Origin of the sequence: Streptomyces odontomachi (assembly GCF_024435355.1) — a bacterium.
GTDB lineage: Bacteria > Actinomycetota > Actinomycetes > Streptomycetales > Streptomycetaceae > Streptomyces > Streptomyces odontomachi.
On sequence record NZ_JAMJWG010000031.1, the window covers coordinates 1 to 57,671 of the forward strand.

Annotated in this window: 41 protein-coding genes, 1 tRNA gene and 1 riboswitch (1 of these 43 running past the window's edge); of the genes, 18 read left to right on the plus strand and 24 right to left on the minus strand. The window is 72.6% G+C overall.

Annotated elements, in window-relative coordinates; translation table 11 throughout:
* Positions 1–313: 313 nt before the first annotated feature.
* Positions 314–874, minus strand: coding sequence for a MarR family winged helix-turn-helix transcriptional regulator (locus NQO67_RS38965; protein WP_255955240.1), 561 nt, complete (start codon positions 872–874; stop codon positions 314–316).
* 113 nt (positions 875–987) lie between these two features.
* On the opposite strand from NQO67_RS38965, the gene NQO67_RS38970 reads away from it, so the two are divergent.
* Entirely contained in the window at positions 988–2,313 is a 1,326-nt protein-coding gene (locus NQO67_RS38970) for an MFS transporter (RefSeq protein WP_255955303.1), read from the plus strand.
* 57 nt (positions 2,314–2,370) lie between these two features.
* Here NQO67_RS38970 and NQO67_RS38975 read toward each other — a convergent pair whose 3' ends face one another.
* Together NQO67_RS38975 and NQO67_RS38980 are read right to left on the minus strand one after the other, a co-directional pair.
* A complete protein-coding gene (locus NQO67_RS38975; protein ID WP_255955241.1) occupies positions 2,371–4,104 on the minus strand; it encodes an ATP-binding SpoIIE family protein phosphatase in 1,734 nt (577 codons plus the stop codon).
* Positions 4,105–4,387: 283 nt separating this feature from the next.
* Positions 4,388–5,812: an NAD(P)/FAD-dependent oxidoreductase gene (locus NQO67_RS38980; RefSeq protein ID WP_305126815.1), complete on the minus strand. Its 1,425-nt coding sequence runs from the start codon at positions 5,810–5,812 to the stop codon at positions 4,388–4,390.
* A 361-nt stretch (positions 5,813–6,173) separates the two neighbouring features.
* On the opposite strand from NQO67_RS38980, the gene NQO67_RS38985 reads away from it, so the two are divergent.
* Both NQO67_RS38985 and NQO67_RS44715 read left to right on the plus strand, forming a co-directional pair.
* Positions 6,174–7,106 (plus strand): TetR/AcrR family transcriptional regulator, encoded by a 933-nt coding sequence (locus NQO67_RS38985; protein WP_255955242.1) that lies wholly within the window; start codon positions 6,174–6,176, stop codon positions 7,104–7,106.
* A 578-nt stretch (positions 7,107–7,684) separates the two neighbouring features.
* Positions 7,685–10,222: a sigma-70 family RNA polymerase sigma factor gene (locus tag NQO67_RS44715; RefSeq protein WP_374119274.1), complete on the plus strand. Its 2,538-nt coding sequence runs from the start codon at positions 7,685–7,687 to the stop codon at positions 10,220–10,222.
* Positions 10,223–10,339: 117 nt separating this feature from the next.
* Here the strand turns inward: NQO67_RS44715 and NQO67_RS39000 are convergent, their stop codons facing one another.
* Positions 10,340–14,431: an AfsR/SARP family transcriptional regulator gene (locus NQO67_RS39000; protein WP_255955243.1), complete on the minus strand. Its 4,092-nt coding sequence runs from the start codon at positions 14,429–14,431 to the stop codon at positions 10,340–10,342.
* A gap of 283 nt (positions 14,432–14,714) precedes the next feature.
* Positions 14,715–16,841 carry an asparagine synthase-related protein gene (locus NQO67_RS39005; RefSeq protein WP_255955244.1) on the minus strand — a complete coding sequence of 709 codons (2,127 nt, stop codon included), beginning with the start codon at positions 16,839–16,841 and terminating at the stop codon, positions 14,715–14,717.
* Between the two features lie 1,210 nt (positions 16,842–18,051).
* Between NQO67_RS39005 and NQO67_RS39010 the strand changes: the two genes are divergently transcribed.
* The 4 genes from NQO67_RS39010 to NQO67_RS39025 all read left to right on the plus strand — a co-directional run bounded on the left by NQO67_RS39010 (position 18,052) and on the right by NQO67_RS39025 (position 24,010).
* Positions 18,052–19,473, plus strand: a complete 1,422-nt coding sequence (locus tag NQO67_RS39010) for an NsdA family TPR-like regulatory protein (RefSeq protein WP_255955245.1) — start codon at positions 18,052–18,054, stop codon at positions 19,471–19,473.
* Between the two features lie 309 nt (positions 19,474–19,782).
* Complete coding sequence (gene lhgD, locus NQO67_RS39015) at positions 19,783–20,985, plus strand: L-2-hydroxyglutarate dehydrogenase (protein WP_255955246.1); 1,203 nt, start codon at positions 19,783–19,785, stop codon at positions 20,983–20,985.
* A 534-nt stretch (positions 20,986–21,519) separates the two neighbouring features.
* Positions 21,520–22,281 (plus strand): tRNA (guanosine(46)-N7)-methyltransferase TrmB, encoded by a 762-nt coding sequence (gene trmB, locus NQO67_RS39020; protein ID WP_255955306.1) that lies wholly within the window; start codon positions 21,520–21,522, stop codon positions 22,279–22,281.
* Between the two features lie 250 nt (positions 22,282–22,531).
* The gene (locus NQO67_RS39025; protein ID WP_255955307.1) at positions 22,532–24,010 is read left to right on the plus strand and encodes a PrsW family intramembrane metalloprotease; all 1,479 of its coding nucleotides are present in this window, start codon (positions 22,532–22,534) and stop codon (positions 24,008–24,010) included.
* Positions 24,011–24,453: 443 nt separating this feature from the next.
* Here the strand turns inward: NQO67_RS39025 and NQO67_RS39030 are convergent, their stop codons facing one another.
* The 6 genes from NQO67_RS39030 to NQO67_RS39055 all read right to left on the minus strand — a co-directional run bounded on the left by NQO67_RS39030 (position 24,454) and on the right by NQO67_RS39055 (position 32,976).
* Positions 24,454–25,398, minus strand: coding sequence for an aldo/keto reductase (locus tag NQO67_RS39030; protein ID WP_255955247.1), 945 nt, complete (start codon positions 25,396–25,398; stop codon positions 24,454–24,456).
* A gap of 119 nt (positions 25,399–25,517) precedes the next feature.
* Positions 25,518–26,555, minus strand: a complete 1,038-nt coding sequence (locus NQO67_RS39035) for a M23 family metallopeptidase (RefSeq protein ID WP_255955308.1) — start codon at positions 26,553–26,555, stop codon at positions 25,518–25,520.
* A gap of 858 nt (positions 26,556–27,413) precedes the next feature.
* A riboswitch (cyclic di-AMP (ydaO/yuaA leader) is annotated at positions 27,414–27,575 on the minus strand.
* A gap of 267 nt (positions 27,576–27,842) precedes the next feature.
* Entirely contained in the window at positions 27,843–29,330 is a 1,488-nt protein-coding gene (locus NQO67_RS44450; protein ID WP_255955248.1) for a PP2C family protein-serine/threonine phosphatase, read from the minus strand.
* A gap of 217 nt (positions 29,331–29,547) precedes the next feature.
* A tRNA-Met gene (locus tag NQO67_RS39045) sits at positions 29,548–29,621 on the minus strand.
* 618 nt (positions 29,622–30,239) lie between these two features.
* On the minus strand, positions 30,240–31,832 hold the full coding sequence (locus NQO67_RS39050; RefSeq protein ID WP_255955250.1) for an aromatic amino acid ammonia-lyase: 1,593 nt from the start codon (positions 31,830–31,832) through the stop codon (positions 30,240–30,242).
* A gap of 190 nt (positions 31,833–32,022) precedes the next feature.
* Entirely contained in the window at positions 32,023–32,976 is a 954-nt protein-coding gene (locus tag NQO67_RS39055) for an ABC transporter substrate-binding protein (RefSeq protein WP_255955251.1), read from the minus strand.
* A 906-nt stretch (positions 32,977–33,882) separates the two neighbouring features.
* On the opposite strand from NQO67_RS39055, the gene NQO67_RS39060 reads away from it, so the two are divergent.
* The 4 genes from NQO67_RS39060 (at position 33,883) to NQO67_RS39075 (ending at position 38,335) form a co-directional block, all read left to right on the plus strand.
* Entirely contained in the window at positions 33,883–36,705 is a 2,823-nt protein-coding gene (locus NQO67_RS39060; RefSeq protein ID WP_255955252.1) for an ATP-binding protein, read from the plus strand.
* Between the two features lie 50 nt (positions 36,706–36,755).
* Complete coding sequence (locus NQO67_RS39065; RefSeq protein ID WP_255955309.1) at positions 36,756–37,181, plus strand: roadblock/LC7 domain-containing protein; 426 nt, start codon at positions 36,756–36,758, stop codon at positions 37,179–37,181.
* Between the two features lie 73 nt (positions 37,182–37,254).
* Positions 37,255–37,743, plus strand: a complete 489-nt coding sequence (locus tag NQO67_RS39070) for a DUF742 domain-containing protein (RefSeq protein WP_255955253.1) — start codon at positions 37,255–37,257, stop codon at positions 37,741–37,743.
* A complete protein-coding gene (locus NQO67_RS39075; protein ID WP_255955254.1) occupies positions 37,694–38,335 on the plus strand; it encodes a GTP-binding protein in 642 nt (213 codons plus the stop codon). Before NQO67_RS39070 ends, NQO67_RS39075 begins: the two co-directional genes overlap by 50 nt.
* A gap of 112 nt (positions 38,336–38,447) precedes the next feature.
* On the opposite strand, the gene NQO67_RS39080 is transcribed toward NQO67_RS39075, so the two are convergent.
* From NQO67_RS39080 to NQO67_RS39100, 5 genes are all read right to left on the minus strand, one after another.
* Positions 38,448–39,095 (minus strand): ABC transporter permease, encoded by a 648-nt coding sequence (locus NQO67_RS39080; RefSeq protein ID WP_305126821.1) that lies wholly within the window; start codon positions 39,093–39,095, stop codon positions 38,448–38,450.
* 14 nt (positions 39,096–39,109) lie between these two features.
* On the minus strand, positions 39,110–39,856 hold the full coding sequence (locus NQO67_RS39085) for an ABC transporter permease (RefSeq protein ID WP_255955257.1): 747 nt from the start codon (positions 39,854–39,856) through the stop codon (positions 39,110–39,112).
* Positions 39,853–41,187 (minus strand): ABC transporter ATP-binding protein, encoded by a 1,335-nt coding sequence (locus NQO67_RS39090; RefSeq protein ID WP_445195119.1) that lies wholly within the window; start codon positions 41,185–41,187, stop codon positions 39,853–39,855. The genes NQO67_RS39085 and NQO67_RS39090 overlap by 4 nt, the downstream gene beginning before the upstream one ends.
* 479 nt (positions 41,188–41,666) lie before the next feature.
* The gene (locus NQO67_RS39095) at positions 41,667–44,873 is read right to left on the minus strand and encodes a tetratricopeptide repeat protein (RefSeq protein ID WP_255955259.1); all 3,207 of its coding nucleotides are present in this window, start codon (positions 44,871–44,873) and stop codon (positions 41,667–41,669) included.
* A gap of 124 nt (positions 44,874–44,997) precedes the next feature.
* On the minus strand, positions 44,998–46,194 hold the full coding sequence (locus tag NQO67_RS39100; protein WP_255955260.1) for a zinc-binding dehydrogenase: 1,197 nt from the start codon (positions 46,192–46,194) through the stop codon (positions 44,998–45,000).
* Positions 46,195–46,362: 168 nt separating this feature from the next.
* On the opposite strand from NQO67_RS39100, the gene uppS reads away from it, so the two are divergent.
* From uppS to NQO67_RS39130, 6 genes are all read left to right on the plus strand, one after another.
* The gene (gene uppS / locus NQO67_RS39105; RefSeq protein ID WP_255955262.1) at positions 46,363–47,139 is read left to right on the plus strand and encodes a polyprenyl diphosphate synthase; all 777 of its coding nucleotides are present in this window, start codon (positions 46,363–46,365) and stop codon (positions 47,137–47,139) included.
* Positions 47,140–47,525: 386 nt separating this feature from the next.
* Positions 47,526–47,996, plus strand: a complete 471-nt coding sequence (locus NQO67_RS39110) for a hypothetical protein (RefSeq protein WP_255955264.1) — start codon at positions 47,526–47,528, stop codon at positions 47,994–47,996.
* 161 nt (positions 47,997–48,157) lie between these two features.
* Positions 48,158–49,153, plus strand: a complete 996-nt coding sequence (locus tag NQO67_RS39115; protein WP_255955265.1) for a glycoside hydrolase family 26 protein — start codon at positions 48,158–48,160, stop codon at positions 49,151–49,153.
* Between the two features lie 101 nt (positions 49,154–49,254).
* A complete protein-coding gene (locus tag NQO67_RS39120) occupies positions 49,255–50,550 on the plus strand; it encodes a hypothetical protein (RefSeq protein ID WP_255955266.1) in 1,296 nt (431 codons plus the stop codon).
* A 314-nt stretch (positions 50,551–50,864) separates the two neighbouring features.
* Positions 50,865–51,299 carry a DUF7144 family membrane protein gene (locus tag NQO67_RS39125; RefSeq protein ID WP_255955267.1) on the plus strand — a complete coding sequence of 145 codons (435 nt, stop codon included), beginning with the start codon at positions 50,865–50,867 and terminating at the stop codon, positions 51,297–51,299.
* Between the two features lie 58 nt (positions 51,300–51,357).
* Positions 51,358–51,981 (plus strand): potassium channel family protein, encoded by a 624-nt coding sequence (locus NQO67_RS39130; RefSeq protein WP_308295740.1) that lies wholly within the window; start codon positions 51,358–51,360, stop codon positions 51,979–51,981.
* A 134-nt stretch (positions 51,982–52,115) separates the two neighbouring features.
* Here NQO67_RS39130 and NQO67_RS39135 read toward each other — a convergent pair whose 3' ends face one another.
* Complete coding sequence (locus NQO67_RS39135; protein WP_255955268.1) at positions 52,116–52,769, minus strand: HAD family hydrolase; 654 nt, start codon at positions 52,767–52,769, stop codon at positions 52,116–52,118.
* A gap of 315 nt (positions 52,770–53,084) precedes the next feature.
* Between NQO67_RS39135 and NQO67_RS39140 the strand changes: the two genes are divergently transcribed.
* Entirely contained in the window at positions 53,085–53,579 is a 495-nt protein-coding gene (locus NQO67_RS39140) for a hypothetical protein (protein WP_255955269.1), read from the plus strand.
* Here NQO67_RS39140 and NQO67_RS39145 read toward each other — a convergent pair.
* The 7 genes from NQO67_RS39145 to NQO67_RS39175 form a co-directional block, all read right to left on the minus strand.
* A complete protein-coding gene (locus tag NQO67_RS39145) occupies positions 53,563–54,354 on the minus strand; it encodes a phosphatase PAP2 family protein (RefSeq protein WP_374119275.1) in 792 nt (263 codons plus the stop codon). The two genes, NQO67_RS39140 and NQO67_RS39145, sit on opposite strands and share 17 nt — an antisense overlap.
* 189 nt (positions 54,355–54,543) lie before the next feature.
* Entirely contained in the window at positions 54,544–55,152 is a 609-nt protein-coding gene (locus NQO67_RS39150) for a phosphatase PAP2 family protein (protein WP_255955270.1), read from the minus strand.
* A complete protein-coding gene (locus NQO67_RS39155; protein WP_255955271.1) occupies positions 55,149–55,913 on the minus strand; it encodes a DedA family protein in 765 nt (254 codons plus the stop codon). Before NQO67_RS39155 ends, NQO67_RS39150 begins: the two co-directional genes overlap by 4 nt.
* Positions 55,914–56,082: 169 nt before the next feature.
* The gene (locus tag NQO67_RS44720; protein WP_374119276.1) at positions 56,083–56,538 is read right to left on the minus strand and encodes a ClpX C4-type zinc finger protein; all 456 of its coding nucleotides are present in this window, start codon (positions 56,536–56,538) and stop codon (positions 56,083–56,085) included.
* 131 nt (positions 56,539–56,669) lie between these two features.
* Positions 56,670–56,924, minus strand: a complete 255-nt coding sequence (locus tag NQO67_RS39165) for a hypothetical protein (protein WP_255955272.1) — start codon at positions 56,922–56,924, stop codon at positions 56,670–56,672.
* 18 nt (positions 56,925–56,942) lie between these two features.
* A complete protein-coding gene (locus tag NQO67_RS39170; RefSeq protein ID WP_255955273.1) occupies positions 56,943–57,335 on the minus strand; it encodes an ArsR/SmtB family transcription factor in 393 nt (130 codons plus the stop codon).
* Between the two features lie 198 nt (positions 57,336–57,533).
* A protein-coding gene (locus tag NQO67_RS39175; protein WP_255955275.1) for a hypothetical protein crosses the window boundary here: on the minus strand, positions 57,534–57,671 show its 3' portion. Its footprint extends 120 nt past the window's final position; 138 of the gene's 258 nt are visible here — the last part of the coding sequence; the start codon falls outside the window, past its right edge; the stop codon is at positions 57,534–57,536.

Consider the following 57,671-nt stretch of genomic DNA (forward strand, 5'->3'; position numbering starts at 1 on the left):
CTGATCCGATTTCCCGGCCGGAGCGGGCGCCTTTCCGTGCCTTGCGGCCGTTCCGGCGAGGTTTCAAACCATAGCCCATGATCCTGGAGGCTCATAATCCGAGCCCTGCGTGATTTCCTTTGGGCACGCCAAAGGGAATCCCACTGGGATGTCGCGCTAAGGGTTGGGTGTCGCGGTTGCGACGAAAGGCGTTGTCGCGGAACCGTTACGGCTCCGTGGCAACCCGAAGAACCTTACGGATCACTCCTGGCCCTGTCAACTCACGCCGCCGTTGCTCACGCAGGCCCGGCTCGGCAGCAGCCAGGCGAGGGAGTCAGTCGAGGTCGCTGAGGCGTCCGCCCGCGTCCGGTTGGGTCTGCTCGACTCGGCGGAGGAGTCGGATGAGGACCTCGCCGAGGTCCTTGCGCTCCTCCGGGGAGAGGTCCTGGACGAGGTCCTCTTCGAAGACGGCGGCGAGGCGCATGGCCTCCTGCCACTTGGCGCGGCCCGCGGGGGTGGCCTCGACGATCACCCGTACACGGTTGTTCTCATCCCGGTCTCGGGTGACGAGACCTTCGCTCACCATGCGGTCGATGCGGTGGGTCATCGCGGCGGGCGTCAGCCCCAACCGCTTGGCCAGGTCCCCGGGCCCGAGCCGGTACGGGGCGCCTGAGACCACGAGCGCCTTGAGTACCTCCCACTCGGCGTTGCTTATGCCGAGCGTGGCGGTCTGCCGGCCGTAGGCGACGTTCATCCGGCGGTTCAGCCGGCCGAGGGCCGAGACGATCTGCTCGACCTGGGGATCGAGGTCGCGGAACTCCCGCTGGTAGGCAGCGATCTGCTCCTCGATGCTCGGCTCATTGCTCGGCTCGTTGACGCCAGGGGTGTCACCCATGTGCGCAGTATGCCACGCCCTCGTTTTGCATTGAAGTCCTTCGTTTCGTAGAATTTAGCTTCTAACTTTACTATCGAAGTCTTTCGACTTCATCTATCTCGGGTGAGGTGAGTGTGAGCAGGGGGGTGAGCGCGGCCGTGGCCGTGCGCCGGATCCAGGTGGGCAGTGCGCTGAGTGCGCTCGGTCTTGGTCTCACGGTTCCGTTTCTCTACGTCTACGTGGCGCAGGTGCGGGGCCTGGGGGCCGGGGCCGCGGGGTTGGTGCTCGCGGTCTTTGCCGTGGCGGCGCTGGTGGTGCTGCCGTTCGTCGGTCGGGTCATCGATCGGCGTGGTCCGGTGTTCGTGCTGGTGGGCGCGGCGCTGCTGGCGTCCGTGGGAGCCATGTGCCTCGGTGTGGCGGGCAGTGTGGCGGGCGCTGGGCTGTCGGCTGCGGTGCTCGGGGTGGGGACAGCGGTGATGCAGCCCGCGCTGGCGACGTTGCTCGTGTGGTCTTCCGCTTCGGCGCAGCGCACCCGTGCCTTCGCGACGCAGTTCTTCTTGCAGAACCTGGGTCTGGGCGTCGGTGGTCTGCTGGGCGGCTGGGTCGTGGACGTGCACCGGCCGGGCAGCTTCACGGTGCTGTTCGCGATCGAGGCCGTGATGTTCCTGGTGCTGGCAGCTGTGGCCGTTTCCGCTTCGGCGCGGATACCCCGTGCGTCGGGGGCGTCGGAGCTGGACGGGGCGCACGACGGGCCGGGGGCAGTGGTGCGGGGCGGTGCGCGGGTGCTGCTGGGGAATCGGGCGATGGTGCAGCTGTGCGTGCTCGGGTTCGTGCTGTTCTTCGTCTGCTACGGGCAGTTCGAGTCGGGGCTGACGGCGTACGGCGTCGCGGCGGCGGGGATCTCGCCGTCGATGCTCGGTGTCGCGCTCGCGGCGAACACGGCGGTGATCGTGGTGGCGCAGTTCGCGGTGCTGCGGTTCGTGGAGCACCGGAAGCGGTCCCGGGTGATCGCAGCCGTCGGGTTGCTGTGGGCGCTGGCATGGGCGGCGGCCGGGTACGCGGGGCTCGGGCCGGGTGGTCCGGTGGTGGCGACGGCGGCGTTCATCTCGACGTATGCCCTGTTCGGGCTCGGTGAGGCGATGCTGTCGCCGGTTCTCGCGCCGTTGGTCGCGGATCTTGCGCCGAGCGGGATGGCCGGGCGTTACAACTCGGCTTTCGCGCTGGTGAAGCAGCTTGCCCTGGCGCTCGGGCCGGCCGTGGGCGGGCCCCTGGGGGCGTCGCTGCACATGCCGTACGTCGTGACGTTCCTGCTGTTCTCGCTGGTCGTGACCGTGCTGGCGGTGCGGCTCGGGCGGCGGTTGTCGCCGGCGCAGGACCAGCCGTCTGCGGTGCGGAGCAGGGTCGTCGCGGCCGGTGGGGTCCCGGCCGAGCAGATGTCCACCCGGCCGGCCGGCGCCTGAGGGTCCGGCCGGCGACTGAGGGCGGGATGGCTGCGCGGTCCCGGAGGCGAACCGCGCTCACATGTGAGGTGCGCGCGGGGTGGGCGTGCCGGGTGGGACGGCGAACTCGCACCAGACGGCCTTGCCGCCTTCGGGGGTGCGACGGGCGCCCCAGTTCGCGGCGATGGTGGCGACGATGGCGATACCGCGGCCCGCCTCGTCGACGGGCTCGGCGCTGCGGCGGCGCGGCAGGTGGTCGTCGCCGTCGGTGACCTCGATGATGAGGCGGCGGTCGGTACGGCGCAGCCTCAGGCGCATGGGCGGGATGCCGTGCTGGAGGGAGTTGGCGACGAGTTCGCTGGCCGCGAGGACGCCGAGGTCGTGCATCTCGGGCGGGAAGCGCCAGCTGGTGAGGACGCCGGAGGCGAAGGCACGCGCGCGTGGTGCGGCTTCTACTCCACCGAGCAGGTCCAGGGCGGCGTTGCGGAAGAGGTCGCGGTCGGGGCCGCTGTGGGCGGTGTGCTGGAGGACGAGCATGGCGACGTCGTCGTCGTGGGCGGCGGTGACGCCTGCGATGCGCAGCAGGCGGTCGCAGACCACCTGGGGTGTGCCGGTGGCTCCCGCGAGGGCGCGTTCGAGGGCGGCGATGCCTTCGTCGATGTCCTGGTCGCGGCGCTCGACGAGGCCGTCCGTGTAGAGCACGGCGGTGGCGCCAGGACCGAGCGGAACGGATCCCGAGGAGTGCAGCCAGCCGCCGGTGCCGAGCGGGGGCCCGGTGGGCTCGTCGGCGCGCCGCACGGTGCCGTCCTCGTTGCGTACCAGGATCGGGGGGTGGCCGGCCGACGCGTAGACGAGCCGTCCCTCGTTCGGGTCGTGGACGGCGTAGACGCAGGTGGCGATCTGGTGGTCGTCGATCTCGGCGGCGAGTCCGTCGAGGAGTTGCAGGACCTCGTGTGGGGGCAGGTCCAGGCGGGCGTAGGCGCGTACCGCGGTGCGCAGCTGGCCCATGACGGCGGCGGCGCGCACGCCGCGGCCCATCACGTCGCCGATGACGAGGGCGCTGCGGCCGCCGCCGAGGGTGATGACGTCGTACCAGTCGCCGCCGACCGCGGCTTCGGTGCCGCCGGGGTGGTAGGTGGCGGCGATGCGCAGGTCGTCGGGCTCTTCGAGCTGCTGCGGCAGCAGGGACCGCTGGAGGGTGACGGCGGTCTCGCGCTGGCTGCGCTCGCCGGCGCGCAGGCGTTCGTTGGCCTGGGCGTGTTCGGTGACGTCGGCGGCGAAGATCAGGACGCCGCCGCCGTCGCATGCGGTCGGCGGGTCGACCGGGGTGCAGGTGAACGTGTAGAAGCGGCCGTCCGGCGCCTTGCGGGACTTGACGGTGCGCGGCTTGCGGCTGCGCAGCACCTGGTCGAGGAGGGTGAGCAGGCCAAGCTCGGCGAGTTCGGGCATGGCCTGGTCGGCGGGGGCACCGGTGGGGCGGATGCCGAAGGCGGCCTCATAGGCGTCGTTCACGTAGGCGATGCGGTGCTCGGGGCCGTGCACGAAGGCGACCAGGGCGGGGATGTGGTCGAGGATCCTGCGTACCTGCGGGTTGCCGCGGGTGCCGGCGTGCGGGGGCTGCGGGGGCTGGGCGTCGGCAGCGGGGTCGGACTCACCGGCGGCCTCGTCGGCGGGCGTCGACCGGTGCGCCGGCTGCCCGGCTCGGGCGGCGGGCACCGGGCTTTCCCCTCGCTGTGCCAGGGACGTCCCATGGTTGGACCGGATGCGACGCTGCGTTCCGGAGAGCCGGGCGCTCCAGCGGGTGAAGTTCACCGAATTCTTGCCTCGTGTCGTGGTGTCGGGGCCTGCCCCTTGCGGTGGGTCCCGGGGATTGCTCCGGGGGCGACGCTCTGGGCAGCGGCCTGGTGGGGTCGGGACGCCGGGGTGTGGGGAGATGTGCGAGGTCAGCGATGTCATGGGTGGCATGAAGGTCGCAGCGGCGGCACCGTTCCTGGTGGGGACGGTCCGCCGGAGGTCGCGGATCCAGTCTGACCGACGGGACGGGAATCCGTTATCCGTCAGACGCCGCTTGCATCGCCGTAGTTCCTGACACCTCTCAGGAGGACCCGTTCGGGTTGCGGGGTGGGTGACCCCCGTGTCCTCCGGCCGCGAGCTCGAACTCCGCGCGGGGGTGTTCCAGGGACCCCAGGGAGACGATCTCGCGTTTGAACAGCCCGGAGAGTGTCCATTCGGCCAACACGCGTGCCTTGCGGTTGAAGGTGGGCACCCTGCTCAGGTGGTAGACGCGGTGCATGAACCATGCAGGATAGCCCTTCAGCTTGCGTCCGTAGACATGCGCGACACCCTTGTGGAGGCCCAGGGAGGCGACCGAGCCTGCGTAGGAGTGGGCGTACTCCTTGAGGGGTGTGTCGCGCAGCGTGGCGACGATGTTCTCGGCGAGCACCTTCGCCTGGCGCACCGCGTGCTGGGCGTTCGGGGCACAGAGGGTGCCGGGCTCCTCGGCGGTTGCGTCGGGTACGGCGGCCGCGTCGCCGGCGCTCCAGGCGTGCGTGACGCCGTCGACGCTGAGCCGGGTGGTGCAGGTCAGCCGGCCGCGCTTGTCCAGCGGCAGGTCGCTCGCGGCGAGGACGGGGTGCGGCTTGACGCCGGCGGTCCACACCACCGTACGGGTGGGGAAGCGTGCGCCGTCGTCCAGGACGGCGACCCGGTTCTCGCAGGATTCCAGGCGGGTGTGCAGGCGGACGTCGATGTTGCGGCGGCGCAGCTCGCGCACCGCGTACTCGCCCATCTCGGCGCCGACCTCGGGGAGGATGCGGTCGGTGGCCTCCACGAGGATCCATTTCATGTCCTCGGGCCGGATGTTGTGGTAGTACCGCGCGGCGTAGCGTGCCATGTCCTCCAGCTCGCCCAGGGCCTCCACGCCCGCGTATCCGCCGCCGACGAAGACGAAGGTCAGGGCCGCGTCGCGGACGGCGGGGTCGCGGGTGGAGGAGGCGATGTCCATCTGCTCGATGACGTGGTTGCGGAGCCCGATGGCCTCCTCGACCGTCTTGAAGCCGATGCCGTGGTCGGCCAGGCCCGGTACGGGGAGCGTGCGCGAGACGGAGCCGGGGGCCAGCACGAGCTGGTCGTAGGAGATGGTCACGGCGCCGGTGCCCTCCTCCTCGGTGGAGAGGGTGTCGAGGGTCGCGGTGCGCTTCGCGTGGTTGATGGCGCTGGCCTCACCGATGACGACCCGGCACTGGTGCAGGACCCGGCGCAGGGGGACGACGACGTGCCGCGGGGAGATCGACCCGGCGGCTGCCTCCGGCAGGAACGGCTGGTAGGTCATGTACGGGTCGGGGGTGACCACGACGATCTCCACCTCGCCCCGCCCGAGCTCGGGCTTCAGTCTCCGCTGGAGGTGCAGGGCGGTGTACATGCCGACGTAGCCACCGCCGACGACGAGGATGCGCCGGCCCGATGCCGGACCGGGCGTGGTCCCTGGGGAAAGTGAGGCCTTCACCTTCCCATGACGCATCGCGGCCCGGCGTTTGTCCACAGGCTCGACAATTTGTATGACTGGAAGCCGTAGGTTGTCGAGCTGGAGCGGAAGCTTACGTTCCGTAAAATTCCCGCAGGTCAGACGGCATGTTGCGGGCGTTTTGCAGCCGCTGGGCCGGAGGGGTGACCGGGACTGCTCCGATCGGGCGGGCCGCCTCGAAAGGTCGGCCCCTTCTGAATTGACTCGCGCTCAACTATGTTCTGTGACGTCGGGGCGTAGGGGGATGCGCTCGGCAGGCTCACCGACTCGGGCCCGCGCCATTGGTGTTCCCCGTTGTCCCGGTTGTCAAAGGCGGGGACGGTCTCCGGGGGGAGACGACTTAACCGGGGGAACATTCATGCACATTCAGGACTCTCAATGGTCCGGCACGTCCGCCATCGCCTCAGGTGGCGGAGGCGGAGGCGGAAGCAGTCACACGACCACGACGGACGGCACCCGTACCTCACCGTTGCGGGTGGATGCCCAGCGCAATCTCGAGCACGTACTGCGCGCTGCGCGCGAGGTCTTCGGCGAGCTGGGGTACGGCGCTCCCATGGAGGACGTGGCGCGGCGCGCCCGCGTCGGCGTGGGCACCGTCTACCGACGCTTTCCCAGCAAGGACGTCCTGGTCAGACGGATAGCCGAGGAGGAGACCGCGCGCCTCGCCGACCAGGCACTGGCGGCGCTGGGGCAGGAGGACGAGCCTTGGTCGGCGCTCTCCCGCTTCCTGCGCACCTCGGTCGCCTCCGGCGCCGGCCGACTTCTGCCGCCGCAGATACTGCGGGTCGAGGTCGACGGTGACGACCTGGCGGCCGAGTCAGCGGAGCACGCGGCCGGTTCGGAGCGTGAAGGCAGCGGTGCCGACGGCCTCGCGGCGGGCCGGCGGGTGCCGCAGCAACGCACCGCGGCGCACACCGACGCCGGCTCCTCGACCGCGACCGCGGCAGGTCAGCGGGCGGCCGGCCCCGATCTGCGGCTGGTCGGCCGGGGTACGGGCCCGGACGACCGCGGTCAGACGCCCGGCTCCGCTTCGGGCTCGGGTTCGGGCTCCGGCGAGGAGGGCGACGGCGCGCTGGAGGAACCGGGCGCGCGTGCGCTGCTCGACGTGGTCGGCAGGCTGGTGGAGCGGGCGCGGGACGCGGGCGAGCTGCGGGAGGACGTGACGGTGTCCGACGTCCTGCTCGTCATAGCCACCGCGGCTCCCGCCCTGCCTGATCCGGCCCAGCAGGCGGCGGCCTCGGGCCGACTGCTCGACATCCTGCTGGAGGGACTGCGGTCACGGCCCGCGTAGGGAGGCGGGCCGCGTAGGGAGGCGGGCCGCGTAGGGACACGGTGCGCGGGGCACAGCACCGGGCGGGCGGCGGGGTGGTTTGCCTGGCCCGGTGGTGTGCTCGATCTGGTGGCGTGCTCCGTCTGTGAGGGCCTCGTCCGGTGTCCGGTAGTGGGCCTTGTTTGGTGATGGGCTTCGTCCAGTGATGGGCTCAAGCCCGTGCTGGTCTTGAAGGCTTGTGCTGGTCCTGGAGGCTCGTGCTGGCTCTGGTTGAAGCCTGGTGCTCATCCTGAAGGCCCCGTTCCACTTGGCGTGGGGGTGAACACCCGGCGGCCTCATGTTCGGTCCGGGTGGCGGTGGCCGTGCTGACGTCGGGTGCGTGCGTGGCCGAAACGGCGGTGCGGTGGCGCGCCGGATCGGAAGTGCGGGCGGTGCCTGGTACGTGTGGGTGCGAGGTGCAGCTCGCCGGCGTGTGATGCGGGAGCGGCACCGTTTACGGCTGGAGGACTAGGCGGCCGGGGAAGGGCCTCCGCAGAGCGTGCCGTTGTGGGACGCTGGCCGGAGGCCGGGGTTGACGGGGCAGGCGGAGGCAGTCCGCGATGAGCATGGACGGGCGGGACGAACCACTCGACGGCACGGGCACGCCCGACGAGGCCAGCGTGCCCGCACAGCGCCAACCGGGGGACACTCCCGTGGCGAACGAGTCCGGCACCGCGGCCACGGGCTCCGCTGCCACGGGCGGCGCTCCCGGTGCGCCTTCGGACGCCGACCTGATCGCACGGATGCGCTCCGGCGACGACAGCGCGTATGCGGACCTGTTCCGCAGGCATGCCGGGGCCGTGCGCCGCTACGCCCGCACCTGCTGCCGGGACGCGCACACCGCGGACGACCTCACCGCCGAGGTGTTCACGCGGACGCTCCAGGCCGTACGGAGCGGCTCCGGGCCCCTGCACGCGGTGCGCGCCTATCTGCTGACCACCGTGCGCAGGGTCGCCGCCGACTGGACGAAGTCGGCCAGGCGGGAGCAGTTGGTCGACGACTTCGCCGCGTTCGCCGCCCAGGCCGCGCAAGGTACCGCCGGGCCCGACGCCGGGGCGCTCGAGGCGGGGGCCGACGTACTGGCCATGCGGGAGGCCGAGCAGTCGCTGGCCATGCAGGCGTTCCGCAGCCTGCCGGAGCGCTGGCAGGCCGTGCTGTGGCACACCGAGGTCGAGGACGAGTCCCCGGGCGAGGTCGCCATGCTCTTCGGGCTCGATGCGAACGGCACCAGGGTGCTGGCGAGCCGGGCCCGTGAAGGCCTCAAGCAGGCCTATCTCCAGGCGCACGTGAGCGCCGCGCTCGCCGCCGACCAGGAGTGCGCACGCCACGCCGACCGGCTGGGCGCCTATGCGCGCGGCGGCCTGCGCAGCCGGGCCGAACGGGGCCTGCGCAAGCACCTCGCCCAGTGTCCCCGGTGCCGGCTGGCCGCCGGACAGATCAAGGACGTGGCGAACGGCCTCCCCGGCGCGGTACCGGTGGCGATCATCGGCTGGTTCGGCGCCGCCGGGTACGCGAAGGTGGCCGCGCTCTTCGCGGGTGGCGCGGCCGGGGCGGGCGCCGCAGCGGCGGGCGCGGGCACGACTGTGGGCCACGCCGCCGGCTCAGCCGGTGCCGGAACGGGCACGGCCGTGGGGCACGCCTCGGGCGCGGGCGGCGCGAGCGCCGGCGGGCTCACGGGAGGCGCAGGGGGCGGCGCAAGTGGAAGTGCCGGTGGCGCGGGCGCCGGGAGCACGGGCGCGGGCGTCGGTGCGGGCGGTGCGGGTGGCTCGGGCGCCGGTGCGAGCGCGGGTGCGGGTGCGGGCGCCGGTGGCGGCTCGGGCGCAAGTGCCGCGGGCGGAGGCGGCGGAACGGCTGCGGGTGGCGGTGGCGCAGGCGGCGGAACGGCTGCGGGTACCACTGGCGCAGGCGGCGCGGGCACGGGTGCGAGTGGCGGCGGCGCGGGCACCGGCACGAGTGCCGCCGGGACGGGCACCAGCCCGTCCGCGGGTGCCGCAGGAGGCGCCGGCACGAAGGCCACCGGCGGCACCGGTGCGAGTGGCGGCGGCAGCGGCAGCGGCGCCAGTACGGCCGGTGGAGGCAGCGGACCCAGCACGGCCGGTGGTGCCGGCAAGACCGGTGGTGCGGCCGCCAAGGCCAGCGGTGTTGCCAGCAAAGGCAGTGGTGGTGCCGGCAAGACCGGTGGTGCGACCGCCAAGGCCAGCGGTGCTGCCGGCAAGGCCAGCGGTGCTGCCGGCAAAGGCGGTGCGAGTGGTCAGGGCGTGGGGGCGGCGCTCAGTGGGCCTGTGAAGGCCGGTGTCACGGCGGCTGTCGCCGCGGCAGCCGCGGCCGCGTTGGCCCTGGCTCTCGTCGGCAGCCATGCGACGCCGCCCCACAAGCCCGAGGCCAAGCCGCCCGCCTCGTTACCGCAACCCGGGGAGACCGAGAAGCCGGAGAAGCCCGGCGGACCGCAGCGTGAGCTGCCGCCCGTCGCAAAGCCGGTGCCCACTCGGCCGCCGGGCCCCACGTCCCCGGAGACCGACCCGACTCCGTCGCCCAGCCCGTCCCGGACCCCCGCCCCCCACGGGTCCCCCACCCCGACACCGAGCACGCCGACCCCCACCCCGACGCCGAGCGAGCCCACCCAGCCGCCGCCCACCCGGCCGCCGCCGACCCAGCCGCCGCCCGCCCCGGTCATCTACCAGTGGAGCCAGTTGGAGTACGGCTTCGAGGGCGACGGCAGCGCGCCCGAGATGCGCGGCGGCGGCAGTTGGGTGTGGCAGCGGCACGGGCTCCGGGTGGACGGACAGCGGTACGCCCAGGGCGTCACCGTGCACGGCGTGTCCTCCGTGACCATCGACCTGAATCGCAGCTGCACCGCCTACGACGCGCTCATAGGGGTCGACGACGCCACCCTCGGGCTCGGCTCGGTGCGGTTCGCCGTCTACGGGGACGGCATACCGCTGTGGCGGTCCCCGGTGGTGAGGGGCGGCCGGTCCGTCATACCGATGCACGTCACCCTCACCGGCCGCGCCACCGTACGCCTCGTCGTCCAGCCACAGGGGGTCCTCGACACGGTCATGCTCGCCGACTGGGCGGAGTCGCGCTTCACCTGCCGATGAACGGAACGGTGACGGCTTCGCCAGCTGATGGCGGGTGACGGCTTCGCCGGCCGATGAACGGGTGACGGCAGCTGCCGAGCGCCGCTGATCAGGTGCCGGACCGCGCCGGCCGCGTGCTCACGTCGACGGCGGCCAGGGTGGCGCGGTGTCAGGGACGGGCGGTGGCGGGTCGATGCCGAGGACGGTGGACAGTTCGGCCAGCGTGTCTTCCGGGGCGAGGCTCGCGCCGGCCGCCAGCTCGGCACGGTAGCGGTCCGCGCCCAGCGCGGCGGAGGCCTGTTGCTCCGCCGTGTCGGCGAGCACCCGATCCGGCTGGGGGCGTGGGTGGTCGCCGCGCCAGGCCGTGGCGGCGCCGAGCAGCCGCGCGGCGCACGGATGGTCACCGAGTGCGGCCACCAACGCAGCGGCGCAGTCGACCAGACCGGCGAGGACCGACTCGGCGCAACGGTGCACCATCGCCTCGTACAGCGTGTCGGACAGCACGGACAGCCCGGCCGTCGGACCGGACTCGGCGGCGGTGACGCGGGACTCGACGCTGTTCAGCAGGACGGTGAACTGCGGGGGCGGGGTGCCGCGCGCGGCCTCCTCCCGGGAGGCGTTCCACAGCGTCCGGGCGCGTGCCGTGTCGCCCTCGTCGAGAGCCAGGAGCGCGCGCAGGAGGCGTGCGTAGGCGCGGATGTCGGCCACTCCGGAGCGGTCCGCCGCCTCGTCGGCCTCGTCGAGGAGCTTGATCGCCGTGCCACGGTCGCCCGCGCGGTAGCCGATCTCGGCCATCCTGGCCAGCAGGAAGGGCGTCTCCGCGTGGGCGCCGACCTCGTGGGCGAGCCGCAGGGCCTCCTCCAACCGGCTCTTCGCCTCCCCGAACCGGCCGCGGGCCATGGCCGCCTCGGCGTTGGCGCTGCACACCTGTGCCAGCATCCAGCGGTCGCCCGCCCGCCGGCTCAGCACGCTCAGCTCCGCGAGGTACTCGTCGACGTCGTGGATGCCGCCGGACCGGTCGATGGCCATGTGGGCGCGGAACATCAACAGGACACCGGCCTCCCATGCGCCGCCGTGCACACGGGCGTTGGCGATCGCGGCTCCCAGGGCGGACGTCACCGCGTCCGGGCCTTCCAGGGCGAAGACGGTGAACGGCCAGAGCAGGCCGGGGAAGCGGGCGGCGGCGGGCACCGGCTGCCCGAACACCTCGCGGATCCGGGTGATGTGGGCGCGGGTGCGGTCGTCGGTGAACAGCTCGAAGGGCTGGTTGTCGATCTCCAGGAACAGGTAGACCAGGCGCAGGCTCATCCGCTGCCAGAAGAGCGGGTGGTCCTCGGTCTCGCCGGGGTCGGCCGCCAGGAGAGCCGTGTCGACCGACGGTGCGGAGGGGCGGGCCACGGCCGCCGACGGGGCGGCGCCGGAGGCGCTGGGGGCGGCCGGGGCGTGCAGGTGGGCGTCGGGGGCGTGTGGTGCGGCGGGCTCGGGAGCCGTCGTCGGAGGGGGCTCCGTTGCGGGCACCACGAGGCGCAGGATGCGCTCGATCCACCGGGCGGCCTCCTGACGGTAGTTGCGCAACCACCAGAACCAGCTCAGGGCGACCGCCAGCGACCCCGCGCTCTCCTCGTCGCCCGCGGCCAGCGCGCGGTGCAGCACCGCGCGTATGTTGTCCAGCTCGGCCTCCAGGCACTGGATCCACGCCAGTTGGGCGGCGGAACGCAGCAGGGGGTCGGCCTGCTCGACGAGGGCGTGGAAGTACGCGGTGTGGCGGCGCTCGGCCGCGGTGCGCAGCGCGGGGCGCTCGGCGGCGCGCTCGGTCGCGTACTCGTGGATGGTTTCGAGCAGGCGGTACCGCATGCCGCCGCCGCCCGGCGCGCCGTCCAGCGGGCCCTCCACGGGAGTGGCGACGACCAGGGACTTGTCGACGAGTGCGCCGATGATGTCGGCGACGGCGCCCGTGCACACCGCTTCGGCGGACGGCAGGTCCCAGCCGCCGGCGAACACGGAGACCTCGCAGAGCACGATGCGCTCCGTCTCGTCGAGCAGCTCCCAGGACCAGTCGACGACCGCGCGCAGCGTCTGCTGACGGGGCAGGACGGTACGGCTGCCGCTGGTCAACAGGCGGAAACGGTCGTCGAGCCGGTCGGCGATCTGGCGTGGGGTGAGCAGCCGCAGCCGGGCGGCGGCCAGCTCGATCGCGAGCGGCAGGCCGTCCAGGCGGCGGCAGATCTCGGCGACGGCGGCCGGATCGCTGCCGGGGTCGAAGTCGGGGCGTACGGCGGTGGCGCGCTCGGTGAACAGGCGATGGGCCGGGTCGGGCGGCAACGGCTCGACGGGGCGCACCGACTCGCCGGGCACGCCCAGCGGCTCCCGGCTGGTGGCGAGAACGGTCAGGCCGGGGCAGTGGGTGAGCAGGGTCTCGGCCAGCTCGGCGGCGGCGTCGATGACGTGCTCGCAGTTGTCCAGGACCAGCAGCAGGCTGCGCGGGGCGCAGTAGTCGACGAGCAGGGCGACCGGATCGCCCTGGGGCGCGGCATGCTCCGCCAGCAGCACCGTCTCACGCAGGCCGAGCGCGCTGACGACGGCGCCGGGGACCGCTTCGGGCCGGTCGAGCGGGGCCAGCTCGGCCACCCAAGCCTGCGCGTGCCCGGCCGTGGCGTCGTCCTCGGCGCGGGCCGCGGCCTCCTCGGCGAGACGGGTCTTCCCGGAGCCACCAGGTCCGGTGAGCGTGACCAGACGGGACCTATGCAGATCCGCACGGATGGCGTCGAGTTCCGGTTCACGTCCCACGAACGAGGTGAGGCGGGGCCGGATGTTCCCCCTGCGGACCGTCTTCGCGGGTGCGCGCCCGGGCCGCGCTCCGCTCTGCCCGGGCTCCGCTTTGTTCTGCTCGGGGTCCGCTCCGTTCCGCTCGGGCCGCGTTCCGTTCTGCTCGAAGTCCGCCACCGACGGCTGGTACGGCTCCGTCACCGACGGCTGCTCCCGCTCCGCCCCCGACGGCTGGTACGGCTCCGGCTCCGTCGCCGACGGGCGCCCTGGGCTCGCCGGCGGCTGGTTCGGGTGCCTGGTGAGCTGGTCCGGCGGCGCTGTGGGCTGGTCCGGCCTGGGGGGCGGCTGGCCCGGCTGTGCTGCCTGCTGGCCTGGCCCCGCTACCGGCCGGCCCGGCTGCTTCGGATCGCCTGCGGGCTGGCCCGGCCTGAGTGCAGGCTGCGTCACCTCCGCTACCGGCTGGCCTGGCTCTGCTGCCGGCCGGCCCGGCTCCCCCGCCCGCCCGCCTGGCTCGGCCATGGGGTGGCTCGGTTCCGTCCCCCGCTGAGCCGGCTCGCTCGCGGGCCGCCTCGGCTCTCCTACCGGCCGGCCCGGCTCCGCCTCCGGCTGCCGCTCCGGCTCCGGCTGCTGCGGTGGCTCGGCCCCGGTTCGCCGTTCGGACGCCGTCCCCGTGTGCACCGTCCACGCCTGCTGCGGTTGCTGCGGCGCGAGGCCAGGCTCCGCCCCCGCCCGCCGCTCCGGTTCGCCGTCGGTCAGCAACTCCGTGTGCAGGTTGCGCAGCTCGGGGCCGGGGTCGGTGCCCAGGCCGTCGGCGAGGGTGCGGCGGGCCTTCTCATACGCGGCGAGGGCGTCGGCCCGGCGGCCGACGGCGCGCAGGGCGCGGAGGAGGAGCGCGTGCAGGGGTTCGTCGTACGGGTGCGCCGTGGTGAGTTCCGTCAGCTCCGGTATGAGGTCGGCGGCGCGGCCCAGCCGCAGATCGGCCGCGATGCGGGTGCGCACGGCGTCCAGGCGTCGCGTCTCGTGGCGGGTGGCCACACCCACGCGGTCAGGGAGATCGGCGAGGGCCGGGCCGCGCCATAGGCGCAGCGCTTCGCGGAGCGTGCCGGCCGCGGTGGCGGCATCGTCGCGGTCCCAGGCGGTGACGCCCTCCCGCACGAGTCGTTCGAACTGGAAGAGGTCGATGTCGTCGGGGTCGGCCACCAGGCGGTATCCGCCCTGGTCGGAGGCGATGGCGCGCTTGCCCAGGGCGCGCCGCAACCGGCCGACGAGCGCCTGGAGCGCGGCCGGGGCGTCATGCGGGGGCCGGTCGGCCCAGACCTCGCCGATGAGCGTGTCCGTGGTGACCGCGCGACCGGGGCGCAGCGCGAGGGCGGTCAGCAGGGCACGCAGGCGCGTGCCGCCGACGGGCACCGGCGCGCCCTGGTCGTTGCGCGCCTGGGTGACGCCGAGGATCTCGTACCGCACAGGTCCATTCTCACCGGGGACGCTTCCGAAGCGTCCGGGTTTTACGGCGTGGCGGGCGGCCTTCCGTGCAGCCTGTGCCGTGGCCGTTCACTGGAGTCTCCTTCGTGACCGCTGCCTCGTACTGCGAAGAGGACGGTCATGGGACCGGATCCGTGGCAGCGCATCGCGTCGCACGACCTCAACGGCCGCAAGGGCTGTGTGGGCCGCAAGGGCCGTGTGGGCCGTGTGGGGCGCGGACCGCCGTCACTCGGAAGGATAGGCCCGCGGACGGGCCCCACGTCCGCTACGGCTTGCGGCCCGCTCCCAACGCGTCCCGATGGGGGGCCACGCTTCCCGAGGGGACCGCGCGCTGACGGGCCGGGGTGCCGCTCCAGCAGGTGCCGCGGCGGGCCAGGAGGCGGCGTAGCCACACCTCCAGGGAGACGAGGTCGGCAAGGCCGTCCAAGGGGAGCGGCTCGCCCTCGGAGGCGGCGCGCAGGGCCTTGCGCACCACCCGTGCCTCGACCAGGCCGGCCTCCGCGAGCAGGGGCGTGTCGAAGAGCATGACCAGGTCCCCTATGGCAGCCCGTAGCCCGGTGCGTGCGGTGGCCGTGGCGTCGGCGGGCGTGCCGGCGCCCCAGCCGGGCGGCAACTCGGCGACACCCGCGCCCTCCAGGACGGTGCGCAGGATCGCGGCGCGCGCGCCCGGCTTGACGCGTAGCGCGACGGGTAGCGCACGGCAGGCGCGCACCACCTGGTTGTCGAGGAACGGGGCGTGCAGCCGTTGGAAGCGGACCTCGGCGGCCTGTTCGAGGATGCGCAGGTCCCCGGAGTGTCGGGCGAGTGCGGCACGGGCCCGGAAGTCGCCGGGGCGCAGCCCGGAGCCGGGTCCCGGGCGGGACGTCGCCGCCTGAAGACGAACCGATACTTCAGCCAGGGCCTCTCCCGTGAGCCACCGCGCCGCCGGCCCCGGCCGGCCCCAGGCGAGCGCCGCGAGCGAGGCGCCCACGGGATCGATCGCCTCGTCGAAGCGGCGCCGCAGCAGCCGGTCGGCGAGGGCGTCGATGCCCGCGCGGTAGGGGGTGCGGGCGAGACGCCGCGCGGCGCCGTACACGCGTGCCGGCACGATGATGGAGCTGGCGGAGCCGTCCGCCTTGGCGAGCGCGGCGACCGGGCGCACCAGGTGCCGGCGCTTGCGGTCCACCAGCAGGTCGGCGAGGCGGGCCGGGTGGGCGTCGAGGACCTGCCGGGCGCCGTATCCGGCGATGTGGTCGGCGCTGCCGGAGGCGAGCCGCGCACGGTGCCGGGTGGCGGCCACCAGGGAGGGGCCCGGTTCGTCCGTCAGGGGGCCTTCCAGGTCGGCGTAGGGCAGGACCTCCTCGCCGCCGGCGACGACGACGTGGTGCAGGCGGGGGTTGGCGGCGATCGCGCCGGCGCGTTCCAGCTCGGCCTCGTGCTCCTGGCCGCCGACGGCGAGGTCGTTGAAGGTGACCGCGAGCAGCCGCTCCCCGGCCCCCGTGCCGTGGCCCAGGATGGTACCGGGCATGCCGGGCAGCCCGGCCGCGAGCAGGGCGAGGGCACCGGAGGCGGGGCCTCCTGACAGGTCGGCGCCGATGCCGGGCACGGGCATGCCGCGGCCGGCACGGCGCTCTGCGGGCCCCATGCCGGGGACGGGCCCCGGGTCTATGCCCGCCCCGGGGACGTGGCGCGGCGCGGCGAGCCGGGTGCGTACCGCTTCCACGAGCGCGTCACGGACGCCGTCCATGGCGCTGGCCGCGTCGCCGGACGGCTCGGCGACGGCGAGGGAGGCCATGGGCTCGTAGCCGGCGATCTCACGCGCGCCGGCGCGCAGGATCAGTGCGTGCCCGGGTGGGATACGCCGAACGCCCTCGTAGGGCGTGGAGTCCTGGAGTGCTTCGGGTACGTCGGGAGTGGCGAGCAGGGCCGCCAGGTGGCCGATGTCGAGGGGGGCTTCGATGAGGTCGGCGAGCGGCAGCGCGGCCGTGGCGTACGCCGTGCCACCCGCCCACGGCGTGTAGAACACCGGCCGTGCGCCCGCGAGGTCGCCCGCGACGGCGATGCGCCGGCCGACCTGGACGATCGCCGTGTAGCTGCCCGACCAGGCGGTGAGGTGCCGCAGGGCGCCGCCACGAGCCGCGAACAGTGCGACGCGCAGCTGCTCGTCGCTGGCCCCGCAGGTGCCGAGCACGGCGATCCGGGTCTGCGGGTCGGCCTTGACGACCCGCACCTCGTCGGGGCGCCAGTCACCCACGGCCCACAGCGGATCCGGGTCGCCCCACAGGAGTTGGGAGCCCACGGGGTGCACCGTCTCGCCGTCGTAGCCGGACTCACCGCCCGCCGGAGCGGGCCGGGCCGCCCCTCGCCCGAGGGCACCGGCGGCGGCACTGCTCCACCCCACCAACCACCGCATTGCCGCCTCCACAGGCTGGGGACAACCACTGCAATCAGCGCAACCGCTGCCATCAGCGAGCGCAACCACTGCACATCAGCCCGACCGGTGGTGCGGTGGAGTCGAACCGGACCCGAGCGGAGCCACAGCACCCCCGCAGGGCCGGCGGCCGTGCACAGCGCCCCGTTGCACCGCTGCGGTCCCCGCGTACTCCTACGCCGCCACCGGCAGTCCCCAGGAAGCACAGGCGCTCCGCGCGAACTGCCGCGAGGCGCCCCAAGCCCACCGGAGCCCGCCGGACCCGTCGAAGCACGTCGGAGCCGCCGTGAACCGCGGCGATCCACCGCCCAGAGACGCCGGATCCACCACCACACCGAACGAACTGGGCACCATGCTGCCATGAAGGAGGCGCACAGGAAGGTTCACGGAACTGCTTGCGTGCTCCTGCATGCGCCCCTGGCAAACGCCTCATGTCGCGTCATGGCCCCTCGCCATGACGTCGGGTGACCTCCGGGTGACGTAACGGAGGTCGCCCGGGCGGACCGACGGCCCCGGCGGAGCTTCCCGGACCTGTCCCGGCCCTTCCCGCACCTGTCCCGGCCCTTCCCGGACCTGTCCTGGCTCCCCTTCGGAGCCCTGCCGGAGCTTCTTGCCATGGAGTTCCGGTCGAGACTCGCCCGGGCACCGCAAAGAGGCGACACAGCCACGCGCCAAGGTGTAAGAGGAGCGTTTCGCGTAGGCGATTTTCGGCCAAATCGGCCGGGATGATATTGGCCTGCGCGCTCCACCCCGACGGGCGGACCCAACTCACGGTCCGGGAGGCGGGACTCGCCTCCCGGACCGGTCCGCCGCCCGCGGGGATGAAGGCGGCGGTGTCCCCCAGCTCGCTGGACCCAAGTACAGCGAGCCGACCCACGCGTGATCCATCGAAGCGCTTGCGGGATGGCCGGAGTAGAGCGCACAGCCGGGCGCACGGCCACACGAGCGGAGCACGCGCCGGCGTGGTCGGCCTCCACACGGGCAATAATCTCGCCATCCGGAACTATGCCTCTTAACGCTTGGGATGCACCGAACTACCCTGTGTATGCCTGTGTTTTCGCGGTGGCATATACCCGGGGGCTCGGACATCCGCTCTTGCGGCCTGGGAGAGGGGCGCGACCGGGGGGACACAAGCACGAATGCCGTGCGGTGGTGCGACCGTCGCGGCAGCCTTCTGTGTCAGGGGTGGCGCATGTCCAGGGATCAACGCGGGCCGAACGAGAAACTCGGCGCCGTCCTCGCCCTAGCGGGAATCAGTAACGCGGGACTCGCCCGGCGGGTCAACGACCTCGGGGCGCAACGCGGGTTGACGCTTCGCTACGACAAGACATCGGTGGCCCGTTGGGTCTCCAAGGGCATGGTGCCGCAAGGCGCCGCGCCCCACCTGATAGCCGCGGCCATCGGCCAGAAGCTCGGCCGTCCGGTGCCGTTGCACGAGATCGGCCTCGCCGACGCGGACCCCGCGCCCGAGGTCGGCCTCGCCTTCCCGCGCGACGTCGGCGCCGCCGTGAAGTCGGCGACCGAGCTGTACCGCCTGGACTTCGCCGGACGCCGTGCGGGCGGCGGCGGGATCTGGCAGTCACTCGCGGGTTCGTTCGCCGTGAGCGCCTACGCCACACCCGCCTCGCGCTGGCTGATCACGCCTGCCGACGCCTCCGTGGAGCGCAGCGCGGGGCCTGGCGGTGCCGGTGGGCCGCTCAAGGTCGGCCACAGCGACGTACGGAAATTACGAGAGGCCGCCGAGGACGCGCGGCGCTGGGACTCCAAGTACGGGGGCGGCGACTGGCGGTCCTCCATGGTGCCCGAGTGCCTTCGGGTGGAGGCGGCGCCGCTGCTGCTCGCCTCGTACTCGGACGAGGTCGGCCGTGCGCTGTTCGGCGCCAGTGCCGAGCTGACCCGGCTGGCCGGCTGGATGGCCTTCGACACCGGCCAGCAGGAGGCCGCCCAGCGGTACTACATCCAGGCGTTGCGCCTGGCGCGGGCCGCGGCCGACGTGCCCCTCGGGGGCTACGTGCTGGCGTCGATGTCGCTCCAGGCCACCTACCGCGGCTTCGGCGACGAAGGCGTGGACCTCGCCCAGGCAGCGCTGGAGCGCAACCGCGGCCTGGCCACCGCGCGCACCATGAGCTTCTTCCGGCTCGTCGAGGCCCGGGCGCATGCGCGCGCGGGCGATGCGCAGGCGGCCGGGGCCGCGCTGAAGGCCGCGGAGGGGTGGTTGGAACGCTCCCGCGAGGGGGACAACGATCCGTCCTGGCTGGGTTTCTACACCTACGACCGGTTCGCCGCCGATGCCGCCGAGTGCTACCGCGACCTGAAGGCGCCGCGCCAGGTGCGGCGCTTCACCGAGCATGCGCTCTCCCGGCCTACCGAGGAGTTCACCCGCTCGCACGGTCTGCGCCTGGTCGTCTCCGCCGTCGCCGAGCTGGAGTCGGGGAACCTGGACGCGGCCTGTGAGCAGGGCGTACGGGCCGTGGAGGTGGCGGGACGCATCTCCTCGGCGCGCACCACGGAGTACGTCAAGGACCTGCTGCACCGGCTGGAGCCCTACGGGGATGAGCCCCGGGTGGTGGAGCTGCGCGAGCGGGCCAGGCCGTTGCTCATGGCTCCGGCGTAAGGGGATCGGCGCCGCGCGGTGCCGTTCCGGTGAGGCCGGTGCGCCGTTCCGGTGGGGCCGCGGTGCCGCTCCGGTGGGGCCGGTGCGCGCTTCGGCGGGGCGGGCCCGCTCGTGCTCCTGAGGGTGGGCCGGTCCGTCGCGCCCGTGCGCCGGGCTGGCTCCGCCGGTGGTGGGCGCCCGATGCGCGCTGCCCGGGTGTGCGGGCCGTGGAAGGGCCCGTGGTGCGACTCGGCTCGGCGGGCAAGCGGCTTTCCGGGTTTGAGCGCGCCGTAGGTGTGCAATGCACTATCGGACGTGGGAGGTGGACGTGTGGCGCGGGTCGACTGCGATGTGCTGGTGATCGGCGGCGGAATCGTCGGCCTGTCGACGGCGTACGCCGTCGCGCGCGCGGCCCCCGGAACCCGGGTGACCGTCCTGGAGAAGGAGCCGGGCCCGGCCCGCCACCAGACCGGGCGGAACAGCGGTGTCATCCACAGCGGCATCTACTACCGCCCCGGCTCGCTCAAGGCGCGCTACGCGGTGCGCGGCGCCGCCGAGATACAGAAGTTCTGCGCCGAGTACGACATACCGCACGCGCAGACCGGCAAGCTGATCGTCGCCACCGAACGCGCCGAGCTGCCTCGTCTGCACGCCCTCGTGCAACGCGGCCGGGAGAACGGCATCCCGGTGCGCGAACTGGGCCCCGCCCAGATCGCCGACTACGAACCGCACGTGCGCGGGCTCGCCGCGATCCACGTCGCCACCACCGGCATCTGCGACTACCGGCAGGTCGCCCGGCACCTGGCGGAGATGTCCGGAGCCCGGATCCACTACGGGGCGCAGGTGACGTGCATCGACCGCCGTCCCGACCGCGGCGTGGCCGTGCGCACCGCCGACGGCCTGGTGGTGCGCGGCAAGGTGATGGTCAACTGCGCCGGACTGCACTGCGACGAGGTGGCGCGGCTGGCGGGCGACGACCCCGGGATGCGGATCGTGCCCTTCCGAGGTGAGTACTTCGAGCTGGCACGCCCCGACCTGGTACGGGGCCTGGTCTACCCGGTGCCCGACCCGGCGTTCCCCTTCCTCGGGGTACACCTCACCCGCGGCATCGACGGCGGCGTCCACGTCGGTCCCAACGCGGTACCGGCGCTCGCCCGCGAAGGCTACCGGTGGGGCACGGTGCGCCCGCGTGAACTCGCGGCGACGCTCGCCTGGCCCGGCTCCTGGCGCATCGCCCGACGGCACTGGCGATACGGCGCCGGGGAGTTGCGGCGCTCGGTGTCCGCGCGGTCCTTCGCCGGGGCGGTGCAGCGGTTGCTGCCCGAGGTGACCGCGGCCGACCTGGTGCCGGCGCCGGCGGGGGTACGGGCGCAGGCGGTACTGCGGGACGGGACGCTGGTGGACGACTTCCTGATCCGGGAGGCCGCACGGACCGTCCACGTGCTCAACGCACCGTCGCCGGCGGCTACGGCGTCCCTACCGATCGGGCGCGCGGTCGCCCGGCGCGCCCTGGTTGCGCTGGCCGAGGGGTGAGCCGGGTCTCGGGTTCCGGCGGTCCACGGTGGCCCCGGTGCCCGGGGGCGCGGGCGGCCTTGGGGCTGCGGCTCCGCCGCGGAGGGGGGTGGGGCTGGGGGGGGCTGGGGGGCTGGGGGACGATGCGACCCTGCGGGTCGGTACCGGCCGGGTGGAGTTGTTCTGTCGTGTCCGGACGAGCGGCCGGTGGGGGCTGGTCGCGCAGTTCCCCGCGCCCCCTTTTGGCGCCTTCGGCGCCCCTCGTCGGGCGGGGTGAGCCGGTCGCGCCCACGCGGCGGAGCCGCAGAATGTCACAGCCCCGCGCCCCTTATCAGCGCCTTCGGCGCCCCTCCTCGGGCGGGGGTGAGCGGGTCGCGCCCATGCCATAGGCCTCCGTACCATTGACGCACTGTGTTCCAGTCCAACGAATCCCCGACAGCTCCCGACGCCGACAACCCGGACCCCGGCCAGGGTGCCGACCAGGGTGCCGATCGGCGCGCCGGTCCGGGCGGCGGCGATCGCAGCCGGCACCTGGTTGCGCGCGAGCGTACGCGCATGTTCCCCGAGGGTGCCGGGCCCGCGCCCGACCCCGCCGGCGCTCGCTTCGAGCGGCGGATTCGGAGCTTTCAGCCCCGACGAAGCAGGATCACCGCAGGTCAGGAGGCGGCTCTCCGGCGACTGTGGCCGGCCTGGGGGTTCGACGTGGACGGTCAGCGGGTGCTCGATCTCGACGCGCTCTTCGACGGGCGCCCGGTCGTGCTGGAGATCGGCTTCGGCATGGGCGAGGCCACCGCGGAGATGGCTGCCGAGGATCCGGACACCGGCGTCCTCGCCGTCGACGTGCACACGCCCGGCCAGGGCAATCTGCTCGCGCTCGCGGAGCGGGGCGGGCTGACCAACGTCCGGGTGGCCAACGGCGACGCGATCATTCTGCTCCGCGAGATGCTGCCGCCCGCCGCACTGGCCGGGCTGCGCGTCTACTTCCCCGATCCCTGGCCGAAGAAGCGCCACCACAAGCGGCGTCTGATCCAGCCGGATTTCGTCACCCTCGCGGCGAGCCGCCTCACGCCCGGCGCACTGCTGCACTGCGCGACGGACTGGGAACCCTACGCCGAACAGATGCTCGACGTGCTCACCGCGCACCCCGGCTTCGAGAACACCCAGGTGGACGGCGGCTTCGCCCCGCGCCCCGGCTTCCGGCCCCGCACCCGCTTCGAGGCGCAGGGCATCGACAAGGGCCATGTCGTGCGTGACCTGCTGTTCCGCCGGACCACCAGTGAGGTCGACGAGGGAGAGCGGCCATCGGCCGTGACCTGAGCCGTGACCTGAGGCGCCATCGCCGCCGGCGCCATGGCTGGTTAGGGTCGACAGCGTGACCACGAGTCCTCCGCCCCCGCCGTCCCGGCCCGGGCACCCGTCCCCCTCCGGGATCCCTCACCAGCCAGGGACCCCTGCTGCCGCCGCACCACACGATCCGGACGCACCCGCTGGTCCCACGCCCGCCCCGCTCCCGCACACCGCGCATGCGCCGGACCCGTACGCCCCCGCGGGCAACCCCAGCGCCCCCCTGGCCGCCGCGCCCGCGCCGGCGCCCCGGCATCCGCACTGGTGGCAGCGGCCTGCCGTGCGGGCCGGCGCGATCAGCACCCTGCTGGCCCTGTCCGGTCTGGTGATACTCGCCCTCGTGCGGGAACAGACCGGGACCCATGGCTTTCTCGTCGGTCTCGGGCTCGCCGTACTGCCCGTGCCGCTGCTCATCACCGCCTTCCGCTGGCTGGACCGGGTGGCCCCGGCGCCGTGGCGCAACATGATCTTCACCTTCGCCTGGGGGGCATGCGCTGCCGCGCTCATCGCGATCGTCGCGAACAGCTTCGCGGTGCACTGGATAGCCAACGAGACCGCCGACCCGGCCGGCGCTGACACGCTCGCGGCCACGGTGATAGCGCCCATCGTGGAGGAGTCATCGAAGGCGGCCGCGGTACTGCTGATCTTCCTCTTCCGCCGCCGTGACCTGACCGGACTCGTGGACGGCGTGGTGATCGCCGGAGTCTCCGCGACCGGCTTCGCCTTCACCGAGAACATCCTCTACCTCGGCACCGCCTTCGGCGACGACCAGATCAGCGGCGGCACCGGCTTCGCCTCGCTGACCGTGGCCACCTTCTTCGTCCGGGTGGTCATGTCGCCGTTCGCGCATCCGCTGTTCACCGTGCTCAGCGGCATCGGCTTCGGGCTGGCCGCGGCGAGCCACGAGCAGCAGCGGGTGCGCCGTGTGCTGCTGCCGCTCGGCGGGCTGCTGCTGGCGATGGGCATGCACTCGGCCTGGAACGCCTCGTCGTCGCTCGGTGGCTACGGCTTCCTGCTGGTCTACCTGGCGTTCATGGTGCCCGCGTTCGCGCTGCTCACCTGGCTGGTGATCTGGACCCGGCAACGCGAGCTGCACACCGTGCGCGATGAACTGCCGCCCTATGTGGTGGCCGGCTGGATGCCCCCGCACGAGGCGCATGTGCTGGGCTCCCTGCGGGCCCGGCGGCTGGCGCGCGAGTACGCCGCACACGCGCTGGGCGGCAAGGCGGCCCGGCGTGCGGTGGCCGAGTACATGGCGTTCGCCACGTCGCTGGCGTTTCTGCGCCATCGGGGGCGGCGCGGTCGGGCCGGCACGGGCTTCGCCGCGCAGGAGGAGCGACTGCTGCGTGAGCTCTGGCGGCGCCGGGATGTGGCTCGCCCTGCGCTGACCCAGGCGACACGGGCGTTGCCGCCGGCGCTGTGGGCGTGGGCGGCGCCCACGGCGGGCTCGGCGCCCACGGCGGGGGCGGCACCGTTCGGTTATGGGCCGCCGCCCGGCTGGGGGGTTCCGGGGTATCCGGTGCGCCCGGGGTATCCGGGGTATTCGGTGCCTCCGGGCTATCCGGGGTATTCGGTGCCTCCGGGCTATCCGGGAGCGGTCCCGGGCGCCGGGGCGTCTGGGTGGGTCGGCGGCGGGCACCCCGCCGGGGGCCACCCGTATCCCGGTCCGCCGTCATGTCCGAACGGGGCGCCGCCCCGGTAGGGGGCCGCCCCGGTAGCAGGCCGCGCGATCGACCAGCCGCCGGTTCGGTGGTCCGGATACGACAGGACCAGCCCCCTGGGTCGGTGACGACCTGACGGTCTCGTCGGGGTTGGTCGCGCAGTTCCCCGCGCCCCTTTCAGGCGCCTTCGGCGCCACAAAGGGGGGCTACCACTGCGGCTCCGCCGGGTGGGCGCGACCAGCCCACCCCGCCCGACGAGGGGCGCCGAAGGCGCCAAAAAGGGGCGCGGGGCTGTGACTTTCTGCGGCTCCGCCGCGTGGGCGCGACCAGCCCCCCACCGGCCGCTCGTCCGGACACGACAGAACAACCCCACCCGGCCGGTACCGACCCGCAGGGTCGCATCGTCCCCCAGCCCCAAGGCCGCCCGCCGCGCCCCCGGGCGCCCCGCACCCCCACGGGCGTACCGCGCCCTACGCGCGCACCGTCAAGCCGAAGCCGCCGTGAGCCGTCCCATCTCCTCTGCCGTGAGGGCCAGGTCCGCCGCCGCCATCAGGGGCGGCAGTTGGGCGGTGGTGCGGGCGCTGGCTATGGGGGCGGCGACGGTGGGGCGGGCGGAGAGCCAGGCCAGCGCGACGGTGGCCGGCTCGGTGTTGCGTTCCTTCGCCACGGCGTCCAACGCCGCGAGCACCTTGCGGCCCCGCTCGGTCTCCAGGTGCCGGCCGGCGCCCGTGGCGCGGGCGCTGCCGACCTCGGCACCGGGGCGGTACTTGCCGGTGAGGAAGCCGGAGGCGAGCGCGTAGTAGGGCAGCGTGGCCAGACCGGCGCGGGCCGCGACGTCCTGGAGGGCGCCCTCGTAGGTGTCCCGAGAGACGAGGTTGTAGTGCGGCTGGAGCGCCGTGTACGGGGTGAGGTTCTCGCGCGTGGCGAAGTCGAGTGCTTCCTGGAGGCGTTCGGCGCTGATGTTGGACGCGGCGACGGCCCGTGCCTTGCCCGACTTCACCAGGTCGTCCAGGGCGGTGACGATCTCCTCGACGGGGACGGTGGGGTCGTCGCGGTGGGTGTAGTACAGGTCGATGTAGTCGGTGCCGAGGCGGCGCAGTGACTCCTCGGCGGCGGACTTGATGTTCGCCGCGGACAGGCCCTTGTAGTCGGGGTGCTGGCCGCCCTTGGTGGCGACGACGATGTCGGAGCGGTTGCCGCGTGCGGTCAGCCACCTGCCGAGGATCGTCTCGGACTCGCCGCCTTGGTTGCCCGGCGCCCAGGCCGAGTAGACATCGGCGGTGTCTATGAAGTTGCCTCCGCCGGCCGCGTAGGCGTCGAGCACGGCGAAGGACTGTTCTTCGTCGGCCGTCCAGCCGAAGACATTGCCTCCGAGGGAGAGCGGAAAGACCTGGAGTCCGGATGAGCCGAGTGGGCGAAGTGACGTCATGGCAGGTGGCAACCCCGGTGCGTCGGCGGGTATTCCGCTTCTCCGGACCGGGGATGCCGTCCCTCGGCGCCCGCACGTGGTGTAAGGCGCCTACTTCAGGGCTCCGTCAGGGCCCTGTCTCAGGGCTGGATGCCCTTGCTCTGCAACCAGGCCAGCGGGTCGCTGGCGGCACCGCCGCCGAGGTGGACCTCCAGGTGGAGGTGCGGCCCGGTGACGTTGCCGGTGGCGCCGACGCGGCCGATGACCTGGCCGGTGGTGACCTTCTGCCCGACGCTGACGCTGATCGACGACTGGTGGCAGAACCACAGCTCGGTGCCGTCGCTGAGTTCGAGGACCGTGCGGTAGCCGTACGCGCCGGACCAGCCGGCCTCCTTGACGGTGCCGCTGTGGACGGCCTTGATGGGGGTGCCGGTGGGGGCGGCGAAGTCGAGGCCGGTGTGGTAGCCGGATGACCACATGGCGCCGGGGTCGCCGAAGTGCGAGGTGAGCGTGTACGAGGAGACGGGGAGGGAGAAGCTCTTGGCCAGCTTGGCGAGCCGCTCGGCCTCCGCCTTGCGCTTGGCGGCCTCTTCAGCCTTCTTCTTCTCGGCGTCGGCCTTCTTCTTGGCCGCCGCCTGCTGCTGGTCGGCCTCGTCGGCGGCCTTCTTGACCGCGGCGTCCTCGGCGGACTGCGCGGTGGCCTGTGCGGCCTGGTCCTGCTGCTGTTCGGCCTGCTGGAGGATGCGGTCGCGCAGGGCCTCACCCGGGTCGGTGGTGCCGTGCTTGACGTCGTCGGCGGTGACGCCGGCGCTGGTGAGGGGGGTGGACGCGGTGCTGGACTTGGGCGTGTCACCGGCGAGCAGATGGCCCACGACGGGGATGGACGACGCGGCTTCGGGCAGCTTGTCGGTCACCGACGACAGGTCGGGCACGGAGATGTGCACCGGCGGCTTGCCGCCCTGCGCGGAGGCCATGCCGCCCGCGCCGACGGCTGCGATCACGCCGACGCCCAGCACGGTGGAGCTGCGCGCGAGACCGCCGCGCTTCATGACACGGTGCCGGCCGCGGACCGGGCGGACGGAGTCGGCCGTGGGGTTCCATTCCCCTTCCCCGGTGTCGTCCGCCTCCTGGTCCCACTCCTCGACGGCACCGTTCGGGCCCGCGTCGACGGCGGCCATGTCCCACATGGTGGTGTCCGTCATGGTGGGGTCCGGGTCCGCATCGGCGGCCACGTGCCCGTGCGGCTCCGCGCCCACGGTCGCGAAGGTCCCGGTGCGCCACTCGCCGGTGGCGTCGATCCCCTGGTCAGCGACCCGGCCGTGCTCCCACGTGCCCGTGTCAGCCGTGCCGGTGGCCCGCACGCTGTCCCAACCTGCGGTGTCCCACTGGCCGGTGTCCCACTGACCCGTGTGCCACTGCCCGGTGTCCTGCCCGCCCTGCTGCTCGGCATGAGCGGTGTGAGCGGTGTGAGTCGTAGGAGCAGTGTGAGTGGTGTGAGTGGTCTGAGTGGTGTATTCGATGCGGCCGGTGTCCCACTGGCCCGTGTGCGTGTCGCGTCTCGCTCGCCAGTCGTCAGCGACTGCGTCCGTCGTCCGCCAGGAGCCGGTGGCCGCCGGATCGGCCTGCTGAGGGCCCATGGCCTGCGAGAACCGCCACTCGCCGGTCGTCTCCGAGGCCGCCGCCGCGCGCTGCCGGGCACCGGAGACATCCCACTGGCCCGTGGCCTGCGGCTGCTGCCAGGAGTCGGACGGGTGCCCCAGGGCCTGCTCCGCGGTGGTGTCGGCGAAGTCCGCGGTGGGTGCCGGAGCGGTCCAGTGCGGCGGCCAGTCCGCGGACTGCGCGGCACGCGGGGCGGGCGCGGTGGGGTGCGGCAGGCCGGTGGTGGCGTATCCCGGCTGGGTGCGTGCGTAGCCACCGGGCGTGGCGCCGAAGCGCAGGTCATCGACGTTGCTGTACACCGCGGGGTACTCCCCGTCGGTGCCGGTGGTCGCTCGGGGGCCCCTCGGGCCGGGCCGGTTGGACGCCACGGAGGCGTGCTCCTTTCCTTCCTTCGCCTACCGGGTTAGCTGACGGGTTCGGAGCAGGAAGGTCTCCTACGGGCGGGCGCGCCGCGCGCATCTCGCGCGGGCACACACATGCCCGATTCACCCCACTTGGTGGTTCCCCGGTTCCCTGACGGGATTCGGCGCGCGCGCACGGAGCCGCCTCGTATGACGGCTAGGACGACCGCGCTGCGTTATCGAACGTTAATAGGGGACGCCACAGATTTCCAAGCAGTTCCAACAGATCGTTCACGTCTTCGGCATGGACTTAACGGGACACGAATGGGCGTAACCGGATGAGTTGACCATGGATTTGACGCTTTCCAAATTCTGACGGTGTGTCAGTTGTTATGCGGAGGGGGATCATCCGATCACCATGAGTGACTGCTTCGTTGCGCCGGCGCAGAAGCGGGACGGCGGCGCTCAGGGGCGGCGCACCGCGAGCAGCGCAAGGTCGTCGGTGGCGCCGTCGGCGGTGTGCCGGCGCACCTCTGCGGTGAGGAAGTCCAGCAGGTGGCGTGGATCGTCGAACCTGCGACCGCGCAGTCCTGCCACCGGGTCGTAGAAGACGCCGTTGCGGTCGCGGGCCTCGGTGAGGCCGTCCGTGAAGAGCAGCAGCGTGGTGCCGGGCGGGAAGGGCATCTCACGTGAGCGGTCGGGCCAGGTGCCGAGGTCGGTCATCCCGAGCGGCAGTGCGGCCTCGGATCCGGCCGCTTCGCCCACCCGGCCGTCCGGGTGCAGCAGCAGCGGTGGAGGGTGCCCGCGGTTGACGATCCGTACGGTGTCGTGGCCGTGCGGCACTTCAGCGAGCACGGCCGTCGCGAACTCCTCCGCGAACTCCGTACCGAAGTCCTCGCTCACCGGACGCGGCAGGTCTTCGCGGGCGAGCGCGTGGTCGAGCCGCTGCGCCACCGCCTCCAGGCTGCTCTCGTGTTCGGCGGCCTCCCGGAAGGCACCGATGACGATGGCCACGGCGGACACCGCCTCCATCCCCTTGCCGCGTACGTCACCGACGACCAGCCGTACGCCGTGCGCGCTGTCCTGGGCCGCGTAGAAGTCTCCGCCGATGAACGCGCCGGCCTGCGCGGCCTCGTAGCGGGTCGCCACGTCAAGGCCGGCCTGGCGCGGTGCCGGCTCGGGCAGCACGGCGCGCTGGGCGGCCGCGGCGATCTCGCGCGCCGAGGCGAGCAGCACGTTGCTGCGGCTCACCACGCGGCTGGTGACGGCCGCGACCAGGCCCACCATGAAGCAGGTGATCAGCGTGGTGACGCCTCGGGCGCTGTCGACGGTGGACCGCTCCAGATGGCGTGTCGCCACGGCGACGATGGAGAGGGCGGCGATGACGAGGACCGTGCGCACCGAGTAGAACGGTGCGGCGATCACCGGCGCTGCGACGAAGACCGGCAGGCCGCTGAACTGCTGGGGGGTCAGGACGTCGTAGATCACGCCGACGGCGAGCAGCACCCAGGGCGCGGCGCGCAGCGCGGCCCTGGTCCGCCTCAGCCGCCGTCCCGTCACCGGCCCGACGGCGCGCACCTCCTGCCCGACCACGGCGACGTCCGCGCCGTGCGGGGCCGGCTGCGGTGCCGCTTCGACGGAGGCGGCGGGGGGCCGCGTGGGGGTTTCGGGCGGGGGACGGAGCCGGAGGTACCGGATCGGGCCCGGGGAGTCGGGCCCGCCGGGTGGATCGTCGGCGCCTGGGTCCTGGGCGGGCGCGCGGGGGTCCTCGGCGGGCCCGTGGGGGTCCTCGGCGCGCCCGTGGGGACCCTGGGCGGGCCCGCGTGGGTCCTGGGCGGGCGTATGGCTGCTGGTTGCGCCGCCGTCGGGCGGTGTGCCGCCGGCGGGATCGCCGCCGGGCGGCTCGTGGTCGCGGCGGTGCGCCTCGCCCCCGCCGGCTCCTGCCTGCCGCACCACGTGTCTCCTGCCGCTGCCGCGCCATCACCACACCGCTCCAGCCTGAGAGGGGCGGTCGCCTCCGGCGACTCGGCGGCGGCCGATCGGGCGAGAGGAAGGACCTGGACGGGTTGGGCGGAAGGATAGCGGATAGCGGATAGCGGAGGGACTGAATTGAAGAGAGAACGCGACGAAGGGCCGGGACCACGAATGGTCCCGGCCCTTCGGCCTTCAGTAGCGGGGACAGGATTTGAACCTGCGACCTCTGGGTTATGAGCCCAGCGAGCTACCGAGCTGCTCCACCCCGCGTCGGTGATTCCAGTGTACGGCATTCTGCGGGCTCGTCGCGCCACCCCCGGGAACACCCGACTGCCCCGTGGGAAACATCGGGCGCCCGACCGTCGGACTCTCGCCACCGCACTTTCCCCATCGCCCCCACCGCTCCACTGCGGTCCATACCTGGCGCGCGCCCCGTGTGAAGCCCGCGCACGCGCTCGTATGTCACGCACGCTCCCCGTGCACGGGGCGGCGCGATGGACTGGGCACAGTCCGTACGGACCGTGGCACACGCGCGGAAACAGGGCCGCCCGCACACTTCCCCGCCCGCGCCGGGCGGCCCCACCGACCGGCAGGTGGACAGTCCTTTCACCTGACCGGGGCCCGGGTGCCCCGGCGCCGAACTCATCCGTGGGCGTGGCCGCGCGATCCACGTCCATCGGTGCCGGGCACCGCGGAGCCGGCACGCCCCCGGCCGCGAGCGGGACGGCAGGGCTCCCTGGGTCCGGGGGGACCGGGAGCCCCGCGGTGCGGGGCGAGAACCGGCGGGGTCCGGATCCCTCACCCACGCCCCGGGCCCCGTCGGGTGCCGCGCGCGCCGGCCTCGTCGAGCACCGTCCGCGCCCCTGCGTGCCCGCCCCACCAGGGCGTCTACAGCCCCGCGAGGTCGTCGAGCACCGCCGCGGCCGTGGCGACGTCGCCGGTGAGGGGGCGGTCGGTCATGTCGGGGTCGAGGGCGGCCGCGGCGTGGGCGTAGGCCTGGCCGGCCGGCACCGCGGGGTCGGGCGGGCCGCCGCGCAGCCGCAGGGCGCGTACCGCGGCCACCAGCTCGCAGGCCAGCACGAGCCGGTAGGCGTCGACGACACGGAGCGCCTTGCGGGCCGCCTGGGTGGCGAAGCTCGCGCCCTCCTCGACGCCCTGCGAGAGCACCGCGTGGGCGAGGGAGGCGGGCGCTGCGGCGGCGTGCACCTCGGCCAGGGCCGAGTTGGCGCTGTACTCAAGGATCATGATCCCGGAGCCCGCGGTGGTGCCGTCGGTGAGGAAGGACGGCAGCCCGGTGAGGTCGGCCCGGCCGAGCGCCCCGATCCGGGCGGCGGAGAGCCGGGCGGTCTGGAGGACGGCCAGGCAGAGCTGGTCGAGCTGGAGCGTGAGGGGCGCCGCGAAGAAGCCGCCGTGGTGGTAGGCGGCGGGAGTGCCGTCCGGCCCGTCCAGGCTGATCAGCGGGTTCTCGGCGGCGGCGTTGAGCTCCACGGAGAGCACCCGGTCCAGACCGGCGCAGGCCTCCAGGGCCGGGCCGTGCACCTGCGGGAAGCAGCGGAACGCGAACGGGTCCTGCACCCGCCCGGCCGGCGGTCCCGGGCGGTCGGGGGCGCCGATCAACCGCCGGATCTCCGCGGCGATGTGCACCGAGCCCAGGTGGGGGCGTGCCGCGTGCACCGGCGCTGCGTAGGCCTCCGACGAGCCCTGCGCGGCGAGCAGCGACAGCGCGCTGACGACGTGCGAGGCGCGCAGCAGCCGGCCGAGGTCGTGGCAGATCAGTGCGGCCTGGCCGAGCGTGAGGGCGTTGCTGCTGAGCAGGGCGAGCGCGTCGCCGCGCTCCAGCGGGACGGGGTCGGGCGGCTCGCGCCGGCGGTGACCGCCCTCCGGACGGTCTTCGGTGCCGGCCGCGGCGGCGGCCGTGTCCGGTGGGACCATGACGACCGCCTCCGGCAGGTGGTCGTCGTACAACCAGGGCAGCCGGCCGATCAGGGTGAGGCCGAGCTGGGCCAGCGCCGTGAGGTCCCCGGTGCCCACCGCGCCGTACTCGTGGGCCTGGGGGTGGAAACGTGACCGCAGCGCCTCGGCGAGGGTCAGCACGATGGCGGGGCGCAGGCCCGAGCCGCCGGCCAGCAGCTGGTTGACCCGCACCGCCAGCATGGCGCGGACCTGGCGGGTCGGCAGCGGGGCGCCGATGCCGCCGGCGTGGCTGCCGAGCAGCCGCAGGTCATGGCCGTCCGCGTCCTGGGGTGTGACGTCCACGGTGCGATGGGCGCCGACGCCGGTGCTGCGCCCGTAGACGCGGCCGGTCTCGACCAGCTGGTGGGCGGCCCGCCAGCTGGCCTCCATCCGGGTCAGCGCCGCCGGATCGACGCGGGGCCGCGCCTGGGCGTCGGCGAGCAGGGTGACGCCGGCGGCGTCGAGCGTCCGGCCGTCGAGCAGGACGGTGTCGCGGGGGGCCGCGCGTTCGGCCGGGGTGGTCAGCATGAGCCGCCTCCTGGGACGGGAAACGGGGATCGGAACCGCCCTGGTGGGGGCGGGCGCGGTGCCACTTTCCTCCGCCCACCCTGCGGGCTGCGGAAACGACCGTCCGCAGCGGCCGGCGCACGGGGCGCGTGACCGCTGCGGACGGTGGGTGGCCTGGACGTCAGGCCGGAGTTCGTGCGGGTCGTGCGCCTCAGACGAGGTGCTTGGAGGCCAGCCAGGCCTTGGCCACGTCCAGCGGGTCCTTGTGGTCGTTCTGCACCTGCGCGCCCAGCTTCAGCAGGGTCTCGGTGTCCAGCGCGGCGGAGACCGCGTTGCAGGCGGCGACGCCCGCCTTGGGCAGGCCGGGCCGGTAGACCAGGGGGGTCACGTTGTCGAAGCTGAACAGCTGCTTGGGATCCTGGAGGATGAGGAAGTCGTTCTTGGCGATGTTCGGGTCGGTGGTGAAGATGTTGCCGGCCTGGACGTTGTTGGCCTTCAGGGCCGCCGTGGTGAGCGGGCCGCCCGCGTCGAGCGCCTTGAAGGACTTGAACTCCACGCCGTAGAGGTCCTTGATGCCTTCGAGGCCGGTGTAGCGGGTTTCGAACTCGGGTGAGCCGCCGACGACGAGGTTGTCCTTGGCGATGCTCTTGAGGTCGCCGATCGTGGACTTGGCGGTGAGGTGGTACTTCTTGGCGGTGCCCGCGTTGACGGCCACCGCGTCCTTGTCCTCGGCCTTGGACGGCTGGAGGAGCTCCAACTTCGGGTCGAGCTTCGCGCCGATGGCCTTGCTGGCCTCGGCCACGGTCTTCGGCTTGGCCGTCTTGTCGAGGTAGGCCAGCAGCGAGCCGTTGTACTCGGGCAGCACCGTGATCGAGCCGTTCTTGATCAGACCGTAGGTGGTCTCGCGGCTGCCGATGTTGGGCTTGTACTGGATCTTGACGCCCTTGGCCTTCATGGCCTCGCCGTAGATGTCACCCAGCAGGATGCTCTCGGAGAAGTTCTGGGACCCGACGACGACGGTGCCGCCCTTGGCCGTGTCGCCCTTCAACGGGTCCGAGCCGGAGTCGTCGGACGAGCCACAGCCGGAAAGGGCCGCCGTCAGGGCGCTCGTCAGAACGACCACCGAGGTCGTGAGGGTGCGCTTGCTGCTCTTGGTTCCGATCACGGTTTCCCAATCCAGGCTGATAAGTCTGCGGCGACGTGCCTCCCCGTGGCCGTACGGGCCGCTGGTGCGCCGGTGCGGCATGGCACGACGTGTGCCGACGATCCAACGAGAGCGCGAAGCCCTAGTCAAGGTCGTTCTGGTTGCAATCGGGCACCGACCGAGCCAGGAACGGGGCTCGGGGTCGGCCCTGAATTCGGCGGGAATTCGCCCCCCGGCGGGCGTCCGACCATCGCCCGGCGGGCTCCTATGCCACGGGCAAGAGCGAATTGACGCCCCGACAGGAATCCTCACAGCCCACACACAGGACCCGGTCCCGGACCGCCGGCGGCCGTCCGCGCGGCTCCTCGGAAGATGCCCAGGCAGGGCGACTCTGCCTCACCACCACCGCGTGGCCTGGAACGCGTACGCCCGGGCGGACCCGCTACGCCGTTCCACCACCCCTTCGCAGGATCTTGACAAACATGTGATACGACGTGCCGCTGTTTGTGGTCACTTCTTGCCCGATTCCCAGGCGAAGGAGTTTCACAGGTCGCTAATCTGCTTCCGCACCGTCATGTCCCGATTCCAACTACCGCCCCACACAGTCCCTTCCGTACCAGCCCTCACACCTGCCCCATAACCGGTATCAGCCCTTCCCCTGCCGGCCCGAAGATGTCCGACCGCGCCACCCGCGGAGCCCGCACCCGGCTCCGTCGTACGCCAACATTCCACTGAACCCCCTTACGTCCTACTCTCCCCGTCGATTCCGCTCCGTCCCATATCCGACTACTATCCGCTCCCCGTCGCCGCTCTGCCCGCTCTCCGTCGCCCGCGTGTCGTGGCCGTGGTGCGCAGTCCGGCACCGTGTGCGTCGCCCCAGCCCGTAGCAACTCGCCCGACCACAGCAAGCGCTGCCAAGGAGGCCCGGTGCCCTCGCACAGGAAGGATCGCCCGCACACCGGCGCGGCGGGGACCTCACCCGCACCGCGCGAGGAGTTCGGGGCCTTTCTCGACCGCTGGCCCTTCCGACGCAAGCTGGACGTCCTGGTCTTCGTACCGGTCCTGGTGATCGCGGCCATGCTGTGCTTCGTCGCCTACCTCCAGGTCGAGCAGGCCCGGTCGGCGGCCGCCACCGCCCAGCTGGTGCGCGACAGCGAGCAGGTCGCCAAGCTCATCAACGGCCTGCAGATCGAGCACCGCCAGGCCCTGCTGGTCTCGCTGCACTACGAGGCCCTCGGCACCGGCGCCAGCTCCGCGCCGGACACCGCCGCCTACCACACCTCCCAGGTCACCGTGGACCAGCAGGTGGGCGCGGTCCGCAAGGTATTCGGCGACCGGCTGCCCGAGCTGGAGGAGCAGGCGCTGCACGAGGTCGAGGCCCTGGACATGCTGCGCAGCAGCATCGAGACGGGCCCGTTCGCCGCGGACAACATCGACCCCGCCTACGACGACGCCGTCGCCGACCTGATCAACGGGCTCGGGATGAACGGCACCGAGGCGGGCACCGGGACCGCCGGCACGCTCCTCGACGCGCTGCTGCGCGCGGACGCCGCACACGCGTCCTTCGAGACCGCCGTGTTCGCGGCCCGGACCGGCGATGCGAACGCGCTCATCGAGTTCAGGACATCGGTCGGCGCGAACTCGCAGTACAACTACCAGATCGAGCGGTTCCGCCGGTACGCCACGGAGGAGCAGGGCGACGAGATCGCCGGGATCGACCCCGGCCAGCAGAGCATCGTCAGCCAGCACTACGCCCAGCTCGCAGTCGACCCCAGCGGCCTGCCCGCCGACACGGCCGAAGAGGTGCGCACCGACCTCAAGAAGTCCCTGGCGGACGTCAGCGTCTACGACCAGCAGTCGGCCCAGCGGCTGAGCATCACCGGATCGCTGATCGGGCAGATCGCCTCGGACACCCAGCAGGCCTCGCAGCAGGCCTGGTTCCGGGCCGCCGGGCTGCTGCTCGTCGCCGTGCTGGGGTTCGCCGCCTGGCTGCTGTTCTCGGTGCTGGCCCGCCGTTCCGTGCTGCGCACGGTGCGGGCGCTGACCAGCGCAGCGCAGGAGGTGGCGGACGCCACCGGGCAGGAACTGGCCAGGGTCGCCGACGACGACTCGGCGGACACCGGCCCGCCGCGGCTCACCGCCGTGCCGGTACCGGTGCGCGACGAGATCGGCGAGCTGGCCGAGGCGTTCAACCAGGTGCAGGTCACGGCGACCGCGCTGCTGGAACGCCAGGTGCTCAGCCGCCGCAACATCGCGGAGATGTTCGGCAACGTCGGCCGCCGGGTGAGCAACCTCACCGCGCGCCAGCTCGCCCTGATCGACTCGGTCGAACGCGGCGAGACCGACGCGGAGACGCTGGAGCAGCTCTACCGCATCGACCACATCGCGGTACGGCTGCAACGCAACGCGGACAGCCTGATGCTGCTCGCCGGGATCCGCGAGACCGGCCTGGAGGGCGGTCCGGCCCGGCTGAGCAACGTGGTGCGGGCTGCGCTCGGCCAGATCGAGGCCTACCAGCGGGTCACCCCGCGGGCCGAAGGCGATGTGACCGTCTCGCCGGACGTCGTCGGCGACCTGACCCTGATGCTCGCCGAACTGCTGGAGAACGCCGTGACGTTCTCGCCCGCGAGCACCCATGTCGAGCTGATGCTGCGGTCCGGGACGGGCCCGCAGGCCAGCAGCGGGTTGCGGGCGGACGGTGCCGCCGTGGAGATCGTCGACCACGGTCTGGGGATGAGCACCGAGCGGCTGGAGGAGGAGAACGCCCGGCTGGTGCGGCGCGAACGGCTGGACGTGGTGCCGACGAAGGTGCTCGGTCTTTTCGTCGTCGGCGTGCTCTCCCGGCGCTGGGGCATCCAGGTCACCCTCTCGCGCACGCCCGGCGGCGGTGTGACCGCCAGGGTCGTCATCCCCTCGGTGCACCTGCTGCCGCTGCACGCGGCCGGCTCGCCGACGCCCCGCCCGGCCACGCCCACCGACCGGAGTGCCGGCTCGCCGCAGCCGTCCCTCATCAAGCCCCCCGAGGAGGGCGGCAGCGGGCTGCCGCGCCGGGTGCCGGCCAGGAGGTCGCAGCAGGAGCCGGGCGACGACGGGTTCCCCGACGAGGCACAGCCCGCGGAGCCCGGCCGGGCACGACGGCCGGGGCCCGCCTGGGCGCTGAGCGACGAGGCCGATCCGTTCGGGCCGGACGGGCCGGACGGGCCGGGACCGGCGGGCCCGGCGGGACCGATCGGCCGGAACCAGCTGACCGGGCCGGATGAGCCGAAGGTCTCGGACGGGCCGCCGCGCGTCGCCGGGTCCGGGGCCCGTGCGCGGGTCCCGGGCGCCACGTCCCCGCGGCCGTTGCGGCGGCGGGTGCGCGGGGCGACGCTGGCGGCGACCACCGCGGCCAGGATGCAGACGCCGAAGCCCGAGGCACCGCTGGAGGGCACGGGGACCTGGCGGTACCGGGACGCGGACGCGGCCCGTGACGAGCTGGACGAGTTCGAGGCCGCGGTGGCACGCGCACACCGTGACAGCGCGCAGCAGCTCTTCGCGCCGGTGGACGAGTCCGCCGACGACGCGGCCACGCCCCCGCAGGCCCCGTCGCGCGCCCCCTACGCGCCACCGGCGTCCGATCCCCCCGTGCCGCCGTTAGCGGACCCGCCGCGGACGCCGCACGGGCACCGGGCGATCCGGCCGCCGGCTCCGGCGGCGCACGACACCACACGGACCTCACCATCGTCATCCTCAGAAGGGGCAGGCCAGTGACCAGCTGGACGAACGGCTCGCGACCCGAGACCGCCGAGCCGCAGGAGGACATGCGCGCCGCGGTATCCGACTTCAACTGGCTGCTGCGCCGGTTCGCCAACGAGACCGCCGGCGTGGTGGACGCGATCGGCGTCTCCTCGGACGGGCTGCTGATCGCGGTGTCCCAGCCGGGCGAGCCGGCCCACTCGGAGCGGCTGGCGGCGATCGTCTCCGGCATCACCAGCCTCGCCATGGGCGCGTCGGGCAACTACGGTCTGGGCGGGCTCAACAAGGTCATCATCGACCTGGAGGGCGGCCACCTGATCGTGTCGGCGATCGGTGCGGGGGCGGTGCTCGGCGTGGTGGCCTCGAAGGAGGCGAAGCTCGGCAACATCGCGTACGAGATGACCCTCTTCGCCAATCGCGCGGGCACCGTGCTCAGCCCACAGCTGATCATGGAACTGAAGAACACCGTGGGCAGCACGCCCGCGAACTGACCCGCGCGCTCTGGATCGCACCCGAAACACCGAACGGCACGGCGAGTGGCGCCGGTCGAGGAAGGGGCCAACGATGACGGCCGGTGACCCACCAGCCGAGCATGCGACGGGCGCCGCCCTGGGCCCGGAGACGGCCGTCGGTCCGGACCCGGACCCCGCCGCCGACCCGGGCACGGAGGCGGTGCTGCCCGCGTCGGCGGTCCGTCCGTTCCTCCTCACGTCCGGGCGGGTGGCCGGGGCGGACAGCCTGGTGCCGCCGATACCCGTGGAGGCGCAGGTGGTGGCGACCAGAGAGGGAATGGCGGCGCTGGACACCTTCGCGTTCGAGCACCGCGATATCGTCGCCGTCTGCTCTGAGCCGCAGTCGGTGGCGGAGATCGCCGCGAAGCTGCGTCTGCACCTCAACGTGATCCGCGTGCTGGCCGACGACCTGCGTGCCGACGGGCAGTTGGCGCTGTACCTGCCGCAAGGCAACACCGCGCGTGATGCTTCTGTCTTGAGAAGGGTGATCGATGGACTCCGCGCCGTTCCCGACTCCAGGGAGGCACTCCGTGACCGCTGACGCCACAGCACCGGGCGCAGCCGGCTCCGAGGACGTTGCCACGCGTCCGCCGTTGCCCGTCAAGATGGTGATCGCCGGCGGCTTCGGCGTGGGCAAGACGACGACGGTCGCGTCGATCTCCGAGATCGAGCCGCTCACCACCGAGGCGTCGATCACCTCGGTCGCCGCCGGCGTGGACGACCTCAGCCACACCCCGCAGAAGACCACCACGACCGTGGCCATGGACTTCGGCTGCGTCACGCTCGACCCGACGCTGAAGCTGTACCTGTTCGGCACGCCAGGACAGGAGAGATTCGGCTTCATGTGGGACGACCTGATGGAGGGCGCGCTGGGCGGTCTGGTGATCGTCGACACCCGGCGGCTCGACGACTGCTACGCCGCCGTCGACTACTTCGAGCACCGCGACATCCCGTTCGCCGTCGCGGTGAACGCCTTCGACGGCCAGCTGGAGCACGACCTCCAGGACATCCGCTGGGCCCTGGACGTCCGGGAGAACGTGCCGGTGACCGTCTTCGACGCGCGGGAGCGCGGGTCGGTGCGGGACGCGCTGCTGGTCGTCCTGGAGCATGCGCTGGCGCGCGCGACGAGCTGACGGGCCGGCCCACGTACCGCCCGGGCCGACCCTGCCGGGCCGAGCCGTACGTGAGCCGATCCGTTCCCTGGCCGGAGCCCCGCTCTCGTGGCACCCCGTCGCGGCCGGCGTGTCAGCGCCGCCGGACCCCCGGCGAGACCAGCGCACGCCCCGCCACCCAGAACAGTCCGAGGACGAGCAGCGCAAGGACCGCCACCAGGGCGGCGCCGCCCACCACCTTCTCGTAGTCGCGCTGGTAGAGGCCGTCCACGATGTACCGGCCGACCCCGCCCAGGCTCACGTACGCCGCGATCGTCGCCGTCGACACGATCTGGATCGCCGCCGACCGCAGCCCGCTGAGTATCAACGGCAGCGCGACGGGAAGCTCCACCTGGAAGAGGATCTTCGCCGGGTGCATCCCCATGCCGCGTGCCGCGTCCACGGGTGACGCGTCCACGGTGCGCACCGCCTCGTACGTGGTCACCAGGATGGGCGGGATGGCCAGCACCACCAGCGGGATCATCGCCGGCCAGGTGCTCAGTCCGAGCCAGACGAACAGCAGCACCAGCAGGCCGAAGCTGGGCAGCGCCCGCCCCGCCGTGGCCACCAGCGCCACCGCGTTGCCACCGCGCCCGGTGTGCCCGGTGACAAGACCGATCGGCAGCGCGATCAGGGCGGCGATGCCCAACGCGGCCGACGCGTACTCGATGTGCTCCAGCACCCGCTGCGGGATGCCGTCGTACCCGTGCCAGTGCGCCGTGTCGGAGAAGAAGGACTGCATGAAGTGGAAGACGGTCACGGCACACGCTCCAGGGCCGGGGCGGAATCCTCGCCGGCAGGCTGCGTGCCGGAGCGGGCGGCCGAGCCGGCGGCCCGGCGGGCGGCGCGTGCCGCGGCCTTGGCGCCACGCGGCTGCCACGGCGTCAGCAGCCGCCTGACCAGCACCAGCACGGCGTCCATGAGCATCGCCAGCACGGCCGTGGTGACCACGGACGACACCGCCAGGATGGGCCGGTGGTAGAACATCGCGTCGGCGAGCAGGTTGCCCAGCGCGCCCTGGTTGCCGATCAGGGTGCCGACGCTGACGAGGCTGATGCTGGACACCGTGGCCACCCGCAACCCCGCGATGATGGCCGGAACGGCGATCGGCAACTGCACCGTCAGATAGCGACGCACCGTGCCTATCCCCATGGCGACGGCGGCGGCGTTGGTCTCCTCGGGCACCGACCGCACCCCGTCGACGATCGCCGGCACCAGCACCACCAGGCTGTACAGGGCCAGCGGGATCATCACGGTGGTCTCGCTCTGCCCCGTGTAGTCGATCAGGACCACGAAGAAGGCCAGCGACGGGATCGCGTACAGCACGGTGGTGATCCACAGGACCGGTGGATAGATCCAGCGGAAGCGCACGCACAGCTGGCCGATCGGCAGCGCCAGCAGCAGCCCGATCAGCACCGGGATCAGCGCCTCCTCCAGATGCCAGCCGACCAGTCCCAGATAGCTGTGCTGGAGGTCGCTGGGCATGTCGAAGAAGCCGTTCACGTGGCGGCTCCCGCGCCCCGGCCGGCGTCCCGACCGGTGTCCTGCTCGCCGTCCCGGGCCGCGTCCTGGCCGGTCGCGGCCTCGTCCGCCTGGCCGCCTTCCTCGCTTGACGGGCCCGCCTTGGTGCCCTTGCCCGGCTGGCTCGGCTTGCCCGTCGCGTTACCGGTCGTCTTGCCGGTGCCGCCCGTGGCGGCCGTCCGTGCCTTGCCGGCCTGGTAGGCGGCGCCCGCCTTCGCCTTGAGGTCCCGCTCGGCGTGCGCGCCGCGGATCGCCGCGGCGATGGTCTCCTGGGAGGCGACGCCCACCACGCTGCCGGTCCGGTCCACGGCGACGGCCCATCCGACGGGGGAGAGCACCGCGCAGTCCAGGGCGACACGCAGCGAGTCCCGGCCGAACTCGAAGGTCTGCCCGAACGGGGCGAGCTTCTTCACCCCGTCGGTCCAGTCGGCCGGCTTCGCCCAGCCGAGCGGCTTGCCGTCCTCGTCGGTGACCAGGACGTACGGCGTGTCCGGGTTGGCGCGGGCGGCCACCTGCTTGGCGGTGGCGTCGACCGCGACGACCGGACCCGGGGTGAGGTTGAGACCCGTGGAGGTGAAGAACGACAGGCCGCGGATGCCCCGGTCGGCGCCGAGGAAGTCGGCGACGAACTCGTCGGCGGGCGCCGACAGCAGCTCGTCGGGCGGTGCGAACTGGGCGAGCTTGCCGCCGGTGCGCAGCACGGCGACCTGGTCGCCCAGGCGAATGGCCTCGTCGATGTCGTGGGTCACGAAGACGATCGCCTTGCCCAGCTCGGACTGGATGCGCAGCAGCTCCTCCTGGAGCCCGCGGCGCACCACGGGGTCGACCGCGGAGAACGGCTCGTCCATCAGCAGCACCGGCGGGTCGGCCGCGAGCGCCCTGGCCACCCCGACGCGCTGCTGCTGGCCGCCGGAGAGCTGGTACGGGTAGCGCCGCGCCATCGACGCGTCCAGGCCGACCCGTTCCATCAGCTCGCTCGCCCGCCGCCGGGCCCGCTGCTTGGACCAGCCGAGCAGCCGCGGCACGGTGGCGATGTTGTCCAGGATGTTCCGGTGCTGGAACAGCCCCGCGTTCTGGATCACGTAGCCCATGGAGCGGCGCAGCGCGTTGACCGGCTCCTTGAGGACGTTCTTGCCGTCGAGCAGGATGCGTCCGCTGCTCGGCTCGATCATGCGGTTGATCATCCGCAGCGTCGTGGTCTTTCCGCAGCCGGACGGGCCCACCAACACGGTGATCGACCGATCGGGAATCTCCAACGACAACCTGTCGACGGCCACCGTGCCGTCCGGATATCGCTTGCTGACATCTTCGATGACTATCAAGGCGCCGAACACCCTTCGGGTCTTGAGCTTCAGCCGGCGTGTCCTGGCCGGACCTGGCGTGGTGGGTTCGTCGTGGGGTGGGTGGGGTTGGTGGGTTCGTCGTGGGGGTGGTCGGTGGTCGGTAGCGGGTGGCGAGGTGGTGGGGCGGGTTGGTCGTGTGACGGGTGGGGCTGGTGGTGCGGTGCGTGTCGTGCGTGTCGTGCGTCTTGATGGTGCGGGTGGTGGTGGGCTTGGTGTGGTGGGTCCTGGCTGGTGCGGTGGCTGCGCGGTTACCGACGTGTGTGCCGTTTCCGGCGTGGGCACGCAGCACGTGCCGTGCGGTGCGTGGTGCCGGGTGCACGGCCGATTCCTGCGGGTCGCGGGGTCACCGGTGGTGGGGCTACGCGGCGATGGGCAACCACGAGTGGGCAAGTGTAGGACCCGTGCGGTGCAGCACCGGTCCGCAGGGGGTGTCCGGGCGCGTCGGCGGTCTACCCGGCCGACCCGCGCTGCTCGACGAGGGCGGCGGCCCGCGTCACCGCAGCCGTGAACGCCCTGCGTGACGCCTGCGCGCCGGGCGCCTTGCCCAGCAGGTTCAACCAGATGGCGTGTGTCGTCATCAGCGTCTCCCGCCAGTGCTCCTGGTGGGTGGCGATGCGCTCCCAGCGGTCGGTGGCCTCCTCGATGACGGCCAGGGCGCGTGGCAGGTCGCCCACGTCGGCGTGGCACTGGGCCTGGTTGACCAGGGCCTGCGGCAGGTTGGGGCGGAGTGGATCGGGGTGCTCGGCGTACTGTCTGCGCAACTCCTCGACCGCCTCGTTGATCTTGGCCAGGGCGGCGTGGTGCATGCCGGCCCTGCTGTAGTTGTTGGCCAGGTTCATCTGCACGGTGGGAAACCGCGCCGCGGCCTCCTTCTGGCCCATGGCGGCCGCCTTGCGGCAGTGCCGCTCGGCCTGCTCCGAGGCGTGGACGGCGTCCTTCACGCGCCGCAGCTTCTTCAGGGCCATGGCGCGCACCATGTACGCCTCGGTCAGCGTGCGTTCGGCCGCCCCCGGGTCCTGCTTGTGGGCTCGGTGGATTTGTCGGACGACGGTGTCGGCGATGTCGAGTGCTTCGTCGGCTGCGACATGCGCCCCCTGGTTGATCCGTGCGCCGATCAGGTCCCAGGTGTATCTGGCGGGATCCTCAGCGGCCAGTTCGGTGAAGAGCCGCACCGCCTCGGCGGCTGCCGCACCGGCGTCCTCGTCCTGGGCCGACCTCAGTCCGTCCGCCAGCGCACGGCTCAGCTCCGCCTCCCTGTCGAGCAGCCGCTCGGGCAGCGCCCGGAACCGCTGGAGCGCCTCCCTGGCCATCGCGATCTTCAACGGTGCCGTGCGGCCGACGTGGGGATGCTCCACGGTGGCGGTGTACAGGATGTCGTCGTCGGCCACCCGGGGTACCGCCGGCAGCAGCACGTCGACGAGCAGGTGCGGGGAGTCCACGTACGGTGCCGCCACCGTGGCGGCCAGGAAGACGTCGTCCCCGGCGTGGGAGAAGACGGTGTGCAGCACCACGGCGGCGGCCTCCTGATGCACCGCCGCCCGGGCCAACGTGGTCACCAGGCGCAGGGCCTGGTCCTTACGGGCCTCCCGGGCCAGGGCGGCGACCAGGTCCCGCTGTGCCTCGAGGGTGCGCGTGACGAAGTACTCGCCCAGCAGGTCCGGCTGTAGCCCGTTGAGCCAGTCCTCACCGGGGTGCAGGTCATGCACCCAGTCGGCGTACCGGCCGCGCGTTCTGCGGTGCTCGCCTTCCAGGTCCGGCAGCAGCGCCAGCACCTCCAGGGCTTCCTCGCGGCCGGCGGCGCCGCAGCAGGTGGCCGCCGCCATCACCGCGTCCAGCAGCCGGGCCCCGGTGTCGGGCAGCTCGGCCGCGCGCGCCGAGTCGGCCCAGTACCGGCGCTCGTGCACGAGCACGCGGGCGGCCGGGTCACGGTAGGCGGCGTTCTGGGGTGGCCCGGCGGCGGGTGGGCGTTCGCCTTCTGGTCGTTGGCCCTCGCCTTGGTGGTCGAGTTCTGATCGTTCGCCTTCGGCTCGCTCGTCGAGTTGTGATCGTTCGCCTTCGGCTTGGTGGTCGAGCAGCAGGGCGAGCGCCGTCATGTGCAGGGTGAGCACGGAGGCGTACCGCGGTTCGGAGAGGTCGGCCGCGGGAGGCAGCCCCTCGGTGCGGTACCCGCCCCGGGCGGCGAACTCGGTGAGGGCGCGCCGGAACTCGGCCTGCCGCTCCTCGGGCCGCGGGAACAACGGCGGCAACGCGTACTCCGCATCCGGGGCCAGCACCGCGAGCTGGTCCGGCAGCCTCAGCAGCAGGTTCGACCACCATTCGCCGGGCCCCCTGGCCAGCAGCAGCACCCGTACCCGTGCCCCCGCCTGCCGGGGCCGGGCGGCCAGCTCAAGCAGGCCCGTGAGCTCCTGGTTCGGTATCGCCTCCGCGTAGTCGACCACCAGCAGCACGTCGCGTGCCGCACCCAGCAGCCGCGCGAAGGCGTCCTGGTCGTGGTGGGTGCGCAAGCGTCCCGCTGTCCAGCCGTGCTCGGTCATCCGGCTGATGAGCCGCTGCGCGAGCCGGGTCTTGCCCTGCCCGCCGGGGCCGTGACAGAGCCGCAGCCCGACCGGATCGGGCGTCCGGCACCACTCGGTGAGCGCCGCCACCTCGTCGGTACGCCCTTGGAAGGGCACCACCTCGTAGTCGCTGCGGAGCAGGAAACTCGGTGGCGGTGGCGGCCGGTCGGGCAGTACGGCCGGCTCGGTGAAGACGCCGGCAGCGGACACCGGCACGAGGACCGACGGCACCGCGTCCTCCAGGACAGGCGGTGCGCCCAGGGCGGCGGCGAGGCCGGTCGCGCCTTCCGGGTCGGCGGTCAGCGCGGTGATCGGGACCGCGGTCAGCTGATCGCCGCGGTACGCGGATGCCCGGTCCGTGCAGAGGACGCCGATGAGCAGCGGTCCGCAGAACACCGCGGCGCCCGAGCTGCCGGCCCACCCTGACGCCCACGCTGGCGCCCGCCGTCCGCGGTCCTCGGCGGCCGGCAGGGGGCGGAGGCCCGGGGCGGTCGGTGACGGTGACGGTGGCGGTGTCGGTCTCGGTGTCGGTACGGCGCTGTCGTCGACGTGCAGTGCGAGCAGGCCGGACTTCAGCCCGGTGAGGGTTTCCAGGTGTCCGCGGATCTCCTTGCTGTCCCGGACGCGGTCCGGCCGCTGTTCGGCGTCGGGGAAGCCGACGGCCAGGAACGGGAGACGGTGGGGGGCGGCGCCGCGGACCGCGCCGGCCTGCCCGACCGGCGGCACGGGCTCCTGCCCGACGGTCGGGACCCGCCCCCACCGGACGGGGGCGAGGACGGGCGGCTGCCAGGCGGGGTCGGTGATACGGATGAGGGCGATGTCGGGGGCCGCACGTAACGGGATGACCTCCGCAGCGCACCACCGGTCGTCGCCCAGCCGTCTGACCTCGATGCGCGCCGCGGCCGTGCCCGCCATGGCCCTGCCCGCCATGGCCGTGCCCGCCGTGTCCATGCCCCTCGTGGCCGTGCCCCCCGTGGCCGCGTCGCCGGCGGCCCGGACGGCGTGCCCAACGGTCAGCACGGCTCGATCGCCGACGAGGTACCCCGTCGCGGCCCGTCCCGCCCCCGCGGACCAGACCTCCATGACGCGCCCGATGTCCATGAAGCCTTCCCCCGTGCCTCACCATCGACGGCCGCGGCGCCCTGCGAGAAGCGCGCCCTGTCCGTTCCAAGAACGCGCCGAGCAGACGTTCCGGTTCCCAGCCGGCGGCTGCACCCGGCGGCCGTCAGCTCACCAGCACCGCCTTCATCACCGTGCCCTCCGCCACCGCCGCCGTCGCCCGCTCGTGCTCGTCCAGCGGGAACGTGGTCACCAGGCTCGCCAGGTCGAAGCGGGCGACGAGCGCGGGCAGCAGGCGTACGTACTCCACCAGGTGGGCGCCGCTGAAGGCCCAGGAACCGATGACGTCGAGCTGGCGGTGGACGATCTGGTGCGGGTTCAGAAGGGTGTCGCCGGCGTCCGTGTACTGCCCGATCACCAGGTAGGAGCCGCCCCGGCGGGCCAGCCTGAGCCCCTGGGCGACGGCGGCCGGCACGCCCGCGCACTCGATGACGAGGTCGGCGCCGTCACCGCCGGCGGCTTCCCGTGCCTCGTCGAGCACAGCGCCGGGGTCGTCGGCCTCCGCGATGTTCAGGTGCACGTCGCCGATGCCCGCCGCTGCGGCCTGCCGCAGCCGCCCGGCGGGACCGCCCACGACGACCACCTTGCCGGCGCCGGAGAGCTGGGCGAACGCCGCAGCCGCGAGGCCCACAGGACCGCTGCCCTGCACCACCACGGTCTCCCCCAGGCGCACCGGGCGGCGTTCGTACAGTGCGTGGACCACGGTCGGCCCGGCGCACGCCAGCGCCATGGCGGCCAGCGGGTCGAGGCCCTCGGCGGTGCGCACCACGGTGGTGCCGGGTTGCAGGACGATGTGGTCGGCCCAGGAGCCGGAGAGGGCGGGGCCGTCCGTGAGGGAACGGTTCACGCCGTAGGTGCGGCGGTTCTCGCAGAGCGTGGGCTCGCGGTGCAGCCGGCACGGTGGACAGGTCCCGCAGGCGATCGACGACGCCCACATCACCGTGTCCCCGACGGCCAGCGGCGCACCCGTGGCGTCCACGGCGGACGCCGGCCCGTCGCCCGCCGGCGCGTCCCCCAGCGCCCGCAGCGTGCCGAGCCCTTCGTGCCCCAGCACCAGCGGGGTGGGCACCGCCAGATGCCCCTGCTGGAGGTGCAGATCCGTTCCGCAGACGCCCCCGTACCCGCAGGCCACGACGGCCCCGCCGGCCGGGGCCGGCGGGATCGGGAACTCCCGCACCACCGAGGGCCGCCCGACCTCCTCGAGGACCACGGCACGGCCGATGCCTTCGGGCCGTTCTGCGGGGGCGGGGGCGGAGGCGGACGCGGCGGCGGAGGTGGCGGAGGTGGCGGGCTGAGGGTTCATGGGGGTGATGGTCTCAGAGCACCCGACGGCGGATCGTCGGATGACCGACGGCGCATCGTCGGAGGACCGTCGGCAAAACGACGGCAGACGATGCGGGTGACTGCGACAGACTGGACGACCGGATATCCGGCTCACCGGCCTCACCTGCTCCTACGGGAAGGGCACCTCATGCGCCTCACCTCACCCCTCTACGCCCTGTACGCGCGACGGCTGCGGCAACGGCTCGCGGGCGGTCCGTTGCCCGCGCACGTCGGGCTGATCATGGACGGGAACCGGCGCTGGGCCCGGCAGATGGGGCTGGCCAGTCCCAGCCTGGGGCACAAGTTCGGAGCCGAGCACGTGGAGCACGTGCTCGGCTGGTGCGAGGGGCTGGGGATCAAGCACGTCACGGTGTACGTGTGCTCGACGGAGAACCTCCGGCGCCGCGGCGACACCGAGGTCACGTTCCTGATGAAGCTGATCGAACAGGTCGTCACCGACAAGCTGGCCCGACCGGACGCCCGCTGGCAGGTGCACATCGCCGGCACCCTCGACGTGCTTCCGGACGACACGGCCCGTGCGCTCAAGACCGCAGTCGAGACCACCCGGGACTGCCCGACGGACGCCCACGTGACGCTCGCCATCGGGTACGGCGGCCGGCAGGAAGTCGTCGACGCGCTGCGCGAGCTGCTGCACGAGAGCGCGGCGAGCGGTCAGTCCCCCGCCGACCTCGCCGAACGGCTCACCGTGGACGACATCGCCCGGCACCTGTACACGGCCGGGCAGCCGGATCCCGATCTCGTCATCCGGACCAGCGGGGAGCAGCGCATGTCGAACTTCCTGCTCTGGCAGAGCGCCTATTCCGAGCTGTATTTCTGCGAGGCGTACTGGCCCGCGTTCCGCGAGGTCGACTTCCTGCGCGCGGTCCGCAGCTTCGGGGACCGCCGGCGGCGGTTCGGCCAATAGCCGGATGCGGCTCGCTCGGCGCGTGGGCATCGAATACCGGTCGTGACACAAGGACCAGCGCGCCGACTTGTAGGGCCCTGACGCGGTCACGTGAACCGTCGGGAGAACCCTCGGCTGCCCTTGCTGAGCAGCGCGAAGCCGGCTCGCCGCGCCCTGCTCCGGCACGTTGCCGCCGGATGCGGTGGCACGGTCACCTGAAGCCACCTGAAGACAGTGAAATCGCATGAATACCAGGGATCGGTCCACACATCACCTGAACATGACAAATTTCCCTCTTCGCCGCACCCTCTCGCCTCCACCACGATGAGACGCGTTCGGAGCCGCCCGGCGCCCCCAGGGGGGATCGAGCGCCACATGGCGGCATCCACACACGAGGGGGAGAACACATGTCACCGAGCAAGGCTCTGGCCCTGGCTGCTGCGGCAGCGGCGCTGGTCGTGGGGCAGGTCGCCGTCGGCAGCGCATCCGCGGCACCGGCCTCCGCGACCGCGCTCCAGCAGAAGATCGACACGTACCTGGCCACCCACCCCGACGCCCAGCAGGTCAACGCCCACAAGCTGAGCATCCCGGGTGGCACCCTGACCGTCTCGGCACCCGGCTCCAACCCCAGCGCGGCGACGCTCGCCTGCGGCAGCGGCCACCTGTGCATCCAGGACGGCGTGGGGGACCTCTACGACTACTACTACTGCGGCCTCTACAGCTTCGACGGCATAGGCGACGGAGTCTTCAACAACAACCAGACCACGGGCACCGTCGCCATCTTCTACAACTCCGACGGCAGCGTGCGCTGGACGAACACCGCCAAGGACTCCGGCACGGCCAGCTGGACGCCGGTCTTCTACATCTCACCCTGCTGACCTGCTACATCAGCAACCAGCGCCCCCGGCCGCAGCATGGCCGGGGGCGCTCCCGCGCATGCACGGGCCGCGGCACGACGATGGCTACAACAGGTCCCCCGCCTGCCAGTTCAGGTCAGGAACCTTGAACGCTCCGTGCCCCGCTGGTAAATGCACACACCATGTCTCTACATTCTCCACAAGCCACCCCACCGGTCCGCCGCACCAGGCGCCTGCCACCCGCGGTGAGTGCCGCGGCCGTGGTCGCCACGGTCACCGCGGTCGCCACGATCAGCACGTCGTCCATCGCCCTCGCCGACGGGACGGCCGGGCCGTCGGCGACGGGGACGGCGACGGGGACGAGAGCCACGCAGACGTTATGCGGCTCGACCCTCGGTGTCGGCAACGGCGGGAACTGGCAGGACGGCCTGGAAAACGAAGATGCGCGCTACGAGGGCCTGGAGGCCATCCGCATCTACTACGGCGGGCTGCCCCAGGCCTGGCCCGGAAAGGTGGACGTCGGGGGTCGCCCGCTCACCGTCTCCTTCAAAGCAGCGCCCACCGACATCATCGACAACACGAACGGCACGCTGGACACCCTGCGCAACTGGTTCGCCACCGCACCGGTCGACCAGGACATCTACTGGTCGTACTACCACGAGCCGGAAGACAACATAAAGAACGGCGAATTCACCGCCCAGCAGTACCGGGACGCCTGGAAGGTGCTGGCGCAGGCGGCCGCCGAGACGAATCACCCGCGCCTGCGGGCCACGCTGATCCTCATGGAGTGGAGCTTGCAGCCGGCCTCCGGCCGCAACTGGCGGGACTACTACCCCGGCGCCGACACGATCGACGTGCTGGGGTGGGACGCGTACAGCAGCACCAAACCCGCGCCGACCACGTACCGCGCCCCTGAGGACATGTTCGGCCAGATCGCGCAGATCAGCGACCAGGAAGGCCTGCCCTTCGCCATCCCCGAGACCGGCACCGGCCTGGTCACGGGCGACTCCGGCACCGGCCGGGCGCAGTGGCTGCGGGACGTCTCGTCCTACCTGACCGAGCACGGCGCCCTGTTCGCCGAGTACTTCGACGAGGACTGGCGGACCCACGACGGCCCCGACTACCGGCTCACCGACAGACCAAGCCGCCAGGCGTGGACGGACTTCTGCAACCCGTAACCACTGACTCACCACTCACCACTCACCACTCACCACTCACCAGCAGCCGGTAGCCGGCAGCCGGCAGCCAGCCCGCAGCGACGAACCTCATGGGAGGACCCTTGTCACCACTGACCCGACGTCACCTGCTGCGCGCGAGCGCGCTGACGGGGACGGCAACCCTCGCGCTGGGCACCGCCGGAGGCGCCGCCTCTGCCACCACCGCGTTAGCGATCAACCCGAGGCCGGCCAACGAGGCGGCGAACGTGAAGGCACTGCGCGACGCACTCGACGCCGCCGCCCGCGGTGCGGACGCCGGATGGGGAACGTCGGAGGGAGGGCGGATTCTCGTCAAGGCGGCCTCCGGTCCTTACACCCTCAAGGACACCCTGGTGATCGGCGGCAACACCCACCTCGACGCGGGCACCTCACGGTTCGAGGCCGCCTTTCCCACCGTGGCGGCGACCTACGTCACGAAGTCCGACGTCTACAGCGCGGCGGACGGCTACCCCGCCACCGTCGCAGGACGGGCCGTGGACAAGTCCGTGACACTGCATGCCACGCTGCTCTGCAACTACGTACCGTCGGACACCCCCGGCTACACCGCGCCGGGCAACATCCGGGTGACCGGAGGCTCCTGGGATGCCTCCTACACCTACCTGCACCAGTCGGGCCTGACGGACGACGACATCCGGTGGGCCATTCCGGCACCGCCGATGAACGTCTTCACCTTCGAGCACACCGCGAACGTGCTGGTCGACAACGTCACCATCTGGAACGTGAAGTCCTGGCACGCGATCGAACTGAACGCGGTCAAGTCCGCCACCGTCACCGGCTGCGCACTCCAGGGATGGATACCCGACCTCACTCAGGGGCAGTGGCACGGCGAGGCCGTCCAGCTCGACGTCGCGAGCGGCAACACCGCCTGGGGCGGCCGAGCCGACAACACGCCGTGCACCGACATCCGCATCCTGCGCAACGAGTGCGCGCCCTCGGGTTCGAGGGCCGGGTGGGGCCAGCTGTGCGGCTCGCACACCACGGTGAGCGGTCACACCCACACCGACGTGCTGATCGAGGGCAACAAGGTCACCGACGCGGTGTACGACGCGATCGGCGCCTTCAACACCCAGCGGGTGGTCATCCGCGCCAACGACGTCCAGAACTGCGTCGGCGGCATCCTCGTCAAGGCCTCCCTCAACGATCTCACCACGATCGACGTCGCCAGCAATGTCGTGGCCCTGACATCCGGATCACAGCGCCACGTCGTCGGCGTGGTCGCCCAGGCGGCCGGCGGGGACGAACCGGCGCACCCGATCAGTGACGTGCACGTCGTCGACAACCGCGGTGCCGCCGGCGCCTTCCGTTACGAGAACGCGGTCTCCTTCCGCTACGGGGACGACCACCAGACGGGGATCTAGCGTCCCGCGCCATCGGGCCCGGCGGCCGGCGGCCGGCGGCCGACACCCGCGTGACCGCATCCTTCCTGACCTGCACCGTTTCCCCCGCTATCACCCATTTGGACGCGTCCGGGTGGTGGCCCGGGCGGCGGGTGCACACGTTGGTGTCACGGGACGGGGGGACGCGGGTGACCACCTGGCGGGCGCGGCCCGAGTCGGCCGGCACGGCCCGATGCCATCGGTGTCTCCTCCTGCCCCTCATGACGTCATGAGGGGCGTGCAGGTCATGAACCGCATGCCCCCTCATGGCGGAGGAGACGACACAAGGAGTCCTCATGGCGCAGACAGCGGCACCCCGTACGCCGCACGTCCGGCCGCCCGGCACCGCCTCCTGGGCGCGCGGCGGCACGATCTTCGCAGGCATCCTGCTCCTGGTGGACGGGATGCTCGGCGTCGTCAAGGGCATCGCAGGGATCATCAGCAACAACGCGTACACCCGCCCCGGCAACTACGTGTACAGCTACAACGTCAACTCCTGGGGCTGGCTGCACCTCGGCCTGGGCGTGGTCCTCGCCCTCGCGGGCCTCGCACTGCTCACCACCGGGGCACGCTGGGCGCGCATGGTCGCCATCGCCATCGCCGCGCTCAGCCTGATCGCCAACTTCATCTGGCTGCCCTTCCAGCCGATCTGGGCGATCGTCTCGATCGCGATCGACACGTTCGTGATCTGGGCGGTGTGCACCGACCGCAGGCGGGAGACCATGGGTTGACCACGGCGACGCAGCGGTCCGGCCGCCCGTGCGGCCATCGGCGACATGAGGGACGGCTGTGACGGCACGGCCCACGGGCGGTGCCGGTGAACCGGGTCCGGGCGGGGGCTCGGGCCAGGGTCCGGGGCCGCGGACGGGCTCCGGACCGGGACCGCAGGGCCGTGCCCGACCGCCCGGTTCCGCCACTGGCTCCGCCCGGTCGTACGCCCTCACCCTGCTGTTCCTGGCCGGTGTGGTGACGGCGTACTGCCTGCTCCCCCTCGACCGCTTCGGACCGCACCACCCGGCCGCGGGCTGGACCGTCTTCGTGACGCTCCTCGGCGTGGTCGCGGTGCTGCTGCTGTGGCAGATCCGTGATGTCCTCACCGATCGGAGAGCGCTCCGGCCCGGCCTGGTCATCCCGCTGCTGGTCTGCCTGAGCGTGTTCCTGTTCGCCGCCGCGTACTACTCGCTCTCCAAGCAGCCCGGCGAGGTCCGCAACCTGCACACCCGGCTCGACGCGGTCTACTTCACGCTGGTGTCCCTGGCCACCATCGGCTACGGCGACATCGCTCCGATCGGGCAGTCGGCCCGCATCGTCGCGATCGTGCAGATCCTCTACAGCTTCGTCTTCCTGACCGCGGCGACGACGGCGCTGGGGCGGTACCTACAGCGCTGGATGCGAGAGCGGGGCGAGGGCTGACGACACCCGCGCAGGACGACGGCAGCACGCAGCGTCGTCCACGTGAACGATTGCCCACGTGCCCGATCACCCACATGGACGATTGCCCACGTGCCCGATCGCCCACGTGAACGATTGCCCACGTGAACGATTGCCTACGTGCCCGATCGCCCACGTGCCCCGTCCGGCCGGGGCCCGGGGGACCGCCCGTCCAGATGGGCGGCGATGCGTGCGATCGTCCGGACGTTGTCCTCGAAGAGGTGTCCCTGCATGCCCATCGCCCGGGCGGCCGTGACGTTGCGTGCGACGTCGTCGACGAAGAGACACTCCTCGGGACGCACCTCCAGGCTGGCGCAGACGGCCTCGAACGCCCGCGGGTCGGGCTTCTCGACACCGATCTCGTGCGAGTACACGATGCGGTCGACCAGGGCGTCGAAGCGGTAGAGCGCTGCCTCCCGCTCTCGGGCGCCGACGAAGCTGTTGCTCAGGATGCCCAGCTTGCAGCTTCCGCGCAGCCGCCGCAGCGAGCCGATGAGCTCCTCGTTCGGCGTCCCGAGGTACTCCGTCCACAGATCGGCCATGAAGGCGTCGACCTGGGGCGGGTCGAGACGCAGGCGCGCCGCTACTTGCTCGTGCACCTCTTGCTCGCCGATGGTCCCGACGCTCCCGGCCCGCCACACGTCGCTCATCCGCGCATGGACCGCACCCGGCGGCAGCTCCAGCCGCTCCTCCCACCTCTCCACCCATCCGGTCTCCGGCGTGATCTCCAGTACGCCGCCGATGTCGAGAACGACGCAGGCCTCCGTCACGCGAACTCCCCCTCTGCCCTCTTCGTCTCTGCCGGTGCTCGTCTCTGCCGCTGCTCGTCTCTGCCCGCTTCGTCCCGGGCTCGAGTGAGCCGTGTGGACACGGTCGTCCTTCCCCGAAGGGCAAGGTCAAGCGGTCTGCGCAGACCGTGCCGGCGCCTGCCCGGGCCGCCGTGTGAACGGCGGGTTTGACCAGCGGGCCCGGTGTCACCCGACCCGTGACGTATGCATTCCGGCGGCGTCGACCGCACGCACGCGGCAGGCCAACCGCCGGTCACCGGGTGCTATCACCAGAAGCCATCACCGGGAGCTTCGGACATGGTGCGCAAGAAGATGGAAGGGGACGAGGCCCAGCGGCGCGCAGCCGCGCGTAAAGCCGAACGCGCAGGTGAGCGGCCCAGTTTCCAGGGGACGACGACCGGCGCTTCCAAGCAGCGCACGCATCTGGGCACATCGACCGAACACGAGGTGAAGATAGCCACGGAACACCGTGGCAAGCAGCAGTGGCCGTATGACGTCTCGGGTGGCTCGGGGCCCCCGACCGGCCCCGAAGCCAGCCCGTTCCAGGGCCGCGGGCACCCCGAGTACTCCGCTGCACACGCACGGGTCTTCGAGACGTTGACCACCGCAGAGACGGAGAACGGTGGTGAGGGCGTGTACCTGGAGGAGATCGCGCGCCGCAGCGGAGTGCCCCGGGAGCAGACCCGTGGACTGCTGCACGACCTGATCGTGGCGCACGGCTTGGCGGCCGAGTTGCAGCACCCGGACGATCCCGACCTGGGACCGCGGTACGAGGTCAAGCGACGGCTCTGACCCGACGGCGGAGCGGTGCCGGGAGCCAGCGGCCCGCTGCCCACAGGACCAGCCCCAGCCAGCCTGCCGCGAACAGCCAGCCGCCGATGACGTCGCTGCACCAGTGCACCGCGAGATAGATCCGTGTGAGCCCGACCAGTACGCCCCAGCAGCCGATGACGGCCATGAGAAGGCCCCGGCCGTGCGGTGCCGCCAGCAGGACGGCGAGGACGAGGAGGCCGGCGGTGATCGCGGCTGTGGTGGTGTGCCCGGAGGGGAACGCCCAGCCGGTGCCGTGCGTCTGCCAGTCCAGCCGCGGCGGGCGGGGCCGCTCGACCAGCGCCATCGTCGCGTAGCGCACGGCCTGCGCCGCGCCCAGGCAGCCGGTGCCCAGGACGGCGGCGAGCAACCGCTGCCGCGCGGAACGTCCCACGGCGACACCCGCGACCACGAGGAGTGCGTACGGGGTGACGCCGGTACCGGTGGCCGTGAGCCCCCGGGCCAGCGCCGTCGCCACGGCGGGGCGGTGGGCCACGGACCAGTTCAGAAGGGTGTCGTCCACGGGGAGCGGGCCGCCACGTACGGCCATGAACCAGGCCAGCGCGACGAACACGGTGAACGCGGTCAGCGCGACCGTGGCGGCAGCAGCCGCCGCGTGACCGCCTCCGTCGCCGACACCGGCCTCCGCACCGCCTCCGTCGCCGACACCGGCGTCCGTACTGCCTCCGTCGCCGACACCGGCGTCCGCACCGTCTCCACCGTCCGCACCGGCACCACGTCGGACCGGCGTGCCCACGCCGCTCGCGTCAGGGCCCGCACCTCTTAAGCCGGCGCCCGCACCGTTCAGGTCAGCGTCCACCTCACCCGCCTCTCGTCGCTCCCGCACCCCTACGCACCGCTCGTCCCTGCTCGTCCCTTAGTCGTCACTTGCTCGTCCCTGCTCGTCCCTGCTCGTCGATCCCTGCCACCTCATCGATCCCGCCACTCACGACGCCGACAGCAGCGGTCGCAGCCAGGCGGCGGCCGTGATCCGTCGGACCAGGGCCTCCGGGCGGCGTCGTAGCGCCGTTATCGCGGCCGCCGCGATCAGGGCACCGACGAGCAGGCCGGCGACGACGTCGTGCGGGTAGTGGGCGCCCACCCAGACACGGGAGGCGGCCATGGTGGCGGCGGCGAGCGCGGCGACGGCGGCGATACGACGGGAGACCCACAGCAGGGCGACGGCCGCCGCGGCGGAAATGGCCGCATGGTTGCTCGGGAAGGACCAGTCGCCCGGCGCAGCGCACGCCTCCAGCGTCATCACCCGCAGGCTCCGGCAGGGCCGGTCCTCGCGCACCGCCAGCTTCAGCACCTCGTCGCACCCGTAGGCCGCGAGGACGACCAGCGGGGCGGCCAACGCCAGCATCGCCGCCGTGGCGCCCACCCGGCGCGCCCGCCACCAGGCCCCCGCCATGAGCAGGGCGAACACCACCAGACCGGAGCTGGACCAGACCGAAACGGCACCGTCCAGCCAGCCGGGGGCGCGGCGGGCGAGATCCACCACGGTGAGGTAGGCCGAGCCGTCGAGCGGCGAACCGTCGAGGGTGACCCTCATGGGCGCGCGCCATCCGTGTCCTGGTCCGGGCGGCGCGCGCCGTTCGCCTCCGCGCCGTTCACCTCCGCGCCGCCACCGGAGCCGCCCGCGGCCCGCGCCTTGGCGCTCCGCCGGGAGCGGTACGCCTCCGCGCAGACCGGCAGCAGCGACAGCACGACGATCACGCCGACGATCGGCAGCAGATAGCGGTCGACGTCGGGGATGGAGGAGCCGAGCAGATAGCCCGCGACGATCACGCCCACGCTCCACAGGAGCCCGCCGACCACCTGCCACACCGTGAACGTCCGCACCGGCACGCCCAGCGCACCGGCCATCGGGTTGAGGACCGTACGCACCACCGGCACGAACCTGGCCAGCACGATCGCCTTGGCCATCCCGTACCGCTCCAGCAGCTCCTCCGCCCGCTGCGCGCCCTCGCGCAGCTTGGCCGAACGGGTCCGGGCCAGCAGCGCGCCACCCGCCTTGCGACCCAGGAGATAGCCGCACTGCGAGCCGGTCAGCGCACCGATCACGGCGCAGACCAGCAGCGGCGTGAGCGACAGCTGCACACCGCGGTCCGCCGAGCCGGTGCACAGCAGGCCCGCCGTGAACAGCAGTGAGTCACCGGGCAGGAAGAAGCCGATCAGCAGCCCCGTCTCGGCGAACAGCACCACGCCGACGCCCAGCACCCCGAAGGCGGACAACAGCGACTTCGCGTCCAGCACATTGACGGCGAGCGCCTCGCCGGCGAACTGCGACGCCAGGTGCGTGGCTGTGGTCATCGTCGTGTGCCCCTTCGTCCTGCGCAGCTGACCGCGGTACGGCGACTACAATCATGTAGACGGTCTGCTGCACTGTAGACGATACCGGGCGGGGATCGCCGCTACGCCGCTTCCTGGACGACGCGGAACCGACGCAGGGCAGAACCGACGGGACCGGCGGAACCGGCCGTCACTCCTCGCCCGAGAACCGCTCCCAGGCCGACTGCCGGGAGACGCCCAGCACCTGGCCGATCCGGACCCAGGTGACGCCCCGTCGGCGTAGCTCCTGCACCCAAGAGCGCAGGTTCTCCTCCACCTGCTCCGCCACGGCCGCCACCCGCGGGATGTGTTCGAGCAGCTGCTCATCGCTGAGCGCCTCCCACATCGGCAGGCGGGGCCCGGCCGCGTTCCCCCGGGCCTCCTCGGCTTCCCCCTGAGACTCCTCGGCCTGCCCCCGGGGCTCCTCGGCCTTCCTCCGGGACTCCTCGATGACGCTTCCGGCCAGCCCGACGCACACGTCGCAGATGTACACCCCAGGCCCCGCCACCAGCTTGGCCACCTCGGTGCGCGGCTTGCCGCAGAAGGAACAGCGGGGGCTGTCGGTCGTGACGCGTCGCGCTGTCGATGGGGCATCCGATGTGACCATGCCATCTCCCGTGTCAGGCGTGTCGGGCGTGTCAGGCTTACCCTGACACGGGAGCGTAGAGTTGTCAGGGCACCCCTGACAACCCCTGGGCCGCTCCCGGGCCTTGGCTACCCGGACGCTCGGCCCCTCGGCTACTCGACCTCGCGCATCATCCGCTCCATCGAGCTGAGCGCGGCCCTGGACTGGGCGAGTTCCTCGACCGTGCGGCGCTGGATCTCGACGTTGTCCTCCAACAGGGTCTGGTACTTGACCGCCATCTGCCGGTACTGCTCCTCGCGCGCCGCCATCATCCGGGCCCGCCAGGTTGCGGCGAACTGCCGCACGACCACGATCAGGAGGAGAAAGACCCCTCCGGCGCCGACCACTGCCGCCCAGTCTTCGCCCATAACCGGCCTCCTTCGCCGTCACCGGCGTCCGCTTGACGCCTGCTTCTCGACTCGCTTCTCGTCTTGCCTGTCGTCTTGCCTCTCGCCTTGCTTCTCGCCTTCGGTGAGCGTGCCTGCCGCATGGGCGACGACTTCGGGCGTCAGCTCGTACGAGAAGGGCGTCAGCTCGTAGTACTTCATCGCCTTGCCGCTCTCGGAGAGTTCGAGGGAGCCGGCCACGATCCCGGCAGCCTCCAGCCGTTGCAGGTGCATGTGCAGCAGCGGGCGGCCCATGCCGATCTCGCGCGCCAGGGCACTGACGTAGTTGCGCCCCTGGGACAGCGCGGCGACGATCCGCAGGCGGTGCGGGTTGCCGAGCGCCGCCAGGACCTTCAACAGTTCGTCCCCCGAGGGCCCGGAAGTCTCGCTCACCCCGCCACCATGACGGCTCGATCGGGCACCTGTCAAAATAATCTGACACATGTCCGGGAACTCTGAGGGATATGTCAGGGACGCCTCAGGGTCACCGTCATCTATGCCATGCCATGCCACGCCACGCCGTGCCGTGCCATGACACGGAACGGCCCGGCCCCGTCCGGTCAGGGACGGGGCCGGGCCAACCGGCTGCTGTCACACCCCGGGTGCGACCGACGCCGAGTTCCTGTCACCGAGCGCCTTGGCTATCAGGCCCTTGACGAGGGAGCCCGCGGCGGCGATCCCCGCCGCGCCGACGGTCTGCCAGAAGCTGGCGTGGAACATGTCGGCAGG

What these genes read in the sequence shown, in the direction of transcription:
- NQO67_RS38965 (WP_255955240.1), bottom strand. Translation starts at nt 874, where the DNA reads ATGGGTGACACCCCTGGCGTCAACGAGCCGAGCAATGAGCCGAGCATC.
- NQO67_RS38980 (WP_305126815.1), bottom strand. Translation starts at nt 5,812, where the DNA reads ATGCGTCATGGGAAGGTGAAGGCCTCACTTTCCCCAGGGACCACGCCC.
- NQO67_RS38985 (WP_255955242.1), top strand. Translation starts at nt 6,174, where the DNA reads ATGCACATTCAGGACTCTCAATGGTCCGGCACGTCCGCCATCGCCTCA.
- NQO67_RS44715 (WP_374119274.1), top strand. Translation starts at nt 7,685, where the DNA reads ATGAGCATGGACGGGCGGGACGAACCACTCGACGGCACGGGCACGCCC.
- NQO67_RS39005 (WP_255955244.1), bottom strand. Translation starts at nt 16,841, where the DNA reads ATGCGGTGGTTGGTGGGGTGGAGCAGTGCCGCCGCCGGTGCCCTCGGG.
- NQO67_RS39010 (WP_255955245.1), top strand. Translation starts at nt 18,052, where the DNA reads ATGTCCAGGGATCAACGCGGGCCGAACGAGAAACTCGGCGCCGTCCTC.
- trmB (WP_255955306.1), top strand. Translation starts at nt 21,520, where the DNA reads ATGTTCCCCGAGGGTGCCGGGCCCGCGCCCGACCCCGCCGGCGCTCGC.
- NQO67_RS39030 (WP_255955247.1), bottom strand. Translation starts at nt 25,398, where the DNA reads ATGACGTCACTTCGCCCACTCGGCTCATCCGGACTCCAGGTCTTTCCG.
- NQO67_RS39035 (WP_255955308.1), bottom strand. Translation starts at nt 26,555, where the DNA reads ATGGCCGCCGTCGACGCGGGCCCGAACGGTGCCGTCGAGGAGTGGGAC.
- NQO67_RS39050 (WP_255955250.1), bottom strand. Translation starts at nt 31,832, where the DNA reads ATGCTGACCACCCCGGCCGAACGCGCGGCCCCCCGCGACACCGTCCTG.
- NQO67_RS39065 (WP_255955309.1), top strand. Translation starts at nt 36,756, where the DNA reads ATGCGCGCCGCGGTATCCGACTTCAACTGGCTGCTGCGCCGGTTCGCC.
- NQO67_RS39070 (WP_255955253.1), top strand. Translation starts at nt 37,255, where the DNA reads ATGACGGCCGGTGACCCACCAGCCGAGCATGCGACGGGCGCCGCCCTG.
- NQO67_RS39075 (WP_255955254.1), top strand. Translation starts at nt 37,694, where the DNA reads ATGGACTCCGCGCCGTTCCCGACTCCAGGGAGGCACTCCGTGACCGCT.
- NQO67_RS39080 (WP_305126821.1), bottom strand. Translation starts at nt 39,095, where the DNA reads ATGCAGTCCTTCTTCTCCGACACGGCGCACTGGCACGGGTACGACGGC.
- NQO67_RS39095 (WP_255955259.1), bottom strand. Translation starts at nt 44,873, where the DNA reads ATGGACATCGGGCGCGTCATGGAGGTCTGGTCCGCGGGGGCGGGACGG.
- NQO67_RS39100 (WP_255955260.1), bottom strand. Translation starts at nt 46,194, where the DNA reads ATGAACCCTCAGCCCGCCACCTCCGCCACCTCCGCCGCCGCGTCCGCC.
- uppS (WP_255955262.1), top strand. Translation starts at nt 46,363, where the DNA reads ATGCGCCTCACCTCACCCCTCTACGCCCTGTACGCGCGACGGCTGCGG.
- NQO67_RS39110 (WP_255955264.1), top strand. Translation starts at nt 47,526, where the DNA reads ATGTCACCGAGCAAGGCTCTGGCCCTGGCTGCTGCGGCAGCGGCGCTG.
- NQO67_RS39115 (WP_255955265.1), top strand. Translation starts at nt 48,158, where the DNA reads ATGTCTCTACATTCTCCACAAGCCACCCCACCGGTCCGCCGCACCAGG.
- NQO67_RS39125 (WP_255955267.1), top strand. Translation starts at nt 50,865, where the DNA reads ATGGCGCAGACAGCGGCACCCCGTACGCCGCACGTCCGGCCGCCCGGC.
- NQO67_RS39140 (WP_255955269.1), top strand. Translation starts at nt 53,085, where the DNA reads ATGGTGCGCAAGAAGATGGAAGGGGACGAGGCCCAGCGGCGCGCAGCC.
- NQO67_RS39150 (WP_255955270.1), bottom strand. Translation starts at nt 55,152, where the DNA reads ATGAGGGTCACCCTCGACGGTTCGCCGCTCGACGGCTCGGCCTACCTC.
- NQO67_RS39155 (WP_255955271.1), bottom strand. Translation starts at nt 55,913, where the DNA reads ATGACCACAGCCACGCACCTGGCGTCGCAGTTCGCCGGCGAGGCGCTC.
- NQO67_RS44720 (WP_374119276.1), bottom strand. Translation starts at nt 56,538, where the DNA reads ATGGTCACATCGGATGCCCCATCGACAGCGCGACGCGTCACGACCGAC.
- NQO67_RS39165 (WP_255955272.1), bottom strand. Translation starts at nt 56,924, where the DNA reads ATGGGCGAAGACTGGGCGGCAGTGGTCGGCGCCGGAGGGGTCTTTCTC.